Source organism: Algibacter miyuki (genome assembly GCF_030409805.1).
In the GTDB taxonomy this organism is placed as follows: domain Bacteria; phylum Bacteroidota; class Bacteroidia; order Flavobacteriales; family Flavobacteriaceae; genus Algibacter; species Algibacter miyuki.
In genome coordinates, this window is the sequence record NZ_JAUFQP010000013.1 from 346,029 (window position 1) to 403,699 (window position 57,671).

The 57,671-nt window shown below is 32.6% G+C and carries 55 protein-coding genes and 1 tRNA gene (2 of these 56 cut by a window edge); 41 read left to right on the plus strand and 15 right to left on the minus strand.

Annotation, left to right across the window (positions count from 1 at the left end):
* Positions 1-13: the 5' end (the start) of a diaminopimelate decarboxylase gene (lysA, locus tag QWY92_RS13790; protein ID WP_290272251.1), read on the minus strand. The gene continues 1,223 nt to the left of window position 1, outside the view; only the first 13 of its 1,236 coding nucleotides appear in the window; its start codon is at positions 11-13; the stop codon falls past the left edge of the window.
* A gap of 193 nt (positions 14-206) precedes the next feature.
* On the opposite strand from lysA, the gene sucC reads away from it, so the two are divergent.
* A complete protein-coding gene (sucC, locus tag QWY92_RS13795; RefSeq protein ID WP_290272252.1) occupies positions 207-1,397 on the plus strand; it encodes an ADP-forming succinate--CoA ligase subunit beta in 1,191 nt (396 codons plus the stop codon).
* Between the two features lie 150 nt (positions 1,398-1,547).
* A complete protein-coding gene (locus QWY92_RS13800; RefSeq protein WP_290272254.1) occupies positions 1,548-2,510 on the plus strand; it encodes a D-2-hydroxyacid dehydrogenase in 963 nt (320 codons plus the stop codon).
* 37 nt (positions 2,511-2,547) lie between these two features.
* Here QWY92_RS13800 and QWY92_RS13805 read toward each other — a convergent pair.
* Together QWY92_RS13805 and QWY92_RS13810 are read right to left on the minus strand one after the other, a co-directional pair.
* A tRNA-Leu gene (locus tag QWY92_RS13805) sits at positions 2,548-2,633 on the minus strand.
* A 93-nt stretch (positions 2,634-2,726) separates the two neighbouring features.
* Entirely contained in the window at positions 2,727-3,122 is a 396-nt protein-coding gene (locus QWY92_RS13810) for a hypothetical protein (RefSeq protein ID WP_290272256.1), read from the minus strand.
* A gap of 122 nt (positions 3,123-3,244) precedes the next feature.
* Here QWY92_RS13810 and QWY92_RS13815 point away from each other — a divergent pair, with 122 nt between their 5' ends.
* Complete coding sequence (locus QWY92_RS13815; RefSeq protein WP_290272259.1) at positions 3,245-3,685, plus strand: Lrp/AsnC family transcriptional regulator; 441 nt, start codon at positions 3,245-3,247, stop codon at positions 3,683-3,685.
* Between the two features lie 16 nt (positions 3,686-3,701).
* Here QWY92_RS13815 and QWY92_RS13820 read toward each other — a convergent pair whose 3' ends face one another.
* Together QWY92_RS13820 and QWY92_RS13825 are read right to left on the minus strand one after the other, a co-directional pair.
* Complete coding sequence (locus tag QWY92_RS13820) at positions 3,702-4,082, minus strand: VOC family protein (protein ID WP_290272261.1); 381 nt, start codon at positions 4,080-4,082, stop codon at positions 3,702-3,704.
* A complete protein-coding gene (locus QWY92_RS13825; protein ID WP_290272264.1) occupies positions 4,079-5,296 on the minus strand; it encodes an MFS transporter in 1,218 nt (405 codons plus the stop codon). Before QWY92_RS13825 ends, QWY92_RS13820 begins: the two co-directional genes overlap by 4 nt.
* A gap of 259 nt (positions 5,297-5,555) precedes the next feature.
* Between QWY92_RS13825 and QWY92_RS13830 the strand changes: the two genes are divergently transcribed.
* Complete coding sequence (locus QWY92_RS13830) at positions 5,556-6,170, plus strand: DUF1684 domain-containing protein (RefSeq protein ID WP_290272266.1); 615 nt, start codon at positions 5,556-5,558, stop codon at positions 6,168-6,170.
* Positions 6,171-6,220: 50 nt separating this feature from the next.
* On the opposite strand, the gene QWY92_RS13835 is transcribed toward QWY92_RS13830, so the two are convergent.
* The gene (locus QWY92_RS13835) at positions 6,221-8,086 is read right to left on the minus strand and encodes an ABC-F family ATP-binding cassette domain-containing protein (protein ID WP_290272269.1); all 1,866 of its coding nucleotides are present in this window, start codon (positions 8,084-8,086) and stop codon (positions 6,221-6,223) included.
* A gap of 310 nt (positions 8,087-8,396) precedes the next feature.
* On the opposite strand from QWY92_RS13835, the gene QWY92_RS13840 reads away from it, so the two are divergent.
* The 33 genes from QWY92_RS13840 (at position 8,397) to QWY92_RS14000 (ending at position 45,446) form a co-directional block, all read left to right on the plus strand.
* Positions 8,397-9,194 (plus strand): polysaccharide biosynthesis/export family protein, encoded by a 798-nt coding sequence (locus QWY92_RS13840; protein WP_290272271.1) that lies wholly within the window; start codon positions 8,397-8,399, stop codon positions 9,192-9,194.
* Positions 9,195-9,197: 3 nt separating this feature from the next.
* Positions 9,198-11,642 carry an exopolysaccharide transport family protein gene (locus QWY92_RS13845; RefSeq protein ID WP_290272273.1) on the plus strand — a complete coding sequence of 815 codons (2,445 nt, stop codon included), beginning with the start codon at positions 9,198-9,200 and terminating at the stop codon, positions 11,640-11,642.
* Positions 11,643-11,660: 18 nt separating this feature from the next.
* The gene (locus QWY92_RS13850) at positions 11,661-12,539 is read left to right on the plus strand and encodes an ABC transporter permease (RefSeq protein WP_290272276.1); all 879 of its coding nucleotides are present in this window, start codon (positions 11,661-11,663) and stop codon (positions 12,537-12,539) included.
* Position 12,540: 1 nt separating this feature from the next.
* Positions 12,541-13,827, plus strand: a complete 1,287-nt coding sequence (locus tag QWY92_RS13855) for an ABC transporter ATP-binding protein (protein WP_290272278.1) — start codon at positions 12,541-12,543, stop codon at positions 13,825-13,827.
* On the plus strand, positions 13,811-15,580 hold the full coding sequence (locus tag QWY92_RS13860; RefSeq protein WP_290272279.1) for a glycosyltransferase: 1,770 nt from the start codon (positions 13,811-13,813) through the stop codon (positions 15,578-15,580). The genes QWY92_RS13855 and QWY92_RS13860 overlap by 17 nt, the downstream gene beginning before the upstream one ends.
* Before the next feature lie 49 nt (positions 15,581-15,629).
* Positions 15,630-16,553 (plus strand): glycosyltransferase family 2 protein, encoded by a 924-nt coding sequence (locus tag QWY92_RS13865; RefSeq protein WP_290272281.1) that lies wholly within the window; start codon positions 15,630-15,632, stop codon positions 16,551-16,553.
* Between the two features lie 3 nt (positions 16,554-16,556).
* Positions 16,557-17,519 (plus strand): glycosyltransferase family 2 protein, encoded by a 963-nt coding sequence (locus QWY92_RS13870; protein WP_290272283.1) that lies wholly within the window; start codon positions 16,557-16,559, stop codon positions 17,517-17,519.
* Positions 17,516-18,454 (plus strand): glycosyltransferase family 2 protein, encoded by a 939-nt coding sequence (locus QWY92_RS13875; protein WP_290272285.1) that lies wholly within the window; start codon positions 17,516-17,518, stop codon positions 18,452-18,454. Before QWY92_RS13870 ends, QWY92_RS13875 begins: the two co-directional genes overlap by 4 nt.
* A gap of 1 nt (position 18,455) precedes the next feature.
* Positions 18,456-19,583: a glycosyltransferase gene (locus tag QWY92_RS13880; RefSeq protein ID WP_290272287.1), complete on the plus strand. Its 1,128-nt coding sequence runs from the start codon at positions 18,456-18,458 to the stop codon at positions 19,581-19,583.
* Positions 19,584-19,597: 14 nt separating this feature from the next.
* Positions 19,598-20,539 (plus strand): NAD-dependent epimerase/dehydratase family protein, encoded by a 942-nt coding sequence (locus QWY92_RS13885; protein ID WP_290272289.1) that lies wholly within the window; start codon positions 19,598-19,600, stop codon positions 20,537-20,539.
* 2 nt (positions 20,540-20,541) lie between these two features.
* Positions 20,542-21,582 carry a glycosyltransferase family protein gene (locus QWY92_RS13890; protein ID WP_290272290.1) on the plus strand — a complete coding sequence of 347 codons (1,041 nt, stop codon included), beginning with the start codon at positions 20,542-20,544 and terminating at the stop codon, positions 21,580-21,582.
* Between the two features lie 3 nt (positions 21,583-21,585).
* Positions 21,586-22,659, plus strand: a complete 1,074-nt coding sequence (locus QWY92_RS13895) for a glycosyltransferase family 2 protein (protein ID WP_290272291.1) — start codon at positions 21,586-21,588, stop codon at positions 22,657-22,659.
* A gap of 3 nt (positions 22,660-22,662) precedes the next feature.
* Positions 22,663-23,805, plus strand: coding sequence for a glycosyltransferase (locus QWY92_RS13900; RefSeq protein ID WP_290272292.1), 1,143 nt, complete (start codon positions 22,663-22,665; stop codon positions 23,803-23,805).
* Entirely contained in the window at positions 23,796-24,617 is an 822-nt protein-coding gene (locus tag QWY92_RS13905; protein ID WP_290272293.1) for a polysaccharide pyruvyl transferase family protein, read from the plus strand. Before QWY92_RS13900 ends, QWY92_RS13905 begins: the two co-directional genes overlap by 10 nt.
* Before the next feature lies 1 nt (position 24,618).
* Positions 24,619-25,623 (plus strand): hypothetical protein, encoded by a 1,005-nt coding sequence (locus QWY92_RS13910; RefSeq protein WP_290272294.1) that lies wholly within the window; start codon positions 24,619-24,621, stop codon positions 25,621-25,623.
* Entirely contained in the window at positions 25,592-26,071 is a 480-nt protein-coding gene (locus QWY92_RS13915; protein WP_290272295.1) for a hypothetical protein, read from the plus strand. Before QWY92_RS13910 ends, QWY92_RS13915 begins: the two co-directional genes overlap by 32 nt.
* Positions 26,072-26,193: 122 nt before the next feature.
* On the plus strand, positions 26,194-27,348 hold the full coding sequence (locus QWY92_RS13920; RefSeq protein ID WP_290272297.1) for an acylneuraminate cytidylyltransferase: 1,155 nt from the start codon (positions 26,194-26,196) through the stop codon (positions 27,346-27,348).
* A gap of 77 nt (positions 27,349-27,425) precedes the next feature.
* A complete protein-coding gene (locus tag QWY92_RS13925) occupies positions 27,426-28,241 on the plus strand; it encodes an N-acetylneuraminate synthase family protein (protein WP_290274098.1) in 816 nt (271 codons plus the stop codon).
* Between the two features lie 19 nt (positions 28,242-28,260).
* Positions 28,261-29,652, plus strand: coding sequence for a CDP-glycerol glycerophosphotransferase family protein (locus QWY92_RS13930; protein ID WP_290272298.1), 1,392 nt, complete (start codon positions 28,261-28,263; stop codon positions 29,650-29,652).
* A 9-nt stretch (positions 29,653-29,661) separates the two neighbouring features.
* Entirely contained in the window at positions 29,662-30,543 is an 882-nt protein-coding gene (locus tag QWY92_RS13935) for a hypothetical protein (protein ID WP_290272300.1), read from the plus strand.
* Between the two features lie 4 nt (positions 30,544-30,547).
* A complete protein-coding gene (locus QWY92_RS13940) occupies positions 30,548-31,975 on the plus strand; it encodes an MBOAT family O-acyltransferase (RefSeq protein ID WP_290272302.1) in 1,428 nt (475 codons plus the stop codon).
* The gene (locus QWY92_RS13945; protein WP_290272304.1) at positions 31,976-32,860 is read left to right on the plus strand and encodes a hypothetical protein; all 885 of its coding nucleotides are present in this window, start codon (positions 31,976-31,978) and stop codon (positions 32,858-32,860) included.
* A gap of 10 nt (positions 32,861-32,870) precedes the next feature.
* Positions 32,871-34,016 (plus strand): glycosyltransferase family 4 protein, encoded by a 1,146-nt coding sequence (locus tag QWY92_RS13950; protein ID WP_290272306.1) that lies wholly within the window; start codon positions 32,871-32,873, stop codon positions 34,014-34,016.
* Positions 34,013-35,557, plus strand: coding sequence for a glycosyltransferase family 2 protein (locus tag QWY92_RS13955; protein ID WP_290272308.1), 1,545 nt, complete (start codon positions 34,013-34,015; stop codon positions 35,555-35,557). Before QWY92_RS13950 ends, QWY92_RS13955 begins: the two co-directional genes overlap by 4 nt.
* Positions 35,554-36,393 carry an FkbM family methyltransferase gene (locus QWY92_RS13960; RefSeq protein ID WP_290272309.1) on the plus strand — a complete coding sequence of 280 codons (840 nt, stop codon included), beginning with the start codon at positions 35,554-35,556 and terminating at the stop codon, positions 36,391-36,393. Before QWY92_RS13955 ends, QWY92_RS13960 begins: the two co-directional genes overlap by 4 nt.
* A 5-nt stretch (positions 36,394-36,398) precedes the next feature.
* Positions 36,399-37,430 carry a hypothetical protein gene (locus QWY92_RS13965; protein WP_290272312.1) on the plus strand — a complete coding sequence of 344 codons (1,032 nt, stop codon included), beginning with the start codon at positions 36,399-36,401 and terminating at the stop codon, positions 37,428-37,430.
* The gene (locus QWY92_RS13970; RefSeq protein ID WP_336622100.1) at positions 37,430-38,428 is read left to right on the plus strand and encodes a glycosyltransferase family 2 protein; all 999 of its coding nucleotides are present in this window, start codon (positions 37,430-37,432) and stop codon (positions 38,426-38,428) included. The genes QWY92_RS13965 and QWY92_RS13970 overlap by 1 nt, the downstream gene beginning before the upstream one ends.
* A gap of 55 nt (positions 38,429-38,483) precedes the next feature.
* Positions 38,484-39,464 carry a glycosyltransferase gene (locus QWY92_RS13975; protein ID WP_290272314.1) on the plus strand — a complete coding sequence of 327 codons (981 nt, stop codon included), beginning with the start codon at positions 38,484-38,486 and terminating at the stop codon, positions 39,462-39,464.
* Between the two features lie 16 nt (positions 39,465-39,480).
* On the plus strand, positions 39,481-40,596 hold the full coding sequence (locus QWY92_RS13980; RefSeq protein ID WP_290272315.1) for a glycosyltransferase family 4 protein: 1,116 nt from the start codon (positions 39,481-39,483) through the stop codon (positions 40,594-40,596).
* The gene (locus QWY92_RS13985; RefSeq protein WP_290272317.1) at positions 40,596-41,681 is read left to right on the plus strand and encodes a glycosyltransferase; all 1,086 of its coding nucleotides are present in this window, start codon (positions 40,596-40,598) and stop codon (positions 41,679-41,681) included. Before QWY92_RS13980 ends, QWY92_RS13985 begins: the two co-directional genes overlap by 1 nt.
* Positions 41,678-43,033 (plus strand): O-antigen ligase family protein, encoded by a 1,356-nt coding sequence (locus QWY92_RS13990; RefSeq protein ID WP_290272320.1) that lies wholly within the window; start codon positions 41,678-41,680, stop codon positions 43,031-43,033. The genes QWY92_RS13985 and QWY92_RS13990 overlap by 4 nt, the downstream gene beginning before the upstream one ends.
* Positions 42,987-43,997 (plus strand): glycosyltransferase family 4 protein, encoded by a 1,011-nt coding sequence (locus tag QWY92_RS13995; protein ID WP_290272322.1) that lies wholly within the window; start codon positions 42,987-42,989, stop codon positions 43,995-43,997. The genes QWY92_RS13990 and QWY92_RS13995 overlap by 47 nt, the downstream gene beginning before the upstream one ends.
* Positions 43,998-44,054: 57 nt before the next feature.
* A complete protein-coding gene (locus QWY92_RS14000; RefSeq protein WP_290272324.1) occupies positions 44,055-45,446 on the plus strand; it encodes a sugar transferase in 1,392 nt (463 codons plus the stop codon).
* Between the two features lie 50 nt (positions 45,447-45,496).
* On the opposite strand, the gene QWY92_RS14005 is transcribed toward QWY92_RS14000, so the two are convergent.
* Positions 45,497-46,669: a lipoprotein N-acyltransferase Lnb domain-containing protein gene (locus QWY92_RS14005; protein ID WP_290272326.1), complete on the minus strand. Its 1,173-nt coding sequence runs from the start codon at positions 46,667-46,669 to the stop codon at positions 45,497-45,499.
* A 13-nt stretch (positions 46,670-46,682) separates the two neighbouring features.
* Positions 46,683-47,753, minus strand: coding sequence for a putative type IX sorting system protein PorV2 (locus QWY92_RS14010; protein WP_377879358.1), 1,071 nt, complete (start codon positions 47,751-47,753; stop codon positions 46,683-46,685).
* A 175-nt stretch (positions 47,754-47,928) separates the two neighbouring features.
* On the opposite strand from QWY92_RS14010, the gene QWY92_RS14015 reads away from it, so the two are divergent.
* Positions 47,929-48,681: a CDP-alcohol phosphatidyltransferase family protein gene (locus QWY92_RS14015; RefSeq protein ID WP_290272328.1), complete on the plus strand. Its 753-nt coding sequence runs from the start codon at positions 47,929-47,931 to the stop codon at positions 48,679-48,681.
* A gap of 15 nt (positions 48,682-48,696) precedes the next feature.
* Complete coding sequence (locus QWY92_RS14020; RefSeq protein ID WP_290272331.1) at positions 48,697-49,581, plus strand: DUF808 domain-containing protein; 885 nt, start codon at positions 48,697-48,699, stop codon at positions 49,579-49,581.
* 23 nt (positions 49,582-49,604) lie between these two features.
* Here QWY92_RS14020 and QWY92_RS14025 read toward each other — a convergent pair whose 3' ends face one another.
* The 7 genes from QWY92_RS14025 to QWY92_RS14055 form a co-directional block, all read right to left on the minus strand.
* Positions 49,605-49,772 carry a type II toxin-antitoxin system antitoxin gene (locus QWY92_RS14025; protein WP_290272333.1) on the minus strand — a complete coding sequence of 56 codons (168 nt, stop codon included), beginning with the start codon at positions 49,770-49,772 and terminating at the stop codon, positions 49,605-49,607.
* Positions 49,765-50,268: a hypothetical protein gene (locus QWY92_RS14030; RefSeq protein ID WP_290272335.1), complete on the minus strand. Its 504-nt coding sequence runs from the start codon at positions 50,266-50,268 to the stop codon at positions 49,765-49,767. The genes QWY92_RS14025 and QWY92_RS14030 overlap by 8 nt, the downstream gene beginning before the upstream one ends.
* A 4-nt stretch (positions 50,269-50,272) precedes the next feature.
* Positions 50,273-51,133, minus strand: coding sequence for an SPFH domain-containing protein (locus tag QWY92_RS14035; protein WP_290272337.1), 861 nt, complete (start codon positions 51,131-51,133; stop codon positions 50,273-50,275).
* A 196-nt stretch (positions 51,134-51,329) separates the two neighbouring features.
* A complete protein-coding gene (lptB, locus tag QWY92_RS14040; RefSeq protein ID WP_290272339.1) occupies positions 51,330-52,070 on the minus strand; it encodes an LPS export ABC transporter ATP-binding protein in 741 nt (246 codons plus the stop codon).
* 71 nt (positions 52,071-52,141) lie between these two features.
* Complete coding sequence (locus QWY92_RS14045; RefSeq protein WP_290272342.1) at positions 52,142-52,498, minus strand: carboxymuconolactone decarboxylase family protein; 357 nt, start codon at positions 52,496-52,498, stop codon at positions 52,142-52,144.
* Positions 52,482-53,315, minus strand: coding sequence for a twin-arginine translocase subunit TatC (gene tatC, locus QWY92_RS14050; RefSeq protein ID WP_290272344.1), 834 nt, complete (start codon positions 53,313-53,315; stop codon positions 52,482-52,484). The genes QWY92_RS14045 and tatC overlap by 17 nt, the downstream gene beginning before the upstream one ends.
* Positions 53,315-54,280, minus strand: coding sequence for a KpsF/GutQ family sugar-phosphate isomerase (locus QWY92_RS14055; protein WP_290272347.1), 966 nt, complete (start codon positions 54,278-54,280; stop codon positions 53,315-53,317). Before QWY92_RS14055 ends, tatC begins: the two co-directional genes overlap by 1 nt.
* A 205-nt stretch (positions 54,281-54,485) precedes the next feature.
* Here QWY92_RS14055 and QWY92_RS14060 point away from each other — a divergent pair, with 205 nt between their 5' ends.
* Entirely contained in the window at positions 54,486-56,690 is a 2,205-nt protein-coding gene (locus QWY92_RS14060; RefSeq protein WP_290272349.1) for an ATP-dependent DNA helicase RecQ, read from the plus strand.
* A 252-nt stretch (positions 56,691-56,942) separates the two neighbouring features.
* A protein-coding gene (locus QWY92_RS14065; protein ID WP_290272350.1) for a peptidylprolyl isomerase crosses the window boundary here: on the plus strand, positions 56,943-57,671 show its 5' portion. It continues 204 nt past the right edge of the window; 729 of the gene's 933 nt are visible here — the first part of the coding sequence; its start codon is at positions 56,943-56,945; its stop codon lies beyond the right edge, outside the window.

Sequence of the window (57,671 nt, forward strand, 5' to 3'; positions counted from 1 at the left end):
GACTTTCTTGCATGTTCTTTATATTTTTGTCAAAGATATTTTTTTTGATTCAATAAAAAATAAATAAATGAAAAATTGTACAAATTAAACATTTTGTTAACTATTTAACAGTAAATTTAGGTTAATTCGCAATTTCCGCATAAAATAATTAGTGTAATTACCAACGATTATTTACATTTGTTGCACTTAAAATTATCAAGCAGATTATGAATTTACACGAATATCAAGGTAAAGAAATATTAAGCAGTTTTGGCGTACGTATCCAACGTGGTATGGTTGCTCAAAATGCAGAGGAGGCAGTTGCTGCCGCAAAACAATTAACTGAAGAAACGGGAACAGGTTGGCACGTGATTAAAGCACAGGTTCATGCAGGTGGTCGTGGAAAAGGTGGCGGAGTAAAATTAGCCAAAAACCTTAAAGAAGTTGAAGAAATTGCAGGACAAATTATTGGGATGGACTTAGTAACACCTCAAACGTCTGCTGCTGGTAAAAGAGTACACCAGGTTTTAGTTGCTGAAGATGTTTACTATCCAGGTGAAACTGAAACTAGTGAGTTTTATGTATCTGTTTTATTAAATAGAGGAACAGGCCGTAACATGATTATGTATTCTACGGAAGGTGGAATGGATATTGAAACGGTTGCAGAAGAAACACCACATTTAATTTTTACTGAAGAAATAGATCCAAGTACAGGTTTATTACCTTTTCAAGCAAGACGAGTAGCTTTTAACCTAGGATTATCTGGTTTAGCGTTTAAAGAAATGACAAAATTTGTTACTAATCTTTATACTGCTTACGTAAAATCAGATTCTTCATTATTTGAAATTAATCCTGTTTTAAAAACAAGTGATAATTTAATCATGGCAGTAGATGCGAAAGTAACTATTGATGATAATGCACTATACAGACATAAAGATTATTTAGCTTTACGTGACGTACGTGAAGAAAGCGCTATTGAAGTAGAAGCTGGCGAACTTGGCCTTAACTATGTAGACCTTGAAGGAAACGTAGGTTGTATGGTAAATGGTGCTGGTTTAGCAATGGCGACTATGGACTTAATTAAGCAAGCCGGTGGAGAGCCAGCTAACTTTTTAGATGTTGGTGGTACTGCAGATGCTGCACGTGTTGAAGCTGCATTTAAAATTATATTAAAAGATCCAGCTGTAAAAGCTATTCTAATTAACATTTTTGGTGGTATTGTTCGTTGCGATCGTGTTGCTCAAGGTGTAATTGATGCTTATAAAAACATGGGAACTATCAACGTGCCAATTATTGTACGTTTACAAGGTACCAATGCTGATATAGCTAAAGAATTAATTGATAATTCAGGATTAGCAGTAATGAGTGCTACAGAATTTCAAGAAGCTGCAGATAAAGTTCAAGAAGTATTGGCATAAGCTTTTACTACAACATTATATATTGAAAAGAGTAACGTTTAGGCGTTACTCTTTTTTTTTGTGATATATTATGAAATAGTTGCTGTTATTATAATTTTCTTATAGCTTTATTGAAGCATGAAAATTCAAATAAATTAAAACCAGAATCGCATGAAAATAGTTGTTTTAGACGGGTACACATTAAACCCTGGAGATTTAAGTTGGGAAGCTGTTGAAGCTATGGGAGAGCTTATAGTGCACGAACGTACAGCCTTTAATCAAGAGATTATTATTAAAACTATTGGAGATGCCGATGCGGTTTTAACCAATAAAACACCATTGTCAAAAGCGGTGATAGAAAGTGTGCCTAATCTAAAATACATTGGGGTTTTAGCTACGGGCTACAATGTCATTGATGTTGCCGCTGCAAAACAGGCAGACATTGTGGTAAGCAATGTCCCTATTTATGGCACACAGGCCGTAGGGCAGTTTACAATGGCGCTTCTTTTAGAATTGTGCCATCATGTTGGAGACCATAATGCAGCCGTAAAAAATGGAGATTGGACAAAGTCTAAAGACTTTTGTTTTTGGAATTCACCTCTTATAGAACTTTCAGGAAAAACCTTGGGTATTATAGGTTTTGGACGAATAGGGCAGGCTACTGCAAAAATGGCGCAAGCTTTCGGATTGCGTATTCTGGCTTATAATCGAAGTCAGGATTTACGATTAGAATCGGAAACTTTAAAGTATGTTGAATTAGATGAGCTTCTTGAAAAATCGGATTTTGTGAGTTTACATTGTCCGTTAACGACAGAAACCGAAGGACTAATAAATTCAGACTCAATTTCTAAAATGAAGGATGGCGCTTTCTTAATAAATACGTCTAGAGGTGGTTTAATTGTTGAAGAAGATTTAAAAAAGGGGCTTAACTCAGGTAAACTTGCGGGAGCTGCAGTCGATGTCGTTTCAAAAGAACCTATAGATGCTGATAACCCTTTGCTCAACGCTCGAAACTGCATTATCACACCTCATATTGCTTGGGCGTCTAAAGAAGCAAGAGCCCGATTGATGCAAACAACTGTTGATAATTTAAAAGCTTTTGTAAAAGGAAAACCTATTAATAAGGTAAATTAAAAAGAATGAAGCCGTTTGTTGTCTGGTAGTAGTAAAGTGCGCACGAGAAGATTCGAACTTCCACATCCTAAAACGGATACTGGCCCCTCAAGCCAGCGCGTCTACCAATTCCGCCACGTGCGCATTTGAGGTTTTAATTGGCCGTAAATATAATAATGTCTCGGCTAACTAAAAATTTTAAGGTAAATTATTGTAAAGTATTTTAAATGGTGACGTTTACAAGGTTAGTAACCAAGTACGTTGAAGTTTTTTAAATTTTTTCAATTCGCTACGCAGAATAGGTAAAAAGTCTTTTCCATTACTATTTGAGCGTTCTAAACGGTACGAATTTTTATAAAGCATATTTGTTAACCTGCTTAAAGAAGCCACGTGTTTATGCTTTCTTTCAGAGTAGCGTTCTAGTTCGGCATTAACAATTTCCGGAACTAAAGACACTGAATGTTGTACAATATCACCAGAAAAATAAATGTGAGGGTCTTCTGTACCATCTGATTTTAAGTTAGATAAGTCGTGACGTAGGTACGTAGAGATGTTTTGGGATAGTGATAATATCTCAATGGCTTTTTTATAAACCGGTAATTCCGATAGATTTGGTGGGGTATTTGACTTCATCTTTTTTTACTCTAGCATTTTTATCAAATTTAGCAACAAGAAATGATATTTCACTTTAAATATTAAAGCTAAACCGTATATTTGCTTTAGATGTTAATTTTTTATAGTTAAATTTCTTTTAAATGAAGCTGGATAGTCTTAATACCAAGATTTTAGAGTGTTTACAACAAAACGCGCGTATGTCTAATGCCGAAATTGGACGCCGAGTTGGCATAAGTTCACCAGCTGTTTCTGAGCGTATAAAAAAAATGGAGGATCTTGGTATTATTGAAGATTATAAGGCCATTGTTTCTCCTTACGAAATTGGTTATCAGCTTAAAGCAATCATTACACTTCGAGCATTTATGGGGAAGCTAAAACCCTTTTTAGATAAAGTGAAAACTTACGATGAAGTGGTAAATTGTTACCGCATTACCGGAGATGAAAACATTGTGATGGAAGTGGTTCTAAAAAACAATAAACACTTAGAAGTCTTTATTGATCAATTGATAAGTTATGGTGAAACTAAAACACAAATTGTACTGTCTCGTGTTATCAAACAAAAGGAAATTAAGCCGATTTAATTCTTTCAATTTCCGTTTAAGAAGGTATACGCCAAGCCGGGTTTTTTCTGTTTTCTCCTGCATAGAATAAAATAATACTATTTCCATCAGGGTCTTTTAAGTGTGCTTCACGCCACAGCCAAGGTTTGTCATTTGGTAATTCCGTAAAAACAATACCTTGCTTTTTTAGTTTTTTTACCCAATCATCTAGGTGTTCATCTTCAAAATAAATAGTTATCCCGTTTCCTTGAGGTAATTTTTCTACTTGATGGATTGAAAAGGTCGCATCACCATCAGGGCATTCAAAACGCACATATCTTGGGATGGAATCTACAATAAGTTTCAATCCCAAAATAATATAAAACGCTACAGCTTTTTCAACATTAATAGAGGGTATGGTTATTTGGTTTAAATTCATGCTAGTCTTTTCTTTTTCTGCGTATTTAAATAACGACTTAAAATGAATAATAAAAGTACACAAAAGCCTGCTAACATCGTGAAAATATACCATGTGTTATCATAACCTAGATCATTAACCATATGCATACCTGCGTTGTGCGCAAAAATATGAGCAATAGAAAATGCTATGGAATACAATGCCATATATTCGCCTTGATTACCTTTTTTTGCTCGATCTAGTGCAAAAGCATTCGAGAATGGAAATGTAATCATTTCTCCTAAACTCATAAATAACATGCCAATTATTAATATACCAGTCCATGAGGTTAGATTTAAAACTAAAATGCTTATACCAAGTAGTAGGGTGCCAAAGACCATAAGTCTAGACTTTGTGAAATTGGTAGTTTCTAGCCATTTTATTAATGGCATTTCAAAAAGGAAAATAAAAAAGCCATTCATACCTAAAAGAATTCCAATGTCAAATTCTGTTAAATAGTGTACATTTTTGTAATATAAAGGCATGGTAGAGAAATATTGTAAAAACACGATACCAAATAATACCATAGCAATTAAGAATATTAAAAAGGCTTTATCATGGTATGCCGAGCTTGGATTTTCTGTTTTTACGGTATCTAAAACTCTTGCTTTTTTAGGATGTAGAACTTTAATAAGTAAAATGGTTGCTAAAATACAAGTAATACCATCGACCCAAAATAAACCACTATAGCTTAGAGTTGTTATTATAATACCTCCTATTGCGGGTCCTGCGGAAAACCCTAAATTAATAGCAAGTCTAATTAAGGTTACCGAACGAGTTTTGTTTTCAGCTTTGCTATATGCGCTAAGGGCAACAAACATGGCTGGACGGAACATATCGGCCACTAACATCACTAAAAATATACCGAAACAAAACGATTCGAAAGTGGTTAGAAATTGCAAAGCAATAAATAAAAATCCGGTTAGAAGTAGACTTCGAGCCATTACTTTGTAGTAGCCTATTTTATCTGTTAATTTGCCACCAAGCCAAGAGCCAGCAACAGAACCTAGTCCGAAAGCACTCATAATCCATCCCACATCAATTAAGGTGAAATTAAGATCTTCGATAAGGTATAAAGACAGGAATGGAATAACCATGGTGCCGGCTCTGTTAATTAGCGTTATAAGTGCCAGCCACCACACTTCTCGCGATAGACCTTTAAAAGTATTTATGTAATTGTTGAATAGCGTTTTCATTTGGTGTGATTGTGTTTTTTTGAAATTTGGTTATCAGCCAAACAAAAAAAGTCCGACTGCGAAGTCGGACTTTTAAAATATTGAAATAATATAAATTTATATCACTGTAATATAGAACAAGCCCAACTCGTACACTTAGTACGTGATGTATATAACTTTCTATAAATTGTGACGTTTTTACGCATTTTGCTTATTTTATTTTGAGCAAATGTAGATAAATTTTATGGATGTTGTATTTTTGAATCTTAATAAATTTAAAATGAAGCACCTTTTTTTAGTTTTTACGGTATCTATTTTATCAATATTTCTTTTTAATTGTGAAGATCAGAAAAGGCCTGTTTTAGGAGAAACTGAATTTCAGAAAACTCTTAATGGGGAATTTAAAGACGCCACAGTTTCCCCGTTAAAAGAAGAGGATAGAAAGGCTTTTGAAGGTCTCGATTTTTTTAAATTCGACTCTACTTTTGTTGTTTCAGCAACGTTGAAACGTGTGGAGAATGCCGAATGGTTTAATATGAAAACCACCACGTCTAGAGTGTCTAAAGAACGTGTTTTTGGGGTTTTAAGTTTCCAATTAAAAGGAAAAACATTCCAGTTGAATGTATATCAAGGTGAAGATTTAATGCAGAAGGAAGGCTTTGAGGACTATTTGTTTTTACCTTTTTTAGATGAAACCAATGGTGTGGAGAGCTATGGTGGCGGACGCTATATTGATTTAACTATTCCGGAAACAGATGAGGTCATTATTGATTTTAATAAAGCGTATAACCCGTATTGCGCCTATAATTCGAAATTTTCTTGCCCTATTGTGCCACGTATTAATTATTTAAAAACCCGCGTTGAAGCTGGCGTAAAAGTATTTGATAAACATTAATTGTTTTACGCCGTATCTTGTAATTCAATATCTCTTTTAAGTTGAAAAGACTAAGCTTCTAACTTTGCAGACAATTCAAACCAGCGTTCTTCTTTCTCATCCATGGTTTCAATTATAGTTTGAAGCTCTTCCGATAAAGTATTGATTTCATCCGGTGTTAAATCTGGGTTATTGAACTTCGACTCCATTTCCTTTTTATCAAAAGCTAAAGATTTCAACTTACTCTCAATATTTTTAAGCTCCTTTTCTTCGTTGTATGATAGTTTTTTTACATCGGTTTGTTTCCAATCGGTCTTTTCTTTTTTATCCTCTGTTTCGGTAGCAGAAATTACGGGTTGGCTATCTTCGTAACTACGGTAGTCTGAGTAATTTCCTGGGAAATCTTCAATTTCACCTTCACCTTTAAAAACGAATAAGTGGTCGATTACTTTATCCATAAAATAACGATCGTGCGTTACTACAATAATACAACCAGGGAAATCTAAAAGGAAACTTTCTAGTACGTTTAAGGTTACAATATCTAAATCGTTTGTTGGCTCATCAAGAATTAAAAAGTTTGGGTTTTGTATTAAAATAGTACATAAGTACAGTCGTTTACGCTCACCACCACTTAGTTTTTCAACAAAATCGTATTGTTTTTTTCTGCTGAATAAAAAGCGCTCTAAAAGCTGCTGAGCGCTAATTTGCTTTCCTTTTTTTAGCGGAATATAGTCGCCAAACTCACGAATAACATCAATTACTTTTTGCTGTGGTTTTATGGTAATCCCGTTTTGGGTGTAATAACCAAATTTTACAGTTTCGCCTCTAGTAACCTTACCAGAATCGGGTTGTGCCGTTTCGGTTAAAATGTTTAGAAAAGTGGTTTTTCCAGTTCCATTTTTTCCAATAATACCAACACGTTCACCTTTTTGAAAGGTGTAATTAAAACCATCTAAAATAGTTTTGTCTTTGTAAGCTTTTGATACTTTATGGAATTCTAAAATTTTGCTTCCTAGGCGTTCCATGTTAAGTTCTAATTGAACTTCGTGGTCGTTACGGCGTTGGTGAGCGCGGTGTTTTATGTCTGCAAAATCGTTAATTCGCGATTTAGATTTTGTTGTTCTGGCCTTGGGTTGACGGCGCATCCAAGTTAATTCCTTTTTAAAAAGTTGCTTGGCTTTATTGGTTTCTATGGCTTCGTTTTCAATACGTGCCTCTCTTTTTTCTAAATAATAGCTGTAATTTCCTTTGTAATTAAAAATTTGACCTTCGTCTAATTCTATAATTTCATTACAAACACGTTCCAGAAAATACCTGTCGTGCGTTACCATAAAAAGGGTGATATTTTCTTTGGCGAAAAAGGATTCGAGCCACTCTATCATTTCTAAATCTAAATGATTTGTTGGCTCATCTAAAATGAGTAAATCTGGTTTATTGATTAAAGCATTTGCTAAAGCCAAACGTTTTATTTGTCCGCCTGAAAGTACACTTACTTTTTGCGATAAATCGTCTAGTTTTAGTTTGAAAAGTATTTGTTTATAAAGGGTTTCGAAATCCCAAGCTTGGTGCTGTTCCATAGCTTCGAAAGCGTGTTGGTAAGCATCGGCGTCTTCAGGATTTAAAAGTGCTTTATCATAATCTGAAATGACTTTTAAAATAGGATTATCACTAGCGAAAATAGTTTCTTCGATAGTTAAATTTTTATCAAATTTTGGATCTTGAGAAAGAAATGAAACGGCAATACCTTTTCGGTAAATAACGTTGCCCGAACCAGCTTCGTCTTCACCTGAAAGAATATTTAAAATAGATGTTTTTCCAGTACCATTTTTGGCTACGAAAGCTATTTTTTGGTCTTTATGAACACTAAAAGAGACGTCCTCAAACAATGTGAGCTCTCCATATGATTTCGATATATTTTCTACTGTTAGATAATTCAATGCTTCTTTTTTTTACAAAGATGGTCTTAAAAAAGTGAAAATTGAAATATTAAGGATAAAAGTGTTAGGGATTTGCTTAAAGAAGAGCTTATTTAAGTTATTTTTATATTTAGTTTACTTTATGGAGTAAATATTCCTTTCAATCTTCAAGATATCAAATTATTTAGTGATGTTTTTTTTGTTGAAAAGCTGATTTATTCGGATATTTAGAAAACGGTCTAATACTAGACAAAACACCAAAAACTTCGATAAAAGTTTTGTGCTTCGAGGCGAAAACTTATATTTGTATTTAAATCTATTGCCCTCTATAATGAAACAATCATTTATATATCTCTGCTTAATTGTCAGTGTTTTTTTTTCATCTTGTATCTCTAATAAGGATGTTGTTTATTTACAGGAAAAGGGTACAACTATTGATAATGCATTGCAAATTCAATCGTTGGCAACACCATATAGAGTACAGGTTAACGATTTATTAAGCGTTAATGTAAAAGCTGAAAAGGCAGAGGTGAGAGAACTTGTTGAAATTTTTAATCCAACAACGAGTGCCATGGGTAGCACTCAAGAATCTTTATATTACAATGGTTTTTCGGTTGATTTACACGGTAATATTGAATTTCCTATTCTTGGGGAAATGAATGTTTTAGGGTTTACCACAGAGGAAATTGAAGCGAAAGTAAAAGCACTTATTCTTCAAACATATTTAAAAGAAACTGCAAAAATATTTGTAACCGTTAAGCTTTCGGGGTTAAAATATACCACGCTTGGTGAGATTGGAAGTAAAGGGACACAGGTGTTGTATCAAGATCGTGTAGATATTTTGGAAGCTATTGCAAATGCTGGTGATATTACCCAAACAGGAGATAGGAAAGATGTTTTAATTGTTAGACAATACCCAAATGGAAAACGCATACATCATATCGATTTAACAGATATTTCTGCATTGAATTCTGAGTTTTTTTATATTCAACCTAACGATTTAATTATGGTTAAGCCGTTAAAACGTAAAGCCTTGGGAGCTGGGCAAACTGCAACGCAAACCATTACAACCATAGCAAGTATATTTTCTGTGCTTGTGAGTACTTATTTTTTAGCACGTAATTTATAAAGTATGGAAGATCAATTAGACGTTGATGGCGCTCAAATGTTCGATTTTAAATCGTTCGTGTATCGTGCTTTGAGTTATTGGAAATGGTTTGTTCTCGCTTTAAGTGTTGGTTTTTTTATTGTTTATCAACAAAATATAAGAAAAGAATTTCCTTATACTTTAGACGCTAAAATTACAGTTCAAGACGATAAAAACCCTTTATTTACATCCAATACTAGTCTGGTTTTTAATTATGGAGGTATATCGGGTAAAGTGCAAGAGGTTTTACTTAATCTGAAATCTAGAAAGCATCACGAAAAAGTGGTTGATAGTCTTAATTTATATTTAAGCTACCTAAAACAAGGGCGTTTTTACAAAACGGATATTTATGGCAGAAATTCCTTTAAATTTATTGGTGTAGATAGTGCCTTTCAAGTAATTGGCCAACCAATAAAAATCACTTTTAACGATGAAAATAGTTTTGAGTTGTCTTATGATTTTGATAAGGCAGAAGAAGTTTATACTCAGAACTATGCCACAAAGGCTGTAAAAACATTACCAATAGCATTATCGAGTTATACAGCAAGTTTTAAATTTGATGAGTATATCGATTTGCCATTTTTAAAAGGAAATATAGTAAAACGAGATGGCGCGAAAATAGTAGCTGGCGAATCGTTTTTCATTCAGTATAATAATTTTAATAGTACTGTGTCTTCGTTTTCAGGAAGATATGCTGTAGCAAACACGGCCAATTCTCCTCTTTTATCTATACGTTTAACCGATAAAAACAAAGCTAAAATTGTAGATTATTTAAATACTTCGGTATTTATTTTAGAGCGCGACCAATTACAACGTAAAAACCAGTATGCCATAAATACGGTGGCTTTTATTGATAAACAGTTGGCTCGTGTTAAGGGCGAATTGAACAAAAAAGCAGATTCGTTAAACGATTTTAAAAAACAAAACAAAATTTTTGATATCGTTAGTGAAAGTGGCTTGTTAATGAGTAAAATAGAAGATTACAATACACAAAAAGAGGTGTTAAATCAAAATATTTTAGCCTACGATTTATTAAAAAACTACTTACTAACAAGTAACGATTTTACTAGTTTTCCTGCGCCTGCTGTGGAAGGGGTTACCGATGCGAACATCATTGGAGCTATTGGTAAAATTGTAGAATTATCTATACAGAAATCTACATTACAAGCTTCGGTTAGAGATAATGTCTCGGTTTTTGGGGATTTAAACAACCAGATAGAGGCGCTTAAAAATGTGATATTGCAGAATATTGCTTCAGCTAAAACAAATATTGGATTTCAAATACAATCCATAAATTCAAGAATCTATAATACGGAAAGTGAATTTTCGGTAATACCAGAAAATACGCAGCGATTAGAAGCTATAGAACGCGAATATTTATTAAGTCAAAGTACGTATAATTTATATTTAGCAAAACGTGGTGAAGCTGACTTAATAAAGGCTTCTAATATTTCTGATATTATATTGATAGAACCTGCTAAAGATGTTGGCCAGGGGCGTAATGCCGTTAACCTGAATATCAGGTATGTTTTTGCTATTTTTGCCGCCATAATTCCATTGGTAATAATAGCTTTTATTGTTACTTTTTTCGATAGCAAAATACACATGCCAAACGATTTAGGGGATCTTACAAAAATTCCACTATTAGGCGTTGTTGGTAAAAATGATTCGGAAAATAATTTGGCGGTGTTTAACAAGCCGAAATCAGCGGTGGCAGAAGCGTTTAGAGCCGTTCGGTCGAGTTTACAATTCATGTACAAAAAACATGATCTCGAAGGTACTAAAACGGTGATGATAACCTCTTCGGTTAGTGGAGAAGGCAAAACATTTTGTTCTATAAACATTGCGTCAGTATTTGCCTTAAGTGGTAAACGCACAGTTTTAGTAGGGTTAGATTTACGAAAACCAAAAATATTTGGAGATTTTGATATCGATAATAACATAGGAGCGGTTAATTACTTAATTGGTCAAAAAACGTTAGCTGAAGTGGTTCAAAAAACGAAAGTGAGTAACTTGGATGTGATCACTTCTGGCCCGATTCCACCAAACCCTTCGGAGTTATTAATTGGAGAACAAATGGATCGTTTTATAACAGAGCTTAAAGCTAATTATGATTATATTGTTTTAGATACACCGCCTCTAGGGTTAGTGGCAGATGCTTTGGAATTGGTTGAATATGTGGATGCTTCTTTATATGTGGTGCGTCAAGACTATACTAAGAAAGATATGCTTGCTATGATTAATGATAAGTATAAAAAAGGAGAAGTTAAAAACATCAGTTTTTTATATAATTATTACGATCAGAAAGCCAAATATGGTTACGGATATGGGTACGGCTATGGATATGGCGCGTATGGAAATGGTTATCACGAAAATTCGAATGAAAAAGAAACTATTTTGAGTAGAGTAAAATCTGTTTTTAAAAAATAATTAAACAATAATATACATTTGAATACAGGTGCAGATAATAACGATTGGTTATATACTATTTCTCCAAAAAAGAAATTGATAGATCTTAATTTTAAAGAAATTTGGAGGTATCGTGATTTGTTAATACTTTTTGTAAAACGTGATATTATTACAGTTTATAAGCAAACGCTGTTAGGGCCATTATGGTATTTTATTCAACCATTGTTTACTACGCTAACATTTACTTTAATATTTAATAATTTAGCAAATATTCCAACGGGGGATGGGGTGCCTTCCTTTTTGTTTAATCTAGCAGGGTTAAGTTGTTGGAATTATTTTAGTACCTGTTTAACTAGTACTAGTAATACCTTTAAAACAAATCAAGGTATTTTTGGTAAAGTCTACTTCCCAAGAGTAATTACGCCATTATCAGTGGTTATTTCAAACTTAGTTAAATTCGGAATCCGGCTTTTGGTTTTTGTGCTTTTTTATATTTATTTTCTGTTTTTTACGGATAAGGCTTCTTTAGCAACAGCTACTTGGGCTTTAATTCTATTACCCGTTTTAATTGCTATGATGGCTTTATTGGGGTTAGGTTTTGGGATGATTATTTCCTCCTTTACTACAAAATATAGAGATTTAACCTATTTAGTAGGGTTTGGAATGCAGCTTTTAATGTATGGTTCTGCAGTAATGTATCCCTTATCTTATTTTAAAGAGCAGGTGCCCGAATATGCTTGGCTCGTAGAATATAACCCAGTAACAATATTTATTGAGTTATTTAGATATATGACACTAGGTGTTGGTCAGTTTTCTTTATGGTATTTTTTATATGCCGCAGCATTTAGTATTATTTCTTTTCTAATCGGGTTAATTGTTTTTAATAGAACAGAAAAATCGTTTATAGATACCGTATAATATGAAAGAAAAAAGCATCATATTAAAAGCAGAAAATATATCAAAACAATACCGTTTAGGATTGGTGGGTACAGGAACTATTTCGGACGATTTAAAGCGTTGGTGGTACAAAATCAGAGGAAAGGAAGATCCGTTTTTAAAAATAGGAGAAAGTAATGATAGAAGTACTAAGGGGAATTCCGACTATGTTTGGGCTCTAGAAGGTATTAATTTTGAAGTAGAGCAAGGTGAGGTTTTGGGGATTATAGGGAAGAATGGTGCTGGGAAATCTACACTGTTAAAAATATTATCAAAGGTGACAAGTCCAACCACAGGTGATATTAAAACTAAAGGGCGTATTGCTTCGCTGTTAGAGGTTGGTACCGGGTTTCATGGCGAAATGACAGGTAGAGAAAATATCTACTTAAATGGCGCTATTTTAGGGATGACTAAAAAAGAAATCACTTCAAAAATTGATGAAATTATAGAGTTTTCTGGTTGCGAACGTTATATAGATACACCTGTTAAACGCTATTCTTCAGGGATGACAGTGCGTTTAGCTTTTGCCGTAGCAGCTTTTTTGGAGCCAGAAATTTTGGTTATCGATGAGGTTTTGGCGGTTGGCGATGCGGAATTTCAGAAAAAAGCCATTGGGAAAATGCAAGATATCTCTAAAGGAGAAGGACGTACGGTGTTGTTTGTGAGTCATAATATGGCGGCGGTGAAGAATTTATGTACTAGAGCTTTATTATTAGAAAATGGCAAGATTTCTTTTAATGGAAATGTTGAGCACTGCATTGATAAATACTTAACAGTGGAAGGGGAACAAGTTTTTAATTTTTTTGAATTTGAACGAAGAAAAGGGAACGGACATGTAAGAATTGTTGGTTTTAATACTTTTAATAATAAACATGAGAAAGTAAGTTTAAACCAATTAAAGAGTGGAGGAGATTATTCTTTTGAAATTACGGTTAAAAATTTTTCTAATCAAATTAAAGGAATCGATTTAGGGATGTCTGTTTTTTCAATGAGCGGTCAACTTTTAACAGCTAGCGGTAGCGACTATTTTATGGATAAAGTAGTTTTAAAACCAAACTCAAAAGAAGTTGTTGTTTTATCTATTCCTGCGCTTCCGTTGACAGGTGGAACATACGTTTTAAATTTATCATGCAAGTCTGATTTGAATGGTTTAGAAGATTTCATCAAAGATGCTATAATTTTAAATGTTGAAAGTTTAACTGCAACTAAAAGGAATGTAACTGAATTTCCTAGAGAAATGATTACAATAAATCATGATTGGTATCAATAATAAGAAAAAAATAATAGGGGTTTCTAGGGTCAGAAATGAAGGAGCATTAATAAAAGATGTTTTAGATCATTTGAGTAATTATGTGGATGGTGTTATATGTTATGATGATGCATCTGAAGATAATACACTGGATATTTTAAAAAAACATCCTTTGGTATTAGATATTATTGAAAATAAAAATTGGAAATCTGATCGAAAAGAAAGAAGTAAAGCAGAAGGAGCGCATAGACAACAATTATTTGACAAGGCTAAAGAATATTCACCCGAATGGATATATGTTTTTGATGCTGATGAATTTGTTGAGTTTAAAGAGGGAATCGATTTAAATGATGAAAATTTTGATGCCTATTATTTTAGGTTATATGATTACTATATTACAGCTCAAGATGTAAGTAAAAACTATAAAGAAAGAGAATTTATAGGTCCAGAATATAGAGATATACCTATGTTGTTTAGGGCAAGTTTAGATTTAAATTTTCATTCTCGTGTGCCTAAAGGCTTTGGTAAAATAAGTTTTGGTGGTTATGTTAAACATTATGGAAAAGCTACCACTGTAGAAGCGTGGGACAGAAAATGTGAGTATTACATCAACCATTTAGTAGAAAAACAGCCTGGAGATATTGATATCAGCGAAAAATGGACAGCTCGGTTAGGCAAGGCTATACATAACAAATCGGATTTTTTTAACGATTTAATAACATGGGAAAGCAAAGAAGATTTTGGAATTGAACTTACGCCAGGGCTAGAAAGACTATCAACTTATAGTTTTAATATATTGGTTGCAACTAGTAGTTTAGATAGTATAGGCGGCTCCGAAACTTTTACCTACGCTATTATTGAAGAATTGAGTAAATATCCTAAATTCAATGTAGAGTACTTTACTTTTAATAAAGGAAGTATTTCTGAAAAAATAGAAAAGAACTTAGGTGTTGGCTTTATGTCTTTTAAGAAATATGATTTAATTCTTGCGAATCATAATACGGTAGTTGAAAAATTGTATAAACGAGGGACTATAATTCAAACATGTCATGGTATTTACCCTAAATTAGAGCAACCAAGTAAAAAAGCAACTGGATTTGTTGCAATATCTCAAGAAGTTCAAAATCATCTGGGGGTAAAAGGTTTCGCTAGTAAACTCATTTATAACTCTATAAATTTAAATCGTTTTTTTCCGAAAAAGGAAATAAAAAAGAAACCTAAAACAGTATTAAGTTTATGTCATTCTGAAGAAGCTAATAGTGTTATTATGAAACTAGCTAAAGATTTGGGGTTAGAATATTTGCAAGCATTTAAGTATGAAAATCCAATATGGAATATAGAAGATTTAATTAATAAAGCAGATTTAGTGTTTGGTTTAGGTCGATCTGCCTATGAAGCTATGTCTTGTGGTAGACCAGTAATTGTATATGATAAAAGACGGTATTTTGCAGGGTATTCAGACGGGTATGTTAAAGACGTCTTAGGGTTTAGTTTAGTAAATAACTGTTCTGGAAGATATAGCAAAAAAGAGCTAACGTTAGATCAATTAAAAATTGAAGTACAGAAATATAATTCCGACGATCAGTATTTTTTTAGAGGATTTGCAGATAAAGAATTAGATATCAGAAAAAATATGGTTAAATATATAGATTACTACTTGGTATTAAAATATTTAAAATATAAAAATAAGCCTTCAACTAAAATTAAGTCTATATTAAAGAAAATAATAAAAAAGGCCTTGGGGAGCATTAAAAAAAACATCAAAAAATTATAATTTTCATAAGGCTTTTTTCTAGAAGCACGCACCTTAACGTATATATTAAATGCTAAAAACAACAATTGTTATAGTTACTTATAATGGCATGAACTGGATTAACAACTGTTTATTAAGTTGTAAAGGTTACCCTGTAATTGTTATAGATAATGCATCTACGGATAATACAGTAGAATATATTAAAAAGAAATTTACCGATGTTTCGTTATATCGACAAGAGAAGAATTTAGGTTTTGGGCAGGCTAACAATTTAGGAATATCTCTAGCTTTAAAAGAAGACTCAGATTTTGTTTTCTTATTAAATCAAGATGCATATTTGGAAGGGGATACAATAAGCCGTTTAATCAATGTTTACAAAAATAATCCGGGATATGGAATAATAAGCCCTGTTCATTTAAATGGAAGTGGAACCAAATTGGATAGAAGGTTTGCTTATTATTTGGAATATGATAAAAATGAATACTTTTATTTTGATGCCTTAAAAAATAATTTGAGCGTTATTTATGATGTATCCTTTGTTAATGCAGCCGCTTGGTTATTACCTGCGAATACTGTAAAAAATATAGGAGGATTTGATCCTATATTTTTTCATTACGGGGAAGATGATAACTATTGTCATCGTGTTTTATTTCATCAATTAAAAATAGGAGTAGTTCCAGAGGCATTCGTAAGGCATGATAGAGAGTTCAGGGCTGAAGTAAAAGTTGATTATAATTCTTCGGAGTATTTTTATCGGAAGGCTTTATCTTATAAAGTTAAATACGCTAACCCTAATATTGAAGAATCAGAAACACTTTATTTAACTGAATTAAAAGAATTAAAAGCTCTGCAATTAAGAGCATTAATTAAGTTGAGGTTTGAGAAATTTAAAAATTATTCAAAATTAAAAGACGTCTTAATAAATGCCTATGTTTTAGCAAGGAAAAGTCGAATTTCTAATGCGGAAAAGGGTAATCATTACTTGGATAATTAATTTATGAAAAATATATTAGTCTCCATAATCATTCCAACCTATAATCGGGCACATTTAATACCCGAAACACTAGATAGTGTTTTAAAACAAAGCTATACAAACTGGGAATGTTTGGTGATAGACGATGGAAGTTCGGATAATACAGGAGAAATCGTAAATAGTTATTGTAAAAAAGACCAGCGATTTAAATATTATCATAGACCAGTAAATGTTACAAAAGGTGCTAATGCTTGTAGAAATTTTGGATTTGAAATAAGCAAAGGTGAGTATGTTAATTGGTTTGACGATGATGATGTTATGTTAAATAGTTTTATAGAAGAAAAGGTGCTTAATATAAGAGATAAGCTCAATTTTGTTATTAGTACAGGTTATTACGTAGATGGTAATTTGAAAAATGAGAGATTAATACCCCTTAAAGATAAGGAAGGTTTGTTTAAGGAATACGTTTTATGGAAATCTCATATTTTAACACCCTCGGTGTTTTTTAAACGAGACTTTTTATTAAATAAGGATTTATTCAATTTGAAAATATATAGAGGTCAAGAAACAGAGTTTTTCTCCAGATTGTTTTTTAAGACTAACAAGAAAAATTATAAAATAGTAAATACGCCAACTTTTCTATATAGGCAACACGCAAATACAAAAACTCAAAGAAGTCAATCTTTTGAAAATAAGTATTTAATTTCTCAAGTTTATATTGCGCTTAAAAATTTGGAAAGAGGTATCTTATTAAATGATACCGAAATTATAAATAAACTAATAAAAGGTTTAGTTTATTTTCTTTTTAGAAGTGCCCAAAATAATTACGTAAAAACTACTTACTCTATAGGTTTTAATCTATTTAAGAGTATTTATAAAATAAAACCTATATATGCGGTAAAAGTTTATTTTGTAACTATCGTTTTAGTGATTTATGGAAAAGAATCATATAAAATGGAAAGCTGGTTAATGAACACAGGGTTATGAAAAAAGTTTCAATTATTATACCTACTTATAACCGAGCGCATCTAATAACAGAGACCCTAGAAAGTGTTATTGAACAAACTTATACTAATTGGGAATGTATAGTTGTCGATGATGGTAGTACTGATAATACTTCAGAATTGTTGGATAAGTTTTGTTTTGTAGACGAAAGAATTAAGTTTTTTAAAAGACCAAAAGGAATAGTTAAAGGTCCAAATGCCTGTAGGAATTATGGTTTTGATAAAAGTTCGGGTATGTACATAAAATGGCTGGATAGTGATGATTTGCTTATGCCTAAAGTTTTGGAAAAACAAGTGGGGCAATTAGACCAATTTGTAGATGTTTCCGTTTGTAAGTTGAAAAAAGTGGATTTATTTACTAATCAAACTTTAGGGAGTAATTCTATTTATCACGAAAATTCCATTAAAGCTTACCTTATCGGGGATATCAGTTTTTATGTTTCAGGCCCATTGTGGAGAAAATCATTTTTAGTCGATAATAAATTAATTTTTGATACAGATATAAGTAACCTAGACGATTGGGATTTCAATCTAAGGGCGTTATATAAAAAACCGAATATAAGTTATTTAAACGAAGCTTTAATTGTTTATAGAGTGCATAAAGAATCTTTATCTCAACAAGTTACTAAGTTAAAGGTAAAGGAAATTTATTCAGAACTTTATGCAAGAGAAAAGCATTTAAAGTATTTAAAAAAGCACCAAAATAATAATTATGTGGCATTAGTTAGTTTTACTCGGTTAAGGTTGAGGAAATTGTTAAGAATATCACTAGTGTCAAATGAAAAACTAAGTAAGCAATTACTTTTAAGGCTTGTAAAATTACAGATGGATTCGGGAAGTTATAAAGAACTAGTTAAGGTTTTAATTGCGTTTGTTAGTTTTAAGTTATTTGGTAGAGGCTATAAATTTTTAAAATAACATGAAAATATTGTTAATTTCAATGCCTTCCATCCATGTTATACGCTGGGTTGAGAATTTGCAAGAAGCAGGACATGAACTTTATTGGTTTGATGTTATGGGTAGAGGTGCTTTACAAACAGATGTAATTACTGAAGAAAAGCAATTTATAGATTGGAAAAAACGAAAACGTCCTTATTTTAAGGGAGAGTATTTTTTATCTAAAAAAGCACCAAATGTAGCGTTAGCGTTACAACCCTTTTTAGAAGTTACGGCGGCCGAATTTTTAAAACACCTCATTTTTAAGATTAAACCAGATGTTGTGCATAGCTTTGAGATGCAGTCATGCTCATATCCTATTCTTAAAACGATGAAGGAGTTTTCGCATTTGAAATGGATTTATTCTTGTTGGGGAAGCGATTTATACTACTATTCTAATTTAAAATCTCATAAAAATAAAATTAAAAAAGTATTAAGTCGAGTTGATTACTTATTTACCGATTGTATAAGGGATTATAATTTAGCAATGACATTGGGTTTTAAAGGTGTATTCTTAGGAGCTGTTCCAGGAGGATCTGGTTACGATTTGCAAAAATTAAAGAAGTTTAAAATTAAAAACAGAAAAATAATACTAGTAAAAGGCTATGAACATGATTTTGGGAAAGCCTTAAATGTTATAAAAGCGCTAGAATTATTACCTGAAATTATTAAGTACGACGTTGTTGTTTTTGGAGCTCACCAAAAAGTAATCGATTATATTAAGTGTAATAACTTGGCATACAAAACTTTTAGCAGGCACGGTTTATCTCATGATGAGTTGTTAAAGCTAATGGGGAAGTCTTTAATTTACATAGGTAATAGTATCTCCGATGGTATTCCAAATACATTATTAGAGGCTATTGTTATGGGGGCGTTTCCAATTCAATCTAATCCAGGAAGTGTAACCGAAGAATATATCAATAATAATGAAAACGGATTAATAATTAATAATCCAGAAAATATAGAAGACCTAAAAAAAGTGATTTTAAAAGCGATTAATTCTGTTGCGCTAAGAGAAAAAGCAAAATCAATTAATGATCGTGTTGCGAAAGAAAAATTAAACAAAAAAATAGTTAAGAAACAGATAATTGATGCTTATATTCAAATTTGAAAAAATAATCTAAAATGGATACTAAATCTAAAAATACATATTTAATAACAGGAGGCGCTGGAAACGTTGGAGGTACACTAGCAAAACATCTATCTAGAAACACGTCAAATACTGTTGTAATTGTAGATAATTTATCTACAGGAAGTATTTCAAAAGTGCCAAAATCAGATAACGTTAAGTTTATAAAATCAAACGTTAATAACTATAATGATGTTGCTCCTATTTTTGCACGTTACGATTTTGATTATGTGTTCCATTATGCCGCATTGGTAGGTGTAAAGCGTACATTAGAACATCCTATGAGCGTTTTAGAAGATATCGAAGGAATAAAAAATGTACTTTCCTTATCTAAAAATTCAGGAGTAAAACGGGTGTTTTATTCTAGTTCATCCGAAGTATATGGAGAACCTTTCGAAATTCCTCAAAATGAAAATACAACACCGCTAAATTCAAGGTTGCCATATGCTATTGTTAAAAATGTAGGCGAAGCTTTTTTTAAATCGTATTATCAAGAATACGGTTTAGAATATACCATTTTTAGGTTTTTTAATACTTATGGGCCAAACCAAAGTGAGGATTTTGTGTTACCTCGTTTTTTAAAACTAGCACTTCAAAATAAAGATATCAGTATTTATGGTGATGGATTGCAAACACGCTCATTTTGTTATGTAGATGATAACGTAGAAACCTGTATAAAATCGATTACAGATCCATCATGTCTAAATGCGGTTTTAAATATTGGTAGCGAAAAAGAACAAACCATTTTATCCCTAGCGGAAGAGGTTATTCAATTAACCAACTCAAAAAGTAATATTGTCCATTTACCTGCTTTAGAAGAGGGAGATATGGCGAGACGTTGTCCGGATACATCAAAAATGAAAAAAGTTTTAGGAAGAGATTTAATGCCACTTAATGAAGGAGTTTTAAAATTGGTAGAACATTATAGCAAATCATAATTATGCGTAAAGGATACAACCCAACAAAAGGAGGGAAGTTAGTAGTAAAGGAACCTTGCGACCATCGCGTTATTATTCCCTTGCACATACCAAACGAAGAGGGGTATTTTAAAGATGCATATCGTATTTTTGAACTCTGTTTGTTTTCTGTTTTAAAAACAGCCTCATCGAAGTTGAAAATATCGATTATTAGTAACAAGTGTTCACATCAGGTTAATGAGCGCCTTTTAGAGCTATACAAGGATCAAGAGATAGACGAACTTATTATCGAAAAAGAAGGTATAGGAAAAATTAATAGTTTACTAAAAGCCTTGCGAACTGTTGAGGAACGTTTAGTAACTATTACCGATGCCGATGTGTTATTTTTAAATAATTGGGAAGATGAGGTGGTTAAGGTTTTTAAATCTTTCCCGAAAGCAGGAGCTGTTTGTCCAGTACCAGTTTACAGAAAGCATTTGGATTTAACAGCTAATATTTGGAGTAAATATTTGTTTTCAAATAAGTTGAAATTTCGAGCGGTTCAAGATGCTGAAGCCTTAGAGAATTTTGCAAAAAGTATAGGTTGGCCTTATTTAAGAGACGAATTTAAAGATGTTATTGGAACTTTGAAGGCAAAGAATGGCAACGTAGCGGTACTAGGATGTTCTCATTTTGTAGCCACCTATAAATCGGAGGTTTTTAAGGCCGTTCCCGACGAAAATAGCCCTTATTTAATAGATGGTGATAGTGAGTTTTTATACATGGATAAACCTGTAGCATTAATGGATGGCTATAGACTATCTACATATAATAATTATGCATATCACTTAGGTAATGTGTTAGAAAATTGGATGGAAACCGCTTTTGAAGGGCTGAAGAATGAAAAGCAAGATTTTCATGACTATAACGATTTTTACGTATTAAAATCAAATCGTTTGTCTTATGTTATAACAAATAAACTATTTGGACGCATGATAAAAATGAAACCTCTATTAAGAAGAGTTTTAAAGTTTAAAGGCTTAAGTAAATCACAGGTATTTAACTATGTAGACAAAACGTATTAATTAATGATTACAATTGTTTTAACTAATAGAAATAGGAATCTTGATATTGTAAAAAAATGTTTAGAGTCGCTTCATAATCAATCAGATCAAGAGTTTGAATGGTTTTTAGTGGACTATGGATCCGACGTTTCTTACTTAAAAAGCTTAACTAAATTAGTAAAAGCATATTCAAAAATACAGTACATAACATGTCCTACAAATGGTCAGTTATGGAGTAAGTGTAGAGCTATTAATATAGCCTTAAAAAAAGCGCAGAATCCTTATTTTGTGGTAGGTGATATTGACCTCATTTTTCACCCCGATTATATTACAAACTTAAAACAATTAGCAAATCCATCACAAGTACATTACTTTCAGTATGGGTTTTTAAATGAAATAGAATCTAATCAAAGTAAAGATTTCGATTTATATAAAGTAGATTTTAAAGGTCAAGAGGAAGTAACGGGAAACACCATGTTTCCTACTAGTGTTTTAAAGGAAATTAATGGCTTTGATGAGTTTTATCAAGGTTGGGGCGCTGAAGATACAGATGCTCACATACGCATGAAAAATTACGGATTGCAACTTTGCTTTTTTAACAAAAGGATATTAGTAAAACATCAATGGCATGGTAAGGCGTACCGATCTAAAAAATCAACTCACCCTTATCATTCTCAATTAGAAAGTATAAATCATAAGTATTTGGAGCAAACTGTTAAGTTGAATAGAACCGTTGTTAATACTAAAATGAAATGGGGCAAGGTTACAATTGAAAAAGACTATTTAGCACTTCAAACACCTAACGTTTTTCTTAAAATTGAAAACACACATTCTAGTTTAAGTGCGCTTTTAGCTCAATTACAGCATGACAATTCAGGGGTTTTAAATGTGGAAATTGTTCAGGTTTCAAAAACACAATATTGGAAAAATAAATTAAAAAAATATTTAAGAAAAAAGTATATTGAAATTACCCCTATGGAACGTGTTAATAATAATTTGTTAGAAGAAATAATTAAAACTTATAGAAATAAGCCATATAACTATATCTTCGATCGCGTGAAAAATAGGATTGTGCTAACCATTAATTTAACAGCGTAAGGCATGAAAATCTTAATGGTTTCTATACCAACCTTGCACTTTTTTAGATGGGTGGATCAATTTAAACATTCAGGAATAGAGGTGTATTGGTTTGATATTACAGGTATGAGTACTCAGGTTGCAAAGATTGAATGGGTAAAACAAAAAGTAAATTGGAAACAGAAAATTAAATATCCTGGGCGTACTAAGGTTAAACAGCATTTACCTAAAATATATAATTTTATTGATAGATTTAATACAAATTATGTTTCCGATATTTTTGAAAAATATTTAAATGAAGTGAAACCAGATGTGGTTCATAGTTTTGCTTTATACTTATCATGCACGCCTATATTATCTGTTATGAAAAAACATCATCAAGTAAAATGGATTTATTCGTCTTGGGGTAGCGATTTATTTTATTTCAAAAATATAGATAAGTATTTAGTAGATATAAAACATGTGCTACCAAGAGTAAATTACATGTTTTCAGACTGTAAACGAGATTATAATTTGGCTAAAAGTTTTGGGTTTTCGGGAGAGTATTTAGGATGCTTTCCTGGAGGAGGAGGTTTTAGTCTGCCTAACTCATCCCTAAAAAAAACGGAAGAACGTCAATCTATATTAATAAAAGGATTTCAAGGTAGGTCAGGTAGAGCTATTCCAGTTTTACAGGCCATAATAAAATTAAAAGATAAACTTAAATATTATGATATAACTGTCTTTGGAGCAGATGCGGAATTGTTTGATTATTTAAAGGAAAGCGAAATAGCAGATTGGGACAACTTTTCTGTTCAAGGTAAAATTTCTCATCAGCAAGTATTGAAACTTATGGGAAACGCCATGATTTATATAGGTAATAGTAATAGTGATGGTATGCCAAATACCATGTTGGAATCCATTATTATGGGGGCATTCCCAATACAATCAAATCCAGGTGGAGCTACCGAGGAATTTGTAATAAATTATAAAAACGGATTACTAATTCAAGATTGTAACTCGGTTGTTGAAATCAGTAAGCATATTACCTATGTTTTAGAACATTTAGATATTTTAAATAAAGCGTTTGTATATAATCAAGAACAACTGAGGCCCCAGCTAGAACGAGCTGATATTGCAGAAAAAGTCCTTAAAATTTATAAAAAGACCTGCTTACTATGTTTATAGAAAAAATACGCCTGTTTTGGTGGAACGAAATAAAAATTCAGAATAAAACGAAAGAAAATTTTGGAGATTTATTGGGAGCCTATTTGGTAGAAAAAATTTCAGAAAAACCAGTTGTTTGGGTTAGACCATCTCGGTTTTCTTTGCGGAATTATATAGCGCCAATATATGTAACCATTGGGAGTATATTACCGCACGTTAACAAGTATTGTGTTGTTTGGGGAAGTGGTATTATTTCTAGAAAAATAAAAATAAAACCCGCTAAATTTTTAGCAGTTCGTGGCCCACTTACACGAACACATTTAATTAATCAAGGGTATCATGTACCAGAAATATATGGAGATCCTGCATTATTGTTACCTAACTATTATAATCCAAAAATAACGAAACGTTATAAAGTAGGATTTATACCTCATTATGACGATTTTAAACAAGTAAGTCAATGGTTTGCAAACGAAACTTCGGTAACTATTATCGATTTGATGACTACTGATATTGAATATACAACGGATAGAATTTTAGAGTGTGAACAAATTATATCTTCATCTTTACATGGTGTTATTTTAGCTCATGCCTATAATATACCGGCCGTATGGCAAAAATTTTCAGATAAGTTATTTGGTGATGATGTTAAATTTCATGATTATTTTTTATCTGTAAAATTAGCACCGTACACTCCAAAAATTATGAGTGATGAATTATCTTTAAATGACATAAATAATTTATTGTCCAACCCGAATATATTGCCCAAACCTTCAGTTATTGAAGATTTAAAAGGAGGGTTAATGGCGTGCTGCCCATTTAAAAAGCATTAATATGGCACACTTAAATTCGCATAAAGAGATTTGTAATCTTTTTAAACGTATTGAAAATAAGTTTCCGGTAGATCAATGGAAAGTAAATAACCTTCATGTTTGGCCCTATATCAGAATTAAATTATATTACTATTTACTTAATATTGAAAATACTCAAATAGAAGAAAAATCAACTATATCACAAAACCGAAAAAAAAAATCAATAAAAGCAACTACTAAAGAAGTTGTAAAGAGTTTTTTTGATACTCGGCAATTTTATAAATCATTAAAGTCTAAAGAAGTCATCTTTGTTGGGGCGCATTTTCATAGAGTATTACAGAATGGCGTTTATTTTAATCGTTTTTTTGATCCCTTGATTGAAAAATATAATTTAAAAGAAAGAGCTTATACTTTTGAATTTCAGAAGTATTATCCGAATAGTTTCAATAAAAATAGCGTGTTTCATTTAGCAAATGCAATACGAAATTATAAATCGTTTAAACGGATAGAAGAAAAGCTTATAACAAAACCCTGTACCGTTAACTTAATTAATTATGATGATTTTCAAGAGTTTTTGAATTATGAATTAGGGGAGGATTCAATATTTAAAATAACAGAGAACGACTTAAAAAAGTGGTCTAAAAAAATTATTTACTTAACACCGTTTTTTGAGAAAATCATCAAAAAAGTTAAGCCGAATAAAATTGTTTTTTTAAGTTATTATGGTTTTGATGATAACTACGCTTTTATATATACAGCTCGTAAAATGCAAATAAAGGTTGTCGATTTTCAACATGGGCCACAATCAAATATTCATATGGCTTATTCCGAATGGAACAAGGTACCGCAAGATGGTTTTAATATTATGCCCTTAGAATATTGGAACTGGGATGATAATTCTAAGAAAAATATAGAGGCATGGGCTAATAAAACAGAAGTGAAAGCTAAAGTTGTGGGGCATCCTTATATTGAGTATTGTTTAAAACATAAAAAAGTTGAAAATACCAAAAAGCAAATTATGTTGTAGTTTACAAACATCTCCTTTAGAGTTGTTAACCAGGGAGGTTATTAGTTTAATTTATAATTCTAAATATCATTGGGTGTTAAGGTTGCACCCTCGGAATGAAACACCACTTATTGATATCAAAAACTTTTTAATTCAAAACAGGATAGACCATAATACGGAAATACAAACAGCTGAAGATATCCCATTACCTTATGTTTTAACAAAATCCATTTTACATATCACAAATTATTCAGGCTGTGTTATAGAGGCCTTAACCTTAAATACGGTAACCGTAATAATTCATAATGTGGGGTTTGAGATGTTTAGAAATTATATTGACGATAAAAAAGTGTTTTACGTGAACAGAACATCTAAAGACTTTGAGAGTCGAGTTTTGGAAATATTGAGTTTGCAAACCGAAGAATCTGAAAGTCTTGATATTTTTTATGATTTTAACCCAATAGATTAATATTTGTTTTGTTGTGGATGTTTTAAAAAATAATCAACCATTTATGATACTTGTTTTGTTTTTCGTCTTAAAAATTATGTATTTTAGCGATAATACTAAATTAATACTTACCAAGTATCATCATGAAAAAGATAGGCTTTATCCCTCTAAGAAAGAATTCTAAAGGCATTCCGAATAAAAATAAACGAAAAATGGTTGGTCGGCCCTTATTTACTTGGGTTTTAGGCGAAGCTATATTTTCTAATTTAGATGAAGTTTTTATTTATACAGACGATCAAGGTATTATCGATTTTATAAATAAAGAATACCATTGGACGAACAAAGTTAAAGCCCTTTTACGAAGCAGTGAAAGCGCTACCGATACCGCAACTACCGAAACGGCTATGTTAGAGTTCTGCGATAAAATAGATTATAATTTCGATGCGTTTTGTTTGTTACAGGCCACATCGCCATTTACTACAAGAGGTGATATTAATACCTGTTTAGAAAAACTTACAGAAGATTACGATTCTGCCTTAACCGTTGTAAATACACATCGATTTTTATGGAATACAGAAGGAGAAGCCCTAAATTATAACCCGAAAAATAGACCAAGGCGTCAAGATTTTGAAGGCTTACTTGTTGAAAACGGTGCCGTTTATGCGGTAACTAAACAAGCCTTACAAGCTAATAAAAATCGTTTAGGCGATAAAATTGCCATTGTTAAAATGGACGAAGATTCTTTGCTGGAAATAGATTCGGAAAGCGATTGGATTGCGGTGGAACAACTATTGATAAATCGTCAGCAATGTGCTAAAAAATCTGCCGAAATAACCCATGTGGTTTTAGATGTAGATGGTGTATTTACCGATGGTACCATCACTTATACGAAAGATGGCGAGCACACCAAAGGATTCGATATGCGCGATGGTATGGGCTTAGAAATTCTCCGTCAGTTTAACGTGAAAGTTATGATTATGACCTCCGAAAACTCCGAACTTGTAGCCCGACGAATGGAAAAGCTCAAAATTGAAAACGTGTACTTAGGAGTAAAAGATAAGTACAGTTTACTTCAAAATATTATTATCGAAGAAAATATATCTATAAGTAATGTTGCTTATTTGGGAGACGATGTCAATGATTTAACCAATATTTGCAGTGTAGGTTGGTCTTTAGTTCCAAACAATGCCACTGATGTGGTAAAAGCGAATGCCGATGTGGTACTTTCTAAAAATTCTGGAGCGGGTGCTATCCGTGAGGCTTGCCAGTTTATAATGACTTATAATAAACGCTTTTAAAACCGAATCATAACTTGAGGAATTCATATAAAAAACCATATATCATTGCCGAAATTGGTTGTAACCATAAAGGCAATATGGAAATAGCAAAAGAACTGATTAAAGTAGCTAAAATTTTCTGTAATGCCGATGCTGTAAAGTTTCAAAAACGGAATAATAAAGAGTTACTAACCAACGAACAATACAATCAACCACATCCAAATCCTGCAAATTCTTATGGTGATACTTATGGTGCGCATCGCGAATTTTTAGAGTTTGATGACCAACAACATCAAGAATTAAAAACCTATTGTGAAGATATTGGAATTGTCTATTCTACTTCGGTTTGGGATCTTACTTCAGCAAAAGAAATTACAGCATTACATCCGGATTTTATTAAAATCCCATCAGCATGTAATAACAATGTTGCTATGTTGGAATGGTTGTGCCAAAATTACAAAGGAGAACTTCATATTTCAACAGGTATGACCACCAAAGATGAAATTGAAGATTTGGTTAGTTTATTCAAAAAACACAAGCGAAATAAAGATTTAGTGCTTTACAATTGCACATCTGGATATCCTGTGCCGTTTGAGGATGTCTGTCTACTCGATATTAATCTTCTTATTGAAAAATATAAAGACGATGTAAAACACATTGGTTTCTCGGGACATCATTTAGGTATTGCGGTTGATGTGGCAGCCTATACACTGGGAGCAAATATTATTGAGCGTCATTACACTATTGATAGAACATGGAAAGGAACAGACCATGCGGCATCTTTAGAACCTATGGGCTTGCGTAAATTATCTCGTGATTTAAATGCTGTTTATAAAGCCTTAAGTTTTAAACAGCAAGATATTTTGCCTATAGAGCAGGTGCAACGATATAAGTTGAAAAATAAAAAGAGCTAAAAAGCTAAAATAAGTTTAGATGAAGAAAAAAGTATTCGTGTTTTTTCCTGATGGTGTTGGTTTGCGAAATTTTGCCTTTACCGATTTTAAAAGTATTGGCGAAAAAATGGGTTTTGATATTACCTATTGGAATAATACGGTGTTTTCTTTAGAAAATAATTTGGGCTTTAATGAAGTTAAAATTGAAAATCATACTGCTCATAAATTATTACCCATTTATACTAGAGCCCGAAAACGTGCCGAATTAAATGTATCGCGAGATAAGTTTAATGATGAGGTATACCCAACATATAAATTTCCGTTTAGGTACGATGGATTAAAAAATAGTGTTCGAAGTTTATACGCAAAATGGTTAATTGGCTTATATTCTTCGGAAAAAGGTATTGTAAAACTCAGAAAAAGGATTCATACTCTAGAGCGTTCAACATCGAAATATAAGTATTGCAAAGCCCAGTTAGAAACGCATAAGCCAGATTTAGTATTTTGTACCACACAACGTGCAACCCAATCTATTAGTGCGCTTTTGGCAGCAAAAGATTTAGGGATTCTAACCGCAGCTTTTGTCTATTCGTGGGATAATGTACCAAAGGCTATGCAGGTTGTTGAAACCGATTACTATTTTGTTTGGAGCGATTTAATGAAAAGCGAAGTTCTAAAATATTACCCTTTTATAAAGGAAGAACAGGTTTTCGTTACCGGAACTCCGCAGTTTGAACCCCATTATGATAAGAGTTTAGCACAGTCTAGAACTGAGTTTTTTAAAGCACATGATTTAGACGAAAACAAAAAATATATATGTTATTCGGGAGATGACGAAACCACGTCTCCACTCGATCAGTTTTATTTAGAAGATTTAGCAAATGCCGTTCGGAGTTTAAATACTAAAGGCTATAATTTAGGAATTATTTATAGAAAATGTCCTGTGGATTTTACTCCAAGATACAATGACGTAATTGAAGCGAATAAGGACGTTATCAAAGTTTTAGACCCTATTTGGAAACAAGTAGGCGCTAACTGGAATCAGGTTTTACCAGCGAAAGAAGATTTTAAAATGTTGTATAATGTTTGTGAGCATAGCGAATTTGTAACCAATGTTTGCTCGTCTACCGTATTCGATTTTGTGGCGCACAACAAACCGTGTATTTATTATAATTATGAGCAGCCTCAACTTAAAAAAGGCATCAGGGATATTGGTCAGAATTATAAATACGTTCATTTTAGATCCATGCCAAGCGATAAAGCGGCCATATTTTGTACCGATAAAAAGGATTTAGAAGGACTAATTAAACAAATATTAGACGGTAAATTATCTAGTGTTGAAGAAGGTTTAAAATGGTACGAGATTATTGTTGGAAAAACACCAACAGAGGCTTCTGAAAAGGTTTGGAAGGCTATAACCTCCATTTTATAAATCATATGCATGCTTAAGTTTTGTAAATATATTTTAGGTGTTTTATTGGTGCTTATCTCGGTTTGTTTATTTTTTGATAAAATTTTTGAAAACATTTATAAGAATGGAGATGATTTAAACCGAATAAAGTATATAACATCTCAAAAAGGAAAACATTTTGATATCGTTTTTTTAGGATCTTCTCGAGTTGTAAATACGATTGTACCTGATGTTTTTGATAAAACATTAAATTTAAATACTGTTAATTTTGGAATCATGGATGCACAGCCCATGGATATATTGACCATGGCTAAATTATTTGAAAGCTACAATATCACTTATGATACTCTATTTATTCAGCTTGATTATTATTTTAACTCGTTAAACAAGTCTCGTTTTTTGTATTATGAATTGTTGCCCTATATCAATGAAAATGATGTTGTTGATAGTTATTATAAATTTGAGAAAAACTACTTTTTTTTAAAATTTGTTCCTTTTTATAAGTTTGCCATTAATGATGCAAAGTTGGGTGTGCGAGCAGAAGTGGCAGCACTCTTTAAAAATAGTAATGCTATAATCAGAAAAAATAAGGGGTTTGAGCCTTTGAATGGTTCTGGGAATACATGGCAACGTACTTTACCAAAAAAGATAATAAACAATAATAAGTATATAGATAGTTTAGAGCGGTTTAAGTTAAGTAACCATCTAAATATTAAATATTTTATAGCACCTTTTAGAAGTGATACACAGCGCATGGGTTTTGTAAACGATTTAAAGGGGGAATTGCCTAATCTAATTGATTTTTCATCTGTAATTTTAAACGATATTAATTTTAAAAATGGATATCATTTAAATCAATCAGGGGCGATAGAGTTTTCGGAATTATTCGCCAATTATATAAAAAACAATTAAGTTAATGATTTTTAACTCATTTACATTTTTAATATTTTTTGTTATTGTATTTATAGCTTATTGGGCCATGCAATACAGAATAAAAATGCAAAATACACTTATTCTTTTATCGAGTTATGTATTTTATGGTTGGTGGGATTATAGGTTTTTGGGGCTAATTATATTTAGCACATTGGTAGATTTTTATGTAGCTAAAAAAATTGATTCAGAACCAAATAAAAGAGAAAAAAAGCAGTGGTTAGTGTTAAGTCTAGTCTCTAATTTAGGAATGCTTGTGCTATTTAAATACTTTAACTTTTTTAGTAATAGTTGGGCAGAGGCATGGGGTTTATTGGGGTTAGAAATGAGCCAGCTTACTTTAAATGTTATTTTACCTGTAGGGATTTCTTTTTATACATTTCAAACACTAAGCTATACTATTGATGTTTATAGAGGAAACTTAAAGTCTACTAATAACATTATAAATTTTGGAGCATATGTTGCCTTTTTTCCACAACTTGTAGCCGGTCCAATAGAGCGAGCTACTCATTTGTTATCGCAATTTAAAAATAGACGAGAATTTAATTATGAGAAAGCGGTTTCCGGATTACAATTGTTTATTTGGGGGCTTTTTAAGAAAGTTGTAATAGCCGATTCCTGCGCTGTTTATTGCGATGCTATTTTTGAAAATTACGAACAGTTAAATTCGGCTACTCTTATTTTAGCAAGTATTTATTTTGCTTTTCAGATATACGGTGATTTTTCTGGATATTCAGATATGGCAATTGGTTTGGCTAGGTTATTAGGGTTTGATCTTAAAACTAATTTTAAGTATCCGTATTTTAGTAGAGATATTGCTGAATTTTGGCGAAAATGGCATATTTCTCTATCGACCTGGTTTCGAGATTATCTTTATATTCCGTTAGGAGGGTCTAAAGGGACTATAAAAAATCAAATCAGAAATGTCTTCATTATTTTCATAGTTAGTGGATTTTGGCACGGAGCAAATTGGACATACGTTATTTGGGGAGCCTTAAATGCGTGTTATTTTTTACCTTTACTTTTATTAAAACGAAATCGAAAAAATTTAGACGACATAACTGTATCTAATAGTTTTACTTTTATTAAGCAACTAGTTAGTATTGCTTTAACTTTTGGGTTGACTTGCTTTGCATGGGTGTTTTTTCGCGCCCCTAACATATCTATTGCAATTAATTATATTAATAAAATAGGAGATTTAAATTTTGGAATAGAATACCTTTCGATAGAAAGATATTCTGTAGAACTTATGTTGCTAATCTCCATTTTTGTACTTGTAGAATGGTTTAGTAGATTTAAAGAACAGCCCATAAGTGGTAAATATGCCATGCTTAAATTAACCTTGGTCCTTATGGGAATAGTGGTGTTAGGGAGTTATTCAAACCCAAAAGATTTTATTTATTTCCAGTTTTAGATGGCTCGTTTTATTAAATATACTTTGGTTGTAGTGTTGTTGGTCATAGGTGTATTGTTTACTATGGACACCGCTTATGTGTTAATTTACAAAAAATCTCAATCAAGGAATAAGCTACAATACATTTTAAAGACCAAACAAGAGCATTTCGATGTCGTGTTTTTAGGTTCTTCTAGAGTGGCAAATCATATAGATACGAAGTTGTTTGATAGTTTGTCGGGTAAAAAAACAATTAACCTAGGTATTATGGGGGGACAGTTAAACGATAATTTATTGCAATTAAAGTTACTGCTAGTCACTAATACAATATCATCGGTTTATTTACAATTAGATGATAATTTTGAACGAACCGCACCAACGGTTATGGGAACTGCAGCTGCAATGCCTTTTATTAGAAATGATATTATACACGAACATGCAAAAAAATATTTTAATAATTTTAATAAATTATATTATATCCCATTTTATAGGTACGGCATAAACGATGCTAAAATAGGCTTCCGAGAGCTGTTTTTCTCACTATTGCAGAAAAAACCACGTATAGACCCTAGTGTAGGGTTTAATCCCAAATTTGGTTCTATACTAAAGAATAAAGGGAGTTTGCCTAGTAGTATTTCTATAGGAAATGCTGTGTTAGATGAAATTAAAACAATATGCAAAAGCCAAAATATTGAGCTTACATTGTTTATAGCTCCTTATGCTGAAAGTGTGAAAAACAGAAGTTATATTTGGGAGTTGAAACGAAAGAACCCCGAATTGTTAGATTTTTCAGCAGGTTATCCTGATTCTTTATTTTATAATTTTAGTCATTTAAATAACAAGGGCGCACAAATATTCACTAAAAACTTATACGATAAAACGTTAAAAGGGTTTCGAAAATTGTAAATTTGAAGATATGCATATAGGCCTTATCACATCCGAATATCCACATTCTAAAGTAACTCATGCAGCTGGTATAGCCACCAGTATAAAAAATTTAGTAGTTACTTTGGTTAAAAAGAATGTAGGTGTTACTGTATTTGTATATCACCAAAATGAAAGTAGCGTTTTTGTTGATGAAGGTGTAGAAATTCATCTTATAAAACGAAAAAAATATAAAGCGTTCACTTGGTTTTTCTACAGAAAGCATATCCAGAATTATGTAAATAAAACAGTAAAAACAAATAAAATAGATGTTCTAGAAGCACCGGACTGGACGGGGATAACCGCTTTTATGCGTTTCAAAATACCGTTAGTTATTCGATTTCATGGTAGCGATGCCTATTTTTGTAAACTAGATAATCGCAAACAGAAGTTCAAAAATTTTGTTTTTGAAAAATGGGCCTTACTAAAAGCTGACGCTTATATTGCGCCAACTACCTTTGCGGGTGAAGAAACAGCAAAAATATTCGGTTTAAACCGGAAAAAGATAAAAACCATTCACTACGGATTAGAATTAAGTCACTTCGAAAATGAAAAACCAGAAGTTTATCAGGACAAAACTCTTCTTTATATTGGTACAATAATTCGTAAAAAAGGCGTGTTAGAATTAGCTGAAATTTTCAATAAAATTATTGAAGCAGAACCCGATGCTAAATTGAAATTAATTGGAGGAGATGCGCCCGATATAAAAACAGGATCAACATCAACCTACGCATTAATGCTGTCTCTGTTTTCTGAAAAAGCTAAAAATAATGTAGAGTATTTAGGGCAAATACCATATTCTGAAGTTAAAAATCAAATTAAACAAGCCCATGTTTGTACGTTTCCTAGTTTTGCTGAAACTTTAGGTATGGTAACTATAGAAAGTATGGCGTTGCAAAAACCGGTGGTAAATACAAGTATAGGTTGGGCTAAGGAATTGATAGATGATGGCGTTAATGGTTACCTCGTTCATCCGTCCGATACCGATTTGTATAGTCAAAAAATTATAGTACTTTTTAAGGATAAAAGTTTATGCTTAAATATAGGTAAGCATGCCCGCCAGAAGGTAGAAACTACTTTTGATATTAATAAACAAGTTTTGATTAATCTTGAGTTTTATTCTAAATTATTGTCATGATTATTTTAGTACATAACGGATTAGACGTTATTGAAGTTTTAAATGAAGATTTAAAGCCTCTTGAATGTTCTTTTAAAACGGGTTCTATTTCTGCAACTTTGTTGAGTTTGGCAAATGGGCATAAAGATGCTTTACTCGTGTGGTGCCATACCCAACTTAAAAACCAAATCAATTTTAAAGAGTTTCAAAATATTTTTCATCATAAACGCATTTTTGCAAGTTATAATCCTTCGAAACAGAATTATTTACCTGAACAAATTGGTTATGTAGAGCGATCGTGTTTTTTAAATGTGAATAAAACAGTTACCTATCCTACTTGGGTTACTAGTAGTTTCATTGGAGGAGTAAATACATCGGTAATTAATATTTTAAAAAATGAACTTACTGCTAATAATAGCTTTGATTATTTTTTGAACTCCATGGCTAAACGAGGTATGTCAGAGGGTTTGTTCTGTTATTCTGAACCTAAATTGTTGCGTTCTATTGAGGTGAAAATTCCTGAAATAAAGCCTGCCTCAATTTATACATTGTATCAATTTATTTGGCAACATTATAAATGGGTTTGGGTTTTCTTTCTAACGTTATGTTATATTATATATGAAAAAAAACTACCGCTTTTGCAGTTAGTCAAAAGTCTGTTTTATAAACCACTTAGAAATCATTTTAATTTAGAAGCGATTGTTATTCAATCTCAAAAAAAGGAAGTTATAAGAAAAGAAATAGATGTAATTATTCCAACCATAGGACGAAAAAAATATTTATACGATGTTTTAAAAGACTTAGCAAAACAAACCATTTTGCCAAAAAACGTGATTATTGTTGAACAGAATCCGTTAGAAACTTCGACTTCAGAATTAGATTATTTAAAAACTGAAGATTGGCCGTTTATTATAAGGCATACCTTTACACACCAAGCAGGAGTTTGTAATGCGCGTAATATTGCGTTAGGGTTGGTTACATCAGATTGGGTGTTTTTTGCAGATGATGATATTCGTTTTAATATTGATTTTTTCGAAAAAACGTTTAAAAAAATCACAACTTTAAAAATAGATGTAATAAGTTATTTGTGTTTGCAACCACATCAAAAACAAACTTATTTTAAGTTAGAACAGACCATCGTTTTCGGTTCGGGGTCCAGCTTTTGTAGTAGAAAAGCGATTGAGAATTTAAAATTCAACATGGCTTATGAGTTTGGTTTTGGTGAAGATGCCGATTTTGGTATGCAAATTAGAAACAAAGGTTTCGATGTTTTTTTTGTACCCGATATTAAAATAACTCACCTAAAAGCTCCCATGGGAGGTTTTAGAACTAAAATAAAACAGCGCTGGGCAGACGATGTTATTCAACCTAAACCATCTCCAACGGTTATGTTACTGAATCAAACTTATTACACCAAATTTCAATTGCTAGGTTACAAATTAGTGTTAGGTTTGCGTTATTATAAAAACAGTACTATTAAAAATCCAATTACATATATAAAAAAATATCGTAAGCAATGGGAGCGTAGCCAGTTTTGGTTTTCAGAATTAAAGGTAAGATGAATATAAGAAAATCTGTTCAAAAAATCTTATTGAGATATAGTACTATTAAAGATCATCCTTTAACAAAAAAGGCGGCTTTAAGAGGCTTATATAGATATCTTAATTTTAACTTATGTCAAACTATAAAAAAAAGACCACGAGTTTATAATTGGATAAATGGACTTAAATTTTATGCCGAGAAAGGAGATGCGGGTATTGTTGGTAATATTTATTATAAATTAATGGATTATGAAGATTCAATGTTTTTATTGGATCACTTAAAAAAAAATGATTTATTTGTTGATATTGGTGCTAATTTAGGGCATTATACTTTGCTGGCCAGTGGAGTTTGTAAGTCTAAAACAATAGCTATTGAGCCTATAGTATCAACATTGATAAAATTAAAAAAGAACATAAAACTTAATAATTTGGAGGATAGTGTATCTGTTCTATCCATTGGAGTAGGTGATACAAAGGAAACGCTTAATTTTACAACGAATAATACGGTAATGAATAGTGTTTCTTTGACAGAAAACATAAATACAGTTAAGATTGAGGTTGATACTTTAGATTCTGTTTTAGAAAATCTACATCCCAATTTTATAAAGATTGATGTTGAAGGCTATGAATATAAAGTGCTTAAAGGAGCGAGTCATATTTTAAAAGAACCTCAATTAAAGTATTTGTTAATAGAGTTTAATAATTCTGGAGCTAAATTCAATTTAAAAGATGAAGATGTTTTTGAGCTAATTATTCAAAACGGGTTTAAGCCTATAAGATATAATCCAATTTCAAAAAAAATAAGGACTATAAAGAGTTATAATAGAGATAAATTTAATACTTTATTTGTTAGGTAAATTTAATGCTTAAACTATACACAAATATCGAGTTTTTAACCGAAACGTATCGACGTCAAGTCTTTCCGTTGTTGTTTGATTTGGTGTTTGTGCAAAATGAAACATTACTTTCAAAATATAAGCTTGTTGATGCTATAGAAGATGCTGATATTGTTGTTTTTCCTATAGATTACGCCGCATTTTTAAAACACAGCGTAGCACTTTCAGATTTACTTAAAAAAGCTAAACAGCATAAAAAAACTATTTGGATTTATTCGGCAGGCGATTACGGTTTTACCAATTACATTCAAAACACGTACACTTTTCGTTTGGGTGGTTTTGATAGTCAGTTGGATGAGCGGACATTAATAATGCCATCGTTTATTAGTGACCCTTACGGTAGATATTTATCCCAAGGTTTTTCAATATTAAAAAAGGGGGGTAAACCAAGTATTGGGTTTGTGGGGCACGCACAATCCGGATTAAAAAAATATTTAAAGGAATATATAAATCACTCAAAATATAAACTAAAACGCATATTAGGTAAAGTTCTAGCTGATAAACAGCCCTTTTATCCATCAAGTATCAAGCGTGCAAAATATTTAGAGTCATTAGTGAAAAATGAAGATTTAAATACTCAGTTTGTTTTAAGAAATCAATATAGAGCAGGGGCACATTCTACATTAACTAAAGAAGAAACTACGGAACAGTTTTACGATAACATTTTCAATAATGGATATACGTTTTGTAGTCGTGGAGTTGGTAATTTTTCGGTACGTTTTTACGAAACTTTAGCTGTTGGACGTATCCCAGTTTTAATTAATACTGATTGCCGGTTGCCTTTACAAGATCAAATACAATGGGAAAGTCATTGTTTAATTATAGATGTAAAGAGTAAGCTATCTATGGCAGAGCAAATTTTAAAGTTTCATAATAATTTAGATGAAAAAGCATTCGAAAGCTTGCAACAATCTAATCGCTATTTATGGTTAAATAGCTTAACTAGAGAAACCTATTTTATTTCAATATACAATCAATTTAAAACGGAGCTAAAATAATGAGTTTGTCTTTTTCATTAGTAGTTTGTACCTATATGCGCCCAAAAGCGGTGGTTAGCCTTTTGGAATCGGTTGCATTACAAACACTTTATCCTAATGAAATACTTATTATAGATGGTTCAAAAAATAACGATACAAAAAGTGTTTTAAGTGAAAAGACATTTTCAAATTTGAAATATTTTAAGGTTGACGAGGCGCATAGAGGTTTAACCAAGCAACGTAATTTTGGAATTAGTAAGGTGTCCAGTCATTCCGAAGTTTTATGTTTTTTAGATGATGATACTGTTTTGGAGCCTAACTATTTCGAATCTGTTATAGAGGCTTTTAAGTCGGATGGAGGCATAACAGGTGTTGGAGGTGTTGATACAAACGGAAACCGATGGAAGCAAAAAAAAGTAGGCGTTATATACCCAAAAAGTAAGTTTTATACCATAGGTAATTATGTAATTAAAGAAGGTTCGAGAAATGTAATGCGAAACTATTTTGGGTTACAATCTAGAGAAAAACCTGGTGTAATGCCTGATTTCTCACATGGAAGGACTTATGGTTACCCATTTACCAATACATTACATGATGTCGATTTATTAGTAGGTATGTCGTTTAGTTTTAGGAGAATTGTGTTTGAAAACATTAAATTTTCTACTTATTTTGAAGGTTATGGCTTGTATGAAGATGCAGATTACTCCTTGAGAGCTTTAAAATATGGAAGAAATGTATTGTCTACTAAAGCTAAATTAGCGCATTATCATAACGATTTGGGTAGGCCTAATCAATATAAATATGGTAAAATGGTAGTTAGAAATGGTTGGTATGTTTGGCGTGTAAAATACCCGAAACCAAACCTAAAAGCACGATTTAAATTTCATGCCACATCACTTTTATTAACTGTTATTAGAGGAACGAATGTTATTACAACTTCTGAAAAACAAAAAGCTTTTACCGAAACAATAGGACGTATTGTTGGTTGGTTTTCGCTTTTGTGGAATAAACCCCTATAATAATACCGACTATAACATAGTCAAAATAACGAACGAATTAAGGCTTAGTTTTACAATGAAAGTATATATAGATAGAACAACCGATATTTATTACGCCTCCTTTTATATCGAAGGGCTAAAATCTGTTTTTGGTGAAAGAAATGTACGGTTTTCAAATAAGTATTTTGATGCCTTTAAACATAATAATAACTATTTTGCATTTGTTTTAAAAGATGAAAAGGGGTTAAGAAAGATAATTATTGATTTTGGTGATTCAGAAAAAATATTTGATACTCCGTTGCAGTGGTCAGATGCCTATTTTAAAATTAATTTAGCCTTTGATGAAGAAAATCGATCGAATAAAATTGTTTCCATAGGGCCTAGTTTTGGTACTAAAATTTACGGGTTATTTAAAACTCTTTGGTTTGCCTCAATTAATTTAGTGTTTGCAAATAAAAGAATACATAATAAAAGAAAGTTTTTGTCAGATTATAAAGCCCAATTTAATAGGAAAGTATTAAGAGATTATTATCCTTCCAAAAGGGAACGTAAATACGTTTATTTTGTGGCTTCGTTATGGAAAAAAGAAGGACGTACAAATTTATTTAGGTCTAATTTTATTAAAGCGTGTTTAGAAAACGAAGATGTAAATTTTGAAGGAGGGTTTGCTCCAAGAACAAAAAAAGATATCACCGGTTTTGAGTCTTTAACAATGTCTAAAAGGGATGATTTTAGTGCCTTTGTTAGTAAAACAAAAAAGAGTAACGTCGTTTTTAATACGCCAGCAGTATTAAGTTGTCATGGGTGGAAATTGGCTGAGTTTTTATGTTTTGGCAAAGCCATTATATCTACTCCAATTTCTAGACAGTTACCTGAAGAATTAGAAGATCATGTACATGTCATGATTACTAATGGAACTCAAGATGATATATCCAATGTTTTAAATGATATGTTAAATAATGAAGGTAAATTGCAATGTCTAGAAGTAAACTCCCGCAATTATTTTGATAAACACCTAGCGCCTGAAGCCGTAATAAATAAGATACTGAAACAGTAGATTTTACAGAATATATATGCGTTTTTTAATAATTACCCATGTCTTACACGAACCCCATGCCCAACAATGGTATGCTTATGCACCCTATGTGCGTGAGATGAATTTGTGGTTAAAATATGTAGATGAGGTTGAAATTGTAGCTCCGTTAATGGATACACCAATTTCAGAAATAGATATAGGCTATCAGCATAACAAGATTAAGTTCACAGAAATACCAGCCATTGCTTTTATCAATTTTAACAATGGTTTAAAATCATTATTAGCTATACCGTTTATTTTTTTTAGATTATTTCGAGCGTGTAAACGTGCAGATCATATCCATTTAAGATGCCCTGGAAACATTGGACTATTAGGCTGTTTCGTCCAAATATGTTTTCCGAAGAAAATAAAAACAGCAAAATACGCAGGCAATTGGGATCCTAATGCTAAACAACCTTTGAGTTATAAATTCCAAAAATGGATTTTAAGCAATACTGTTTTAACTAAAAACATGACGGTTTTAGCCTATGGCAATTGGCCAAATCAAACTAAAAATATAAAGCCTTTTTTTACGGCAAGTTTTAAAAATGAAGATCGGGAAGCAATACTAGAAAGAGATTATTTTAAAACATTGAAGTTTGTTTTTGTAGGAAGTTTAGTGAGCGGGAAACGGCCATTGTTAGCCATTAAAATTGTAGAAGCTTTAAAGAATAAAGGATATACGGTAAAGTTAGACCTCTATGGTGATGGTGTTTTAAAAGAAGAATTAAGGCAATATATTTCAAGTCATAATTTATCGGAAAATATACGTTTACACGGAAATAAAACAAGTGAAACAATTGTAAAAGCTCTAAAACAATCTCATTTTTTGATATTAGCATCGAAATCGGAAGGGTGGCCGAAGGCTGTTGCCGAAGCTATGTTTTTTGGAACCATACCTATTGCAACTGCAGTGTCTTGCGTACCGAGTATGTTAGGTAATGGCAGTCGTGGAATTCTAGTAGAGCCCGATGTATCAAAAGCAGTTTCTCATATTATTGAAGTCTTAAGTAAAGAAGATTTAAATAAGATGGCTAAATTAGCATCTGATTGGTCGCAAACCTTCACACTAGATTATTTTGAATCGGAAATTAAAAAACTACTCATGGCATAATGCGTGTACTTCAACTCATAGATAGTCTGGACGCCGGAGGAGCAGAGCGCATTGCTGTTAATTTTGCTAATGCATTAACAACTGAGGTTGAAGTGTCTTTTCTATGTGCCACCAGAAAAGAAGGAATATTAAAGGCATCCATAAATAGTGACGTTGGGTATTGTTTTTTAAATAAGAAATCAACATTAGATATTCGAGCTATAAAGCGTTTAAGAGGCTTTATTAGTCAAAATGAAATAAGCATTATTCATGCGCATGCATCATCTTTTTTTATCGCAACTATCATTAAAATTTTAAAACCTAAATTAAAATTAGTTTGGCACGACCATTATGGTAAAAGTGATTTTCTTGAAGAAAGACCAAAAAGTGTTTTGAAATTTTGTTCTCGATTTTTTAATCATATATTCTGCGTAAATTCAAAACTTAAAAGTTGGGTTAAAAACGAGTTAAATACTGATTCTGTGAGCTTCTTGTTTAACTTTGCAGTACGGGATGATGTTGCACAAACTACAGTTCTGAAAGGTGAAAAAGGAAAACGCATAGTGTGTTTAGCTAATTTAAGACCACAAAAAGATCATCTAAACTTATTAAAAGCTTTTAAAAGGGTAACGGAAGTTTATCCAGATTGGAGTTTGCATTTGGTTGGTAAAGATTTTAAAGACGATTATGCTCGGCGTATTTTTCAATGGATAGAAAAAGAAAATTTAGTGCATCGAGTGTATTTCTGTGGAAGCTGTTCTGATATTTCATCTATATTGAAACAAAGTGATATTGGAGTGCTAGCATCGAAATCAGAAGGATTACCTTTAGCTATACTAGAATACGGCTTAGCTAGTTTACCAGTTGTAACGACCAATGTTGGTGATTGTAAAAAAGTAATTGAAAACGAAAATTTAGGATATTTAGTTTTACCTGAAAATGTAGACGCTTTATATAGTGCTTTTTTGTGTTTGATAGAAAAGCCAAACGAAGGGAAAATAAACATGGGAAATGCATTAAATAACCATGTAGAATTACATTTTTCGAAAAAAAAGACAATAGCAAATATTTTAGCAGTGTACAAAAGTATTGAGCGTAATAAATGAAAAACACATATATTAAAATATTAAGCTTACACGTACTGTTTGGAGTTGTGGTATACTATTCTCGCGGATTTGGGAATTTGTACTTTTTTGCAATTCTGGCTTTCTTTTTTATTAAAATAATCAATGCGCCAAAAAAAGGGAAGTCTGTCGAAATTATAAAAGCTTGTGCTTACCTTTTAGGGGTTGAGGTTGTGCTTAGAATGTCTGGAGGAATTATATTCTATGAAGCGATTAAATATGTAATACTATTATTTGCCGTTTTAGGGCTTTTCTATAATGGATTTAATAAAAAGGCCACAATGTACTTTGTTTATGTTTTACTACTTATACCAAGTGTTTATTTGTCGTTGGCCTTATTAGATGTAGACGATAATATAAGAAAAGCTATAGCATTCAACTTAAGTGGGCCTGTTTGTTTAGGGGTAACGGCCTTATTTTGTTATGGAGTTAAGGTTACTAAATCGCAATTAGAATCTATAATAAATCATATGGTCTACCCTTTGGTAAGTACTGTTGTTTATATCTTTTTATACAACCCTAATGTGGCCGATGTTGCTACAGGTACGGGGTCTAATTTTGCGTCGTCTGGAGGATTTGGGCCTAATCAGGTATCTACAGTGTTAGGCTTAGGTATGTTTTTACTCACGGTGCGATATTTTTATTTTAGTAAAATAAAATGGCTTAAATATTTAGATTTAATTTTAGTAGTACTTTTTGCATTCCGGGCCATTGTAACCTTTAGTCGAGGAGGGGTTTTTACGGCACTTATTATGATAGTGGCTTTTATTTTTTTTCAGTTCAGAAGTATGGATAAACGAGAGAAAACTAAAATGGCTATCTCTGTTGGGGTACTATTGGTGGTCGCTTTAGGAACTTGGGTATTATCTTCAGTTCAAACTAACGGTTTTATAGATAAGCGCTATGCTAATGAAAACGCTATGGGAATAGAAAAGGATGATGTTACAACAGGTCGGGGCGATCTCTTTTTGTTAGAATTTAATGAGTTTATGGAAAACCCCGGTTTAGGTGTTGGTGTTGGTCGAGTAAAAGATATTAGATTTCAAAAAACGGGAGTTCATGCGGCATCACATAACGAATTAAGCCGTATTATTGCTGAGCATGGGTTTTTAGGGGTTTTAGCTTTTTCAATCTTATTGTTGGTGCCATTATTCTTGAGATTGAAGGACAGAAGTAATGTATTGTTTTTTTCATTTTATTTCTTTTGGTTGCTTACCGTAAACCATTCAGCGATGCGAATTGCCGCACCAGCCTTTATTTATGCATTAAGTTTATTACACGTTGTAAATGAAAAAAATCCTGTACATAGGAAACAAGTTATCTCAAAAAGGTAAAACGGAAACCACTATTGATACGTTGGGTAAAGGGTTGAGAAACTTAGGTTTTGAAGTTGTTTTTGCCTCGTCATATAGGCTGGTTTTTATGCGATTTTCCCACATGCTTTGGACGGTTTTCAAACACAGAAAATCTACAAATTATGTGTTAATAGATACTTATAGTACTTTGAATTTTTATTATGCCTATGCCATAAGCCAGCTTTGTAGAGTTTTTAAATTGAAATATATTCCTATTTTACATGGTGGCGAATTACCAAAAAGACTAGAAAATTCACCTAAACTATCTAAAGCTATTTTTAAGCATGCTTATAAAAACGTGGCGCCATCAGGTTATCTAAAATCAGAATTTGAAAATTATGGCTTTCGTAATATAGATTTTATTCCTAATTCTATTCCTTTAGAAGATTATATTTTTCAGCCTAAAACATATCAAACGGTAAAGTTATTATGGGTGCGTTCATTTTCAGAATTATATAATCCTACATTAGCAATACGGGTTTTAAAAGCTTTAAAAGATGAAAATATAGACGCAAAACTCTGTATGATAGGACCCAAAAATGACGGCAGTTTATTGGCGTGTAAACAGCTTGCTGAAAAATTAAATGTAGATGTAGAGTTTACAGGAAAACTCTCGAAACAAGAATGGCATAAAAAAGCAGAAGCTTTCAATGTTTTTGTAAACACCACAACTATTGATAATGCTCCCGTTAGTGTTATTGAGGCTATGGCTTTAGGTTTGCTCGTGGTTTCTACAAATGTAGGGGGCATGCCTTTTTTAATTGAAGATAATATCGATGGCTTGTTAGTACCTTCCAATGATTTAGAAGCTTTTGTTGATGCTATAAAAGGCATAATGAAAAACTCAGAAAAAAATGGTGATATCGTAAATTCAGCAAGAAAAAAGGTTGAAAATTACGATTGGGAAAAGGTTAAACAAGAATGGTGTAATCTATTACGTTAAAGGAAGGCGAAACGGTTTACTTTTTTATCTTTACGGGGATAAAACTTTTTTAGATCAATGTTTAATAAAAGTATACATTTCGATATATCCGAACGTAAAGTGCTCCTGCGTCTTTTCGATATTCTTTCTGTTTTATTAGTGCTACATGGTGTTAGTAACCTTTTTCATTTCAACTATTTTATTATTGATAAAGAAAACTGGACATGGGTGTTTGTATTTGTTCTGTACCTTTCTGTCTTCGGAACCATTTTTGAACTTTACGATTTACAGAAATCAAGTAAGATTGAAAAAACGTTTACAAACATTGTACTTACGGTATCTGTTACAGTATTGTTTTATTTTTTAACCCCATTTTTCACACCCGTTTTACCCGATAATCGGTTACAGATTTTATATTTTTATTGTTCGATTCTTGTAGCGTTATTTTTATGGCGTTGGATGTATATTACTTTTATTACCTCTCCGAGATTTTATAAAAAAGCCTTAATTGTTGGCGAGACGTCTAATATTGAATCTATAGTTTCAACTTTTAAGGATGCCGATCCTAATTATAAAATCGTAGGTTTTATTAATTGTGAAACAAAAACAGACGATGACGTCAAATTTAGAGGTATTCCTGAATATAGTCCCAGTGCTATTTATGACGTTGTTGAAAGAGAAAATATTTCAGAGATTATTATAGCAAGTTACGATTCATCAGCGATTACTCCTGGAATTTATCACGATCTAATTACTTTATTAGAAGCTGGTCTTCCTATTAGAGAATACACGCAAACCTATGAGGAAATGGTACAGCGAGTTCCTGTTCAGTTCGTGGGAAAAGACTTTTATAAGTATTTTCCATTTAGTAGAAACAATCAAAATAAGTTATATCTATTCTTCCGAAGAATGTTTGATATTTTACTTTCCATAGTAGGCGTTTTTTGTGGAACTTTATTGATACCGTTTATCTTTATTGGGAATCTATGCGCAAACCGAGGTGCTTTATTTTATAGTCAAGAACGAATTGGAAAAAATGGAAAACCTTTTCAAATTTTAAAATTCCGTACCATGATCGAAAATGCTGAAGCAAACGGTGCGGTGTGGGCACAAAAAAATGATACTAGAATTACCTTTTTTGGTAAATTTTTAAGACATTCCAGGTTGGACGAACTGCCACAATTTATAAATATTTTAAAAGGGGATATGAGTTTAATTGGCCCGAGACCAGAACGCCCACGTTTTGTAAAAGAGCTTTCTCAAGTATTACCATTTTATGAAACACGCCATATTGTAAAACCAGGACTCACCGGTTGGGCACAAGTAAAAACACGATACGGAAGCTCGGTAGACGATAGTTTGCTCAAGCTACAATACGATTTGTATTACATTAAGCACCGTAGTTTTTTCTTAGATTTTAATATCATGGTAAAAACAGTGAGTACCATCATTTTCTTCAGAGGACAATAGTGTTTTAATGTTTTATAAGAAGAAATATCAGGCTGTAAACCAAACAGTTTTTAATTCCTATTAAAGTATTTTATTAAGAATATATAGCGAATAGCTAACGCGATTAATAACGGAATTAATCCAATGGCAAATACCTGAACGCCAATAACCCAATGCATAGTTAACAAGCAAAGGGCAATTACTAAAAACTTTAGGTATTTTGTAAACCAAAGCGCAGGTTCTTTTTTGAAAGTCTGACCAATAACGAAAATATTAAGCGCAAAAGCCCATAGTAAATTATAATTTTGATGTGTGCCTGTATGGTCTGTGGCAAACCAAAGCAATAAAATACCAATGCCAATAAGTCCCGTAAGGGCAAATAAAGTCGTGTCTAACCAGTTACTTCGTCTATTATTTTTATGATCTTTAAAGGTGATGAAAATAATAAATGCCCCAATGATGCCCAATATGCATAACGGACTTGTTACAAACGAGCTTGATATATAAGTGTCTTTTTGGTTGAATAACAAGTGGCTTTGAGAGACCAAAGGTTTGTCGCTATTACCAATGGTAGCAACTTCAAAAAAGCGGTAGATATTTTCGGGTAAAAACATGTGTTCTTCGGGTGTGGCTTGCCTATCAATTACCGATCCTAAAGCAACATCTATTCCTAAACTGCCCCAAGAATTTTTGTTTAAATTATTATGTATTAAAGTCCTGAAACTAGCGTTTTCAAAATCGGCTGGATTTTCAAAATGGATTGAATTGTTAAGGGCAATATTGGTAACGTCCTTTATTTTTGTGGCACAATTATCAAAAAAGAATTCATATAAATAACCACGATTCTCCGGTTTGTAGTTGTTGACTAAATAGCCGTAAAGCGTTTGTTTTTCGGCTTGTGATAAATTTAAAACCTGTGCTTTTATACTTCTATTATAATAAATATAGTATTGATAAAACTTATTGAATTCCGTTTTGCTGATGAGGTAATTTAGTTTTCCTTGGGCGAATTTTAAATAAAAATTAGGGGCATTAAAATCGTATTCACCATAACCATAAACTACATCTAGTCCACGAGAAACATCTTTAATTCTAAAAGCGCTATGTCCAAAAGCATCGTTTAATGAGTTTCCAGGAGCTACTGTTAACACACTAATTTCAGCATTATTAGATAGTATGTTTTCTTGAGCAAGTAAACATCCAAAGGAAAACAAAAGAATAAAAAGTAAGTTTATTTTTTTCATGAATCTCGAAATATTATCTGAAGATACTTAAATCTATCTTTAAAGAAAAAACGTTAGAATATAAGGCAACACTTTGGTCGCCAATATCGGTAAATGCATAATCGACCTGAATGCCATTGTAATTGAAACCCACACCAAAACTAGGTTGAAAACTTAATTGTTCGGTGTTATCAATTTGTAATTCATTCTGGAAGTTACCCATTCCGGCACGTAAATACACCATGTCTATATAACCAAATTCGAAACCTAAAGCCGGATTTATACTCGCTACCGAAGTTGAAATAATATCATTGTTTTCGTTAAAACGGACATTTAAGTTTACGGCAGTAAGTAGGGTGTAATCGTAATTAAAATCGACGAGTTTAGAAACTCCTATTTGTAACTTCGGAATTGTAATTTCAGTGGTTTCTGGCAGTTCTTGATTTTGACCTTCGACAGCATTTTTTATACTTTCAAAAGCTTCTTCATCAATAGCCCAAGCATTAAAAGTGGTTGTGATATCGCGAGCCATAACTCCAAATTTCCATCGATTATCCGTTTCAAACTGTACGCCTAAATCGAATCCAAATCCCCAGGATGAAGCGAAATCTCCAATAACTCGTCGGATAACTTTAGCATTAATACCATAATTTAAGCCCTGCACTGGCAGTGCACGTGCATAAGAAAATGTAAGGCCATAATCGGCCGTCGAGAATAAACTTATCCGGTCGTAATTTATGTTGCCTTGTGCATCAATAAGTTGTGTTGTGTTTAAAATATCATCTACTGCAAAACGTATTAACGAGACTCCAAAAGCACTTCTATCATCTAAAGGTTTAGCAAAAGCCACATAATCGTAATTAGCAATACTTGCAAAATAACTTGAATGCATTAAGGCCAGCTGGCTATCTTCCAACTTTAAAAGTCCAGCCGGATTCCAGTACCCCGAATTCACATCAGCACTGTGAGACGTTACGGCATTACTCATTCCTAAAGCAGCAGCATCTACACCAATATTCATAAACTCATTAGAATATTTTCTAACCGTTTGGCTGAATACCGAAATAGATAGTACACAAAATAGTGTGGCAAGGTTAAGTTTCAATCGAAATTTTTTTACAAAGATGCACATAATACCTATTTAATCATAGAAATTCAATTTGAAACTTCAACTATACAAGTCCTAAAACCGTAATATTTAAGTAATAAACTTGAATTTGTAGTAGATATTGTTTTAGACGAAATTTGTTTGCTATTTTTACAACCTTAAACTGATAAGAATGAAAAAACATATACCTAATGCTATTACGCTTTTAAATTTATTTAGTGGCTGTATAGCAACCATTTTAGCTGTAAATGATAATTTTGTAGGAGCTGCTTTATTTGTGTTCTTGGGTATCTTTTTTGATTTTTTCGATGGGTTTGCAGCTCGCAAATTAAATGTGTCTAGTCCATTAGGGTTGCAATTAGATTCTCTAGCCGATATGGTTACTAGCGGTTTGGTGCCTGGTATCGTGATGTGTAAATTACTGGTATTGGCTACTGATGATGCGACACAATTTGCAGATACTTCGCATTGGCAAGAAACATCGTCTATGTTTTCTAATGCTATTTTTGGTTTGCCATTAATAGGGCTTTTAATCACTTTAGGATCGGCGTACAGGTTAGCGAAATTCAATATAGACGAAGAGCAACAAACTTTCTTTAAAGGCTTGCCAACACCTGCAAATGCTTTATTAATATTGTCGTTACCTTTAATTATGGAATTTCAGAATAGTGATCTCATAAATGCTATAATTTTGAATCCTTGGTTTTTAATAGTACTAACATTAGTAAGTTGTTACATTCTAAATGCCAACATAAAACTATTTGCTTTAAAATTTAAAAATTATAGTTTTGCCGATAACGTGATACGTTATGTTTTTATCATGTTATGCATTGTGCTTTTAATTGTTTTACAATTCGCTGCCATACCATTGGTTATACTACTTTACATTGGTATGTCTGTTTTAGATAATATGGTTTCCAAATAAAATAAATTACATATCATGGCTTCAGGATTTTTTGCATTATTAGATGATATTGCTGCACTTATGGACGATGTGGTGGTAATGAGTAAGATTACAACCAAAAAGACGGCAGGTATTTTAGGAGATGATTTAGCGGTTAATGCTGAAAAAGCTACGGGCTTTGTGTCGTCTCGAGAATTACCAGTTTTATGGGCCATAACTAAAGGTTCGTTTTTAAATAAACTCATTATTTTGCCCGTTGCGTTTTTATTAAGTTCTGTTTTACCTTGGGCAGTGACTTTAATTTTAATCTTAGGAGGTGTTTATTTGGCATACGAGGGTGTTGAAAAAATAGTAGAATATTTTTTACCACATAAAGTCGAAATTGAAGAGGTTAAAGCGTCAAAGCTTTCCGAGAAAGATGTTTTGTTACTAGAAAAGTCGAAGATTAAATCGGCTATTTTTACAGATTTTATTCTATCTATTGAAATTGTAATTATCGCCTTAGGAACGGTGCTTGGAAAGCCTATTTTATTTCAAGTGCTCGTTGTTTCTATTGTGGCTATTATTGCAACTATTGGTGTTTACGGTATCGTGGCGCTAATTGTAAGAATGGATGATATAGGATATAGTTTAATAAAAAAGAGTGAAAACGGTAAAGGATTTTTGGCGCGTATAGGTAATGTTTTGGTTAAGGCACTTCCTATTATTATCAAAAGTTTATCTGTTATTGGTACTATTGCGCTTATTTTGGTTGCAGGGGGAATATTTACGCACAATATTGAAGTTTTACATCATTTTTCAGAAACATTAGAATCCATTCCTGCATTTGTGAAAGATGCTATTGCAGGAATACTCGTGGGGTTAATCGCCGTTTTAATGGTAAAATTATTTGGTTTTATTTTTAAGTCTTTAAAAAAGTAAAATTATAAAATTGCATTTTTCACTTATTCGGAAGGTTTCTTTTTAGGACTTCGTTTGGCTTTTTTTAAGCTTTCGTTCAGCATCCATTCCAACTGCCCGTTGGTGCTACGGAATTCGTCCGCAGCCCATTTTTCAATAGCCTTTAGCATATCTTCATTAATACGTAATGCAAATGCTTTTTTTTTAGCCATATTGTTTTGTGTTAAAATATCTTGCAATAACCGCATTGGCATCATTTTTCTTCAAGGTGCCTATGAGTAATCTTTTATTGTTTTTAAGTGTAATCTGTATTCCTAAATCGCCACTTACATTTACGGCAGTACCGTTACTTTTTTTCCAAAATACGCCGCCTTTTAAACCCCAGCCACCATATTCTGAAAGGGCATCGTAGGTTCTAGTTTCTACATGCTTTATGTCGTGCCAATTTATGGTTTTCATTTTAAAATGAAAAGGAAAAAACTGATAGTGTATGCCAACCTCGTCAATTCTTGTTTTAAGTTTGAATAAAAATATTAGAGCACTACTTGCTACAATTATGGCAAGTGTAATTAAGTATTCTGATAAATTTGTTGAACCTTGCTCTATAAATTTATTGGTTGTAATTATAATACCAATTATAGCAGGCATGGTTATTAAAACAATGATGTAGAGTTGTGTAAAACGTTGTTCTTCTTTGAATACTCGCATGTTTTTATTGGTTTAAAGTCCCTGTGTTAAGCACAGGCGAAGCATCTTTATCGCCACAAAGTATCACCATAAGGTTACTTACCATAGCCGCTTTTCTATCTTCATCTAAGTCAACAATTTGCTTTTTACCTAATTCTTCAAGAGCCATTTCTACCATGCTCACGGCTCCTTCAACAATTTTATGTCTTGCCGCAACAATAGCTGTAGCTTGTTGGCGTTTTAGCATCGCGTTTGCAATTTCTTGGGCGTAGGCTAGGTAACCAATTCGGGCTTCCAGAACTTCGATGCCAGCAATAGATAAACGCTCTTCTATTTCTTTTTCTAAAGCCTCGCTAACTTCGTTAACACTAGAGCGTAGGGTGATGTCTTCGGTTAAACCTTCATCAGCAAAATTATCATAAGGATACATACTGGCTAGTTTTCTAACGGCAGCATCGGTTTGTACGCGAACAAAGTTTTCAAAATCATCAACCTCAAAAGCCGCTTTGTAGGTTTCTTTTACTCGCCAAACTAATATGGTGCTTATCATTATGGGGTTTCCTAGTTTATCGTTCACCTTTAAACGTTCGCTATCAAAGTTTCGAGCACGTAAGGATATCTTTTTCTTAGTGTAAAAGGGGAGAACCCAAAACAAACCATTCTTTTTCACTGTGCCCACATATTTTCCGAAAAGTAAAAGGATGCGTGAATTGTTGGGTTGCACCATAATAAACCCGGGAATTAAGAAAAACACTACCATTAATAGAGTAAGAAACGAAGGTTCTTTATTAGAAATAGCTAAAAAAATACTTCCTATAAGAATAAGTAATGTAAGTAGTAACATAAAATATCCGTTGGCCGGAACAATGATTTTTTCTTCTTTCATAATAAATTTAGTTAGATTAAAATGATATTATTTTGATATCATAAAGATATAAAATGTTTTTTGATTTTTTCAAAATATTTTCACTCTTGTTTTCAGTCGTGCTTGTCATATAAGGTGTTTAATAATTACACATGAAAAAAGCCTCTACAATTTCTTGCAGAGGCTTGGGTTTTATGATTATGTTGAGACTAAAAAATTACTCTCTAATTTTCTTTCTACGTAATTCGAAATTCTGACCTAAATACACCTTACGAACCATTTCGTCATTAGCGAGTTCTTCCGGTTCTCCAGCTTTTAGAATGCTACCTTCAAACATTAAATAGGTTCTATCGGTAATGGCAAGGGTTTCTTGTACGTTGTGGTCGGTGATTAATATCCCGATATTCTTTTTGGTAAGTTGTGCTACAATACGCTGTATATCTTCAACAGCCACGGGATCTACCCCAGCAAAAGGCTCATCGAGTAAAATAAAACTAGGATCGGTAGCTAAGGCTCGTGCAATTTCAGTTCTACGACGCTCTCCACCAGATAATAAATCGCCACGACTTTTTCTAATATGGCCTAAACCAAACTCTTCAATAAGCGATTCCATTTTGTGAAGTTGCTCTTTTTTACTCAGTTTAGTAAGTTGTAATACACTTAAAATATTATCTTCAATACTTAATTTTCTAAATACGGAAGCTTCTTGTGCTAAATACCCAATACCATTTTGTGCACGTTTGTACATGGGGTAATTGGTGATTTCTTTATTATCAAGAAAAATATGTCCACCATTAGGTTTAATAAGTCCAACAATCATGTAAAACGATGTGGTTTTTCCGGCACCGTTAGGGCCTAAAAGTCCAACAATTTCACCTTGATGTACCTCAAGAGAAATATCTTTTACAACTTTTCGTCCGCTGTAGGACTTCATTAAATTTTGGGCTTTTAAAATCATATCTTTATAATGAACGTTAAAAATAGTGAAATCATATTCACTTTTATAACCGAAGTTGTTTTTTTATGTTTCTATTTGGTTTTGCTATCTTCCTCTAAAGCATCCCAAAATTCGTAAGCGCGTCTTAAATGTGGAATTACAATAGTGCCGCCAACTAAGGTTGCAATACCTAAAGCTTCTACTACTTCTTCCTTTTTTAATCCTATTTTGTAGCTGGTTTCTAGATGGTATTTTACACAATCGTCGCAGCGTAAAACAGTGGAAGCTACCAAGCCGAGCAATTCTTTAGTTTTAACATCGAGTGCGCCTTCCGCGAAAGCGTTAGTATCTAAATTAAAAATACGCTTTATAATTTTATTGTTGTCGCCTAAAATTTTATCGTTCATTTTAGAACGGTAATCGTTGAATTCTTTAACTGACTCTGACATTTTTTTTCTCTTTTCGTTTTTGATTTCTAATTACAATTTTCGAAATATAGATACTTACTTGGTATAGTATTATAATAGGAATGGCCACAATAACCTGGCTAGCAATATCTGGCGGCGTAATAATGGCCGATAAAATAAGCACGATAACTAAGGCGTATTTGCGATATTTTCTTAAAAATTCTGGGGTAACTAAGCCTATTTTTGTTAGGAAATAAATAATAATTGGAAGCTCAAAAATTAAACCCGAAGCTAATGCCGAAGCACGTACCAAAGCAATGTATGAACTAATATCTATTTGATTATCTACCATAGCCGAAATGCTATAGTTAGCCAAAAAGTTGATGGATAGTGGTGTAATAATATAGTACCCAAAAAGTACACCAATAAAAAATAGGATAGAACAAATAATGATAAAACCACGTGAATGTTTACGCTCGTTGCTGTGTAAACCTGGACTAATAAATTTCCAAAGTTGGTAAATAACATAGGGAAAAGAAATGATGAAACCACCGAGTATGGCGGTCCAAATATCAGCAGAAAACTGACCTGCCATGGTTCTGTTTTGCAAAATTAGCGGGATTTTATCGGCACAAAAGGTAGTTTCTACATCTAGAAATTGAGCCGCTCTACATAGAAAATCGTATGTAGGAAAATCCATGTGTAATGGCGCGAAAATAATTTTGTCGAAAATAAAACGACTAAAAATATAGGCTAAAGTAGCCACAATCATAATCGCCGAACAAATCCTAATTAAGTGCCAACGTAAATCTTCAAGATGGTCTAAAAAAGACATCTCATTAATATCCTTTTTTGCCATTATATAATGCCTTCTTTTATTAAATCGTGTAAGTGTACTACACCTGCGTATTTGCCATCAGCTTCAACTAAAAGTTGAGAAATATCGTTGGCTTCCATAACTTCTAAAGCTTCAATAGCCATAGCATTTGCTTGAATCCGTTTTGGGTTGGCGCCCATAATATCTTTAGCGGTAAGCTTAGAGAAATCGTCAACTTTGGTTAACATTCGACGTAAATCACCATCGGTAATAATGCCAATAATTTCATTATTATCTACAACGGCTGTAACACCTAACATTTTCTCGGTAATTTCAACAATTACTTCTTTTATACTTGCCGTTCCATTTACAACAGGTTTTTGGTTAACCGATGAAATATCTTCAACTCGTAAATATAGTTTTTTACCTAAAGCTCCTCCAGGATGGTATTTTGCAAAATCGTTACTCGAAAAACCACGTAATTCTAGCAAGCAAACGGCAAGTGCATCGCCGATAACTAATTGAGCTGTGGTACTTGTTGTCGGAGCCAAATTATTTGGGCAAGCCTCTTTTTCAACGTAAGCATTTAAAACATAATCGGCATGTTGCGCTAAAAATGAATTGGTATTTCCGGTAATGGCAATCATTTTATTATTAGCCCGTTTAATTAAGGGAACTACCACCTTAATTTCGGGAGTATTCCCACTTTTCGATAAACAGACTACCACGTCATCTTTTAAGATAAGGCCTAAATCACCATGTATGGCATCGGCTGCATGCATAAAAACAGCAGGGGTACCGGTGGAGTTTAAAGTGGCTACAATTTTGTTTCCAATAATGGCACTTTTGCCAATACCAGTAATGATAACGCGCCCTTTGGAGTTATATATAACTTTCACAGCCTCAGCAAAATCTGCCGTTACTAAGCTGGATAAGTTTAAAATGGCTTGGCTTTCTAGCTCAATAGTTTGTTTGGCCGTTTTAATAATAGAATTTTCCGTACTCAAAATTTATTATTTTTTTATAGGTGAAGCAATAAAGATTTTATTATCTTTAACTTGATAATAAAATTAATTTTTTTTTCAACTTGGTTTTTCGTTGCAAAACTAACGAAAAAAAGAATGAGACTCTCTAAATACACGATGAAATTGATAGCAAATAATAGGCTTTGTGTGTTTACCATTCATAGGTGAAAAATAATTTACACAATTCATGTTGACAGTAAAAAACGATATTCACAGTGCCTTGAAGAAATACTTTGGCTTTAATAAATTCAAAGGACTTCAAGAAGATGTTGTAACAAGTATAATTACAGGGAATCATACCTTTGTAATTATGCCAACTGGTGGAGGGAAATCACTATGTTACCAGTTGCCTGCATTAATGCAAGAAGGGACAGCTATTGTTGTTTCCCCTTTAATTGCGTTAATGAAAAATCAGGTGGATGCTATTCGAGGGATTTCGAATGAAGAAGGTGTTGCTCATGTTTTAAACTCTTCGTTAAATAAAACGGAAGTAAAGCGGGTTAAAGAAGATATTGTAAATGGGGTTACCAAATTACTTTATGTGGCGCCAGAATCGCTTACCAAAGAGGAAAATGTTGAGTTTTTACGATCGGTGAAAATATCGTTTATGGCGGTAGATGAGGCGCATTGTATTAGCGAATGGGGACACGATTTTAGACCTGAATACCGCAATTTACGACATATTATTGGACGTATCGGTGATAATATTCCTATTATAGGTCTTACCGCAACAGCTACTCCAAAAGTTCAAGAAGATATTATTAAAAATTTAGGCATTTCGGGAGCTACAACATTTAAAGCCTCCTTTAATAGACCTAATTTATATTACGAAGTACGCCCGAAAACTAAAAACGTAGACGCCGATATTATTCGTTTTGTAAAGCAAAACGATGGTAAATCTGGAATTGTCTATTGTTTAAGTCGCAAGCGTGTTGAAGAATTAGCGCAAGTATTACAAGTTAATGGTGTAAATGCAGTGCCGTATCATGCGGGGTTGGATGCTAAAACACGCTCGCTCCATCAAGATAAATTTTTAATGGAAGATTGCGACGTCGTTGTGGCTACAATTGCTTTTGGTATGGGGATTGATAAGCCAGATGTGCGCTTTGTAATTCATCATGATATACCAAAAAGTATAGAAAGTTATTACCAAGAAACCGGTCGTGCTGGTCGTGATGGTGGAGAAGGTCATTGCTTGGCATATTATGCTTATAAGGATATTGAAAAGTTAGAAAAATTCATGTCTGGCAAGCCTGTTGCCGAACAAGAAATTGGCCATGCTTTATTGCAAGAAGTTGTCGCTTTCGCGGAAACGTCCATTTCTAGAAGAAAATTTATACTTCACTATTTTGGTGAAGAATTTGATAACGAAACCGGTGAAGGTGGAGAAATGGATGATAATGTAAGGCATCCAAAAAAGAAAGTGGAATCTAAGGATGAAGTAAAAATCTTGTTAGAAACCATTGCACGCACACATGAAAAGTATAAATCGAAAGATTTAGTAAACGTGCTTATTGGTAAAGAAAATGCTTTAATTAATTCGCATAAAACAAATGAGTTAGATTTCTTCGGAAAAGGGAAAGCTCATGATAATAAGTATTGGATGGCACTTTTGCGCCAGGTGCTTGTTGCAGGGTTTCTTAAAAAAGACATTGAAACTTATGGTGTTATCAAATTATTAGATGCAGGCAAAGCGTTTATTGAAAATCCGGAATCGTTTATGATGACGGAAGATCACCTTTTTGATGGAGCACAAGAAGATGGTTCTGTAATTACAGCTGCCAAAGGTACAAATGCCGTTGCTGATCCTGTTTTAATGCGCATGCTTAAAGATTTAAGAAAGAAGAATGCCAAAAAACTTGGTGTGCCTCCTTTTGTAGTTTTCCAAGACCCATCGCTAGAAGATATGGCGTTAAAATACCCAATAAGCCTAACGGAAATGGGTAATGTGCATGGTGTTGGAGATGGTAAGGCTAAGAAATACGGAAAAGACTTTATTGCCTTAATTGCGCAGTATGTTGACGATAATGATATTACACGTCCTGATGATTTGGTAGTTAAATCTACAGGAACAAATTCAGCGAACAAGCTCTATATTATTCAAAATGTAGACAGAAAATTACCGCTAGATGATATTGCTTCATCTAAAGGCATGTCTATGAGCGATTTTATTAAGGAGATGGAAGCTATTGTGTATTCAGGAACGAAACTGAATATCAATTATTGGATTGATGATGTTCTAGATGAAGATCAACAAGAAGAAATCCATGATTACTTTATGGAATCGAATAGTGATAGTATAAACGATGCTATCGAAGAGTTCGATGGCGATTATGATGACGAGGAATTGCGTCTGTATCGTATAAAGTTTATTAGTGAAGTGGCTAATTAAAAGCTTATTTCTAGTATTCTTAAATTAAAAATATAAAAGCGGCATTCGAATTTTCGGATGTCGTTTTGCTTTTACAATCTTTCATATTTAAGATTTTTCTGAAAATCATTTTTGGTTAAATTGTTTTCGGTTTTGGGACGATACATTGTTTTTTCAGCCTGTCCTTATTCCGCGAAAGCGAAAAAATAAAGGGCAAGATTCTTAATACCAATCTTACTTCCTTATATTTGCACTTTCTTAAAAACAACAATCATGCAAGACGGATTATACGCAAAATTTAACACAACAAAAGGAGAGATTCTAGTTGGTTTAGAGTACAAAAAAACTCCAGGAACAGTAGGGCACTTTGTCGCTTTAGCTGAAGGAAATTTAGAAAACAAGGTGAAACCACAAGGAGAACCATATTACAATGGATTAAAATTCCATAGAGTAATTCCAGATTTTATGATACAAGGTGGTTGTCCACAAGGTTCAGGAAGTGGAAATCCAGGTTACCAATTCGACGATGAATTTCACCCAGATTTAAAACACGATGGGCCAGGCGTATTATCTATGGCTAATGCAGGACCCGGAACAAATGGTAGTCAGTTTTTTATTACACATGTAGAAACAGCTTGGTTAGATAACAAACATACCGTATTTGGTAAAGTTGTTGAAGGGCAAGATATTGTTGATGCTATTGCACAAGGTGATCTTATTGATAGTTTAGAAATTATAAGAGTTGGAGCAGATGCAGAAGCTTTTAAAGCGGTTGAAGCATTTAGAACTTTTGAAGGATCTCGTGAGCAAAAACTTGCTGAAGCAAAAGCAGCTGCTGAAGCAGAATTAGAAAAATTGGCTTCTGGTTTTGAAAAAACAGAAAGTGGTTTACGTTACCAAATTATTCAAAAAGGTAATGGAGCAACACCAGAAAAAGGTAAAACAGTTTCAGTACATTATAAAGGACAATTATCAGACGGTACCGTTTTCGATTCGTCATAC

Coding starts and splice junctions, on each gene's coding strand:
- sucC (WP_290272252.1), top strand. CDS start 207: ATGAATTTACACGAATATCAAGGTAAAGAAATATTAAGCAGTTTTGGC.
- QWY92_RS13800 (WP_290272254.1), top strand. CDS start 1,548: ATGAAAATAGTTGTTTTAGACGGGTACACATTAAACCCTGGAGATTTA.
- QWY92_RS13810 (WP_290272256.1), bottom strand. CDS start 3,122: ATGAAGTCAAATACCCCACCAAATCTATCGGAATTACCGGTTTATAAA.
- QWY92_RS13815 (WP_290272259.1), top strand. CDS start 3,245: ATGAAGCTGGATAGTCTTAATACCAAGATTTTAGAGTGTTTACAACAA.
- QWY92_RS13820 (WP_290272261.1), bottom strand. CDS start 4,082: ATGAATTTAAACCAAATAACCATACCCTCTATTAATGTTGAAAAAGCT.
- QWY92_RS13825 (WP_290272264.1), bottom strand. CDS start 5,296: ATGAAAACGCTATTCAACAATTACATAAATACTTTTAAAGGTCTATCG.
- QWY92_RS13830 (WP_290272266.1), top strand. CDS start 5,556: ATGAAGCACCTTTTTTTAGTTTTTACGGTATCTATTTTATCAATATTT.
- QWY92_RS13840 (WP_290272271.1), top strand. CDS start 8,397: ATGAAACAATCATTTATATATCTCTGCTTAATTGTCAGTGTTTTTTTT.
- QWY92_RS13845 (WP_290272273.1), top strand. CDS start 9,198: ATGGAAGATCAATTAGACGTTGATGGCGCTCAAATGTTCGATTTTAAA.
- QWY92_RS13855 (WP_290272278.1), top strand. CDS start 12,541: ATGAAAGAAAAAAGCATCATATTAAAAGCAGAAAATATATCAAAACAA.
- QWY92_RS13860 (WP_290272279.1), top strand. CDS start 13,811: ATGATTGGTATCAATAATAAGAAAAAAATAATAGGGGTTTCTAGGGTC.
- QWY92_RS13865 (WP_290272281.1), top strand. CDS start 15,630: ATGCTAAAAACAACAATTGTTATAGTTACTTATAATGGCATGAACTGG.
- QWY92_RS13870 (WP_290272283.1), top strand. CDS start 16,557: ATGAAAAATATATTAGTCTCCATAATCATTCCAACCTATAATCGGGCA.
- QWY92_RS13875 (WP_290272285.1), top strand. CDS start 17,516: ATGAAAAAAGTTTCAATTATTATACCTACTTATAACCGAGCGCATCTA.
- QWY92_RS13880 (WP_290272287.1), top strand. CDS start 18,456: ATGAAAATATTGTTAATTTCAATGCCTTCCATCCATGTTATACGCTGG.
- QWY92_RS13885 (WP_290272289.1), top strand. CDS start 19,598: ATGGATACTAAATCTAAAAATACATATTTAATAACAGGAGGCGCTGGA.
- QWY92_RS13890 (WP_290272290.1), top strand. CDS start 20,542: ATGCGTAAAGGATACAACCCAACAAAAGGAGGGAAGTTAGTAGTAAAG.
- QWY92_RS13895 (WP_290272291.1), top strand. CDS start 21,586: ATGATTACAATTGTTTTAACTAATAGAAATAGGAATCTTGATATTGTA.
- QWY92_RS13900 (WP_290272292.1), top strand. CDS start 22,663: ATGAAAATCTTAATGGTTTCTATACCAACCTTGCACTTTTTTAGATGG.
- QWY92_RS13905 (WP_290272293.1), top strand. CDS start 23,796: ATGTTTATAGAAAAAATACGCCTGTTTTGGTGGAACGAAATAAAAATT.
- QWY92_RS13910 (WP_290272294.1), top strand. CDS start 24,619: ATGGCACACTTAAATTCGCATAAAGAGATTTGTAATCTTTTTAAACGT.
- QWY92_RS13920 (WP_290272297.1), top strand. CDS start 26,194: ATGAAAAAGATAGGCTTTATCCCTCTAAGAAAGAATTCTAAAGGCATT.
- QWY92_RS13925 (WP_290274098.1), top strand. CDS start 27,426: ATGGAAATAGCAAAAGAACTGATTAAAGTAGCTAAAATTTTCTGTAAT.
- QWY92_RS13930 (WP_290272298.1), top strand. CDS start 28,261: ATGAAGAAAAAAGTATTCGTGTTTTTTCCTGATGGTGTTGGTTTGCGA.
- QWY92_RS13935 (WP_290272300.1), top strand. CDS start 29,662: ATGCTTAAGTTTTGTAAATATATTTTAGGTGTTTTATTGGTGCTTATC.
- QWY92_RS13940 (WP_290272302.1), top strand. CDS start 30,548: ATGATTTTTAACTCATTTACATTTTTAATATTTTTTGTTATTGTATTT.
- QWY92_RS13945 (WP_290272304.1), top strand. CDS start 31,976: ATGGCTCGTTTTATTAAATATACTTTGGTTGTAGTGTTGTTGGTCATA.
- QWY92_RS13950 (WP_290272306.1), top strand. CDS start 32,871: ATGCATATAGGCCTTATCACATCCGAATATCCACATTCTAAAGTAACT.
- QWY92_RS13955 (WP_290272308.1), top strand. CDS start 34,013: ATGATTATTTTAGTACATAACGGATTAGACGTTATTGAAGTTTTAAAT.
- QWY92_RS13960 (WP_290272309.1), top strand. CDS start 35,554: ATGAATATAAGAAAATCTGTTCAAAAAATCTTATTGAGATATAGTACT.
- QWY92_RS13965 (WP_290272312.1), top strand. CDS start 36,399: ATGCTTAAACTATACACAAATATCGAGTTTTTAACCGAAACGTATCGA.
- QWY92_RS13970 (WP_336622100.1), top strand. CDS start 37,430: ATGAGTTTGTCTTTTTCATTAGTAGTTTGTACCTATATGCGCCCAAAA.
- QWY92_RS13975 (WP_290272314.1), top strand. CDS start 38,484: ATGAAAGTATATATAGATAGAACAACCGATATTTATTACGCCTCCTTT.
- QWY92_RS13980 (WP_290272315.1), top strand. CDS start 39,481: ATGCGTTTTTTAATAATTACCCATGTCTTACACGAACCCCATGCCCAA.
- QWY92_RS13985 (WP_290272317.1), top strand. CDS start 40,596: ATGCGTGTACTTCAACTCATAGATAGTCTGGACGCCGGAGGAGCAGAG.
- QWY92_RS13990 (WP_290272320.1), top strand. CDS start 41,678: ATGAAAAACACATATATTAAAATATTAAGCTTACACGTACTGTTTGGA.
- QWY92_RS13995 (WP_290272322.1), top strand. CDS start 42,987: ATGAAAAAAATCCTGTACATAGGAAACAAGTTATCTCAAAAAGGTAAA.
- QWY92_RS14000 (WP_290272324.1), top strand. CDS start 44,055: ATGTTTAATAAAAGTATACATTTCGATATATCCGAACGTAAAGTGCTC.
- QWY92_RS14005 (WP_290272326.1), bottom strand. CDS start 46,669: ATGAAAAAAATAAACTTACTTTTTATTCTTTTGTTTTCCTTTGGATGT.
- QWY92_RS14015 (WP_290272328.1), top strand. CDS start 47,929: ATGAAAAAACATATACCTAATGCTATTACGCTTTTAAATTTATTTAGT.
- QWY92_RS14020 (WP_290272331.1), top strand. CDS start 48,697: ATGGCTTCAGGATTTTTTGCATTATTAGATGATATTGCTGCACTTATG.
- QWY92_RS14025 (WP_290272333.1), bottom strand. CDS start 49,772: ATGGCTAAAAAAAAAGCATTTGCATTACGTATTAATGAAGATATGCTA.
- QWY92_RS14030 (WP_290272335.1), bottom strand. CDS start 50,268: ATGCGAGTATTCAAAGAAGAACAACGTTTTACACAACTCTACATCATT.
- QWY92_RS14035 (WP_290272337.1), bottom strand. CDS start 51,133: ATGAAAGAAGAAAAAATCATTGTTCCGGCCAACGGATATTTTATGTTA.
- lptB (WP_290272339.1), bottom strand. CDS start 52,070: ATGATTTTAAAAGCCCAAAATTTAATGAAGTCCTACAGCGGACGAAAA.
- QWY92_RS14045 (WP_290272342.1), bottom strand. CDS start 52,498: ATGTCAGAGTCAGTTAAAGAATTCAACGATTACCGTTCTAAAATGAAC.
- tatC (WP_290272344.1), bottom strand. CDS start 53,315: ATGGCAAAAAAGGATATTAATGAGATGTCTTTTTTAGACCATCTTGAA.
- QWY92_RS14060 (WP_290272349.1), top strand. CDS start 54,486: ATGTTGACAGTAAAAAACGATATTCACAGTGCCTTGAAGAAATACTTT.